This window comes from Pseudomonas triclosanedens (assembly GCF_026686735.1).
GTDB lineage: Bacteria > Pseudomonadota > Gammaproteobacteria > Pseudomonadales > Pseudomonadaceae > Pseudomonas > Pseudomonas triclosanedens.
Genome location: NZ_CP113432.1, coordinates 3985134 through 4042804, shown reverse-complemented (window position 1 = coordinate 4042804; position 57671 = coordinate 3985134). Strand labels below are relative to the sequence as shown.

The 57671-nt window shown below is 59.5% G+C and carries 49 protein-coding genes, 1 other RNA gene and 2 pseudogenes (2 of these 52 cut by a window edge); 25 read left to right on the top strand and 27 right to left on the bottom strand.

The window, feature by feature from the left end; translation table 11 throughout:
- Window positions 1–1552 carry the 5' portion of an MFS transporter gene (locus OU419_RS18680; RefSeq protein WP_254475865.1) on the bottom strand. The gene continues 14 nt to the left of window position 1, outside the view, so only the first 1552 of its 1566 coding nucleotides appear in the window; the start codon lies at window positions 1550–1552; the stop codon falls past the left edge of the window.
- Window positions 1553–1714: 162 nt separating this feature from the next.
- The gene (locus OU419_RS18675) at window positions 1715–2638 is read right to left on the bottom strand and encodes a LysR substrate-binding domain-containing protein (RefSeq protein ID WP_254475864.1); all 924 of its coding nucleotides are present in this window, start codon (window positions 2636–2638) and stop codon (window positions 1715–1717) included.
- Between the two features lie 162 nt (window positions 2639–2800).
- Between OU419_RS18675 and OU419_RS18670 the strand changes: the two genes are divergently transcribed.
- Window positions 2801–3223, top strand: a complete 423-nt coding sequence (locus tag OU419_RS18670) for a universal stress protein (protein ID WP_254475863.1) — start codon at window positions 2801–2803, stop codon at window positions 3221–3223.
- A 278-nt stretch (window positions 3224–3501) separates the two neighbouring features.
- On the opposite strand, the gene guaD is transcribed toward OU419_RS18670, so the two are convergent.
- The 5 genes from guaD to OU419_RS18645 form a co-directional block, all read right to left on the bottom strand.
- Window positions 3502–4806, bottom strand: coding sequence for a guanine deaminase (guaD, locus tag OU419_RS18665; protein WP_254475855.1), 1305 nt, complete (start codon window positions 4804–4806; stop codon window positions 3502–3504).
- Window positions 4807–4900: 94 nt separating this feature from the next.
- Complete coding sequence (gene xdhC, locus OU419_RS18660) at window positions 4901–5752, bottom strand: xanthine dehydrogenase accessory protein XdhC (protein WP_254475853.1); 852 nt, start codon at window positions 5750–5752, stop codon at window positions 4901–4903.
- Between the two features lie 174 nt (window positions 5753–5926).
- A complete protein-coding gene (gene xdhB / locus OU419_RS18655; protein WP_254475851.1) occupies window positions 5927–8317 on the bottom strand; it encodes a xanthine dehydrogenase molybdopterin binding subunit in 2391 nt (796 codons plus the stop codon).
- Window positions 8310–9773, bottom strand: coding sequence for a xanthine dehydrogenase small subunit (xdhA, locus tag OU419_RS18650; protein ID WP_254475849.1), 1464 nt, complete (start codon window positions 9771–9773; stop codon window positions 8310–8312). Before xdhA ends, xdhB begins: the two co-directional genes overlap by 8 nt.
- 327 nt (window positions 9774–10100) lie before the next feature.
- Window positions 10101–11234, bottom strand: coding sequence for an alkane 1-monooxygenase (locus OU419_RS18645; RefSeq protein ID WP_254475847.1), 1134 nt, complete (start codon window positions 11232–11234; stop codon window positions 10101–10103).
- 183 nt (window positions 11235–11417) lie between these two features.
- On the opposite strand from OU419_RS18645, the gene OU419_RS18640 reads away from it, so the two are divergent.
- The 6 genes from OU419_RS18640 (at window position 11418) to OU419_RS18615 (ending at window position 20011) form a co-directional block, all read left to right on the top strand.
- Complete coding sequence (locus OU419_RS18640; protein ID WP_254475845.1) at window positions 11418–12077, top strand: GntR family transcriptional regulator; 660 nt, start codon at window positions 11418–11420, stop codon at window positions 12075–12077.
- A 34-nt stretch (window positions 12078–12111) separates the two neighbouring features.
- The gene (gene smc, locus OU419_RS18635; protein WP_254475843.1) at window positions 12112–15600 is read left to right on the top strand and encodes a chromosome segregation protein SMC; all 3489 of its coding nucleotides are present in this window, start codon (window positions 12112–12114) and stop codon (window positions 15598–15600) included.
- A gap of 297 nt (window positions 15601–15897) precedes the next feature.
- Window positions 15898–16788 (top strand): cell division protein ZipA, encoded by an 891-nt coding sequence (zipA, locus tag OU419_RS18630; protein WP_254475841.1) that lies wholly within the window; start codon window positions 15898–15900, stop codon window positions 16786–16788.
- 87 nt (window positions 16789–16875) lie between these two features.
- Window positions 16876–19263, top strand: a complete 2388-nt coding sequence (gene ligA, locus OU419_RS18625; protein WP_254475840.1) for an NAD-dependent DNA ligase LigA — start codon at window positions 16876–16878, stop codon at window positions 19261–19263.
- Window positions 19264–19299: 36 nt separating this feature from the next.
- Window positions 19300–19578, top strand: a complete 279-nt coding sequence (locus OU419_RS18620; RefSeq protein WP_254475838.1) for an HU family DNA-binding protein — start codon at window positions 19300–19302, stop codon at window positions 19576–19578.
- Between the two features lie 55 nt (window positions 19579–19633).
- The gene (locus tag OU419_RS18615; protein WP_254475836.1) at window positions 19634–20011 is read left to right on the top strand and encodes a hypothetical protein; all 378 of its coding nucleotides are present in this window, start codon (window positions 19634–19636) and stop codon (window positions 20009–20011) included.
- Between the two features lie 6 nt (window positions 20012–20017).
- Here the strand turns inward: OU419_RS18615 and OU419_RS18610 are convergent, their stop codons facing one another.
- A complete protein-coding gene (locus OU419_RS18610) occupies window positions 20018–20344 on the bottom strand; it encodes a fimbrial protein (RefSeq protein WP_254475834.1) in 327 nt (108 codons plus the stop codon).
- Window positions 20345–20571: 227 nt separating this feature from the next.
- Between OU419_RS18610 and ffs the strand changes: the two genes are divergently transcribed.
- From ffs to OU419_RS18600, 3 genes and pseudogenes are all read left to right on the top strand, one after another.
- An RNA gene (ffs, locus tag OU419_RS18605) (signal recognition particle sRNA small type) lies at window positions 20572–20668 on the top strand.
- A gap of 82 nt (window positions 20669–20750) precedes the next feature.
- A pseudogene (locus OU419_RS28930) lies at window positions 20751–20885 on the top strand (DUF6538 domain-containing protein); the annotation flags it as partial.
- A gap of 366 nt (window positions 20886–21251) precedes the next feature.
- Window positions 21252–22235 (top strand): site-specific integrase, encoded by a 984-nt coding sequence (locus tag OU419_RS18600; protein WP_254475832.1) that lies wholly within the window; start codon window positions 21252–21254, stop codon window positions 22233–22235.
- Window positions 22236–22307: 72 nt separating this feature from the next.
- Here the strand turns inward: OU419_RS18600 and rnhA are convergent, their stop codons facing one another.
- From rnhA to OU419_RS18585, 3 genes are all read right to left on the bottom strand, one after another.
- A complete protein-coding gene (gene rnhA, locus OU419_RS18595) occupies window positions 22308–22793 on the bottom strand; it encodes a ribonuclease HI (RefSeq protein WP_043266684.1) in 486 nt (161 codons plus the stop codon).
- A 204-nt stretch (window positions 22794–22997) separates the two neighbouring features.
- Window positions 22998–23942 (bottom strand): hypothetical protein, encoded by a 945-nt coding sequence (locus OU419_RS18590; protein WP_254475830.1) that lies wholly within the window; start codon window positions 23940–23942, stop codon window positions 22998–23000.
- A gap of 3 nt (window positions 23943–23945) precedes the next feature.
- Window positions 23946–24566 (bottom strand): hypothetical protein, encoded by a 621-nt coding sequence (locus OU419_RS18585; protein ID WP_043266682.1) that lies wholly within the window; start codon window positions 24564–24566, stop codon window positions 23946–23948.
- Between the two features lie 1707 nt (window positions 24567–26273).
- Here OU419_RS18585 and OU419_RS18580 point away from each other — a divergent pair.
- From OU419_RS18580 to OU419_RS18570, 3 genes are read left to right on the top strand one after another with little or no spacing between them, the layout of a single operon-like run.
- Complete coding sequence (locus OU419_RS18580) at window positions 26274–27800, top strand: type I restriction-modification system subunit M (RefSeq protein WP_254500561.1); 1527 nt, start codon at window positions 26274–26276, stop codon at window positions 27798–27800.
- Window positions 27797–29074: a restriction endonuclease subunit S gene (locus OU419_RS18575; RefSeq protein ID WP_081884542.1), complete on the top strand. Its 1278-nt coding sequence runs from the start codon at window positions 27797–27799 to the stop codon at window positions 29072–29074. The genes OU419_RS18580 and OU419_RS18575 overlap by 4 nt, the downstream gene beginning before the upstream one ends.
- 15 nt (window positions 29075–29089) lie before the next feature.
- Window positions 29090–32272: a type I restriction endonuclease subunit R gene (locus OU419_RS18570; RefSeq protein ID WP_043266681.1), complete on the top strand. Its 3183-nt coding sequence runs from the start codon at window positions 29090–29092 to the stop codon at window positions 32270–32272.
- Between the two features lie 72 nt (window positions 32273–32344).
- Here the strand turns inward: OU419_RS18570 and OU419_RS18565 are convergent, their stop codons facing one another.
- The gene (locus OU419_RS18565; protein ID WP_043266679.1) at window positions 32345–32905 is read right to left on the bottom strand and encodes a recombinase family protein; all 561 of its coding nucleotides are present in this window, start codon (window positions 32903–32905) and stop codon (window positions 32345–32347) included.
- 380 nt (window positions 32906–33285) lie between these two features.
- Between OU419_RS18565 and OU419_RS18560 the strand changes: the two genes are divergently transcribed.
- The 4 genes from OU419_RS18560 to OU419_RS18545 are packed head-to-tail and all read left to right on the top strand — an operon-like array spanning window position 33286 to window position 36315.
- The gene (locus OU419_RS18560; protein WP_254475828.1) at window positions 33286–34455 is read left to right on the top strand and encodes a reverse transcriptase family protein; all 1170 of its coding nucleotides are present in this window, start codon (window positions 33286–33288) and stop codon (window positions 34453–34455) included.
- Complete coding sequence (locus OU419_RS18555; protein ID WP_254475826.1) at window positions 34436–35125, top strand: retron Ec48 family effector membrane protein; 690 nt, start codon at window positions 34436–34438, stop codon at window positions 35123–35125. Before OU419_RS18560 ends, OU419_RS18555 begins: the two co-directional genes overlap by 20 nt.
- 58 nt (window positions 35126–35183) lie before the next feature.
- Entirely contained in the window at window positions 35184–35771 is a 588-nt protein-coding gene (locus OU419_RS18550) for a hypothetical protein (RefSeq protein WP_254500560.1), read from the top strand.
- Window positions 35764–36315 carry a hypothetical protein gene (locus OU419_RS18545; protein WP_254475822.1) on the top strand — a complete coding sequence of 184 codons (552 nt, stop codon included), beginning with the start codon at window positions 35764–35766 and terminating at the stop codon, window positions 36313–36315. Before OU419_RS18550 ends, OU419_RS18545 begins: the two co-directional genes overlap by 8 nt.
- 214 nt (window positions 36316–36529) lie before the next feature.
- Here OU419_RS18545 and OU419_RS18540 read toward each other — a convergent pair whose 3' ends face one another.
- Window positions 36530–37147, bottom strand: coding sequence for a recombinase family protein (locus OU419_RS18540; RefSeq protein ID WP_254476096.1), 618 nt, complete (start codon window positions 37145–37147; stop codon window positions 36530–36532).
- Between the two features lie 418 nt (window positions 37148–37565).
- Window positions 37566–37787, bottom strand: coding sequence for a helix-turn-helix domain-containing protein (locus OU419_RS18535; protein ID WP_254475820.1), 222 nt, complete (start codon window positions 37785–37787; stop codon window positions 37566–37568).
- A gap of 177 nt (window positions 37788–37964) precedes the next feature.
- Here OU419_RS18535 and OU419_RS18530 point away from each other — a divergent pair, with 177 nt between their 5' ends.
- Both OU419_RS18530 and OU419_RS18525 read left to right on the top strand, forming a co-directional pair.
- On the top strand, window positions 37965–38369 hold the full coding sequence (locus tag OU419_RS18530) for a hypothetical protein (protein WP_254475818.1): 405 nt from the start codon (window positions 37965–37967) through the stop codon (window positions 38367–38369).
- Between the two features lie 34 nt (window positions 38370–38403).
- The gene (locus tag OU419_RS18525; RefSeq protein WP_254475816.1) at window positions 38404–39036 is read left to right on the top strand and encodes a zinc ribbon domain-containing protein; all 633 of its coding nucleotides are present in this window, start codon (window positions 38404–38406) and stop codon (window positions 39034–39036) included.
- Between the two features lie 850 nt (window positions 39037–39886).
- Here the strand turns inward: OU419_RS18525 and OU419_RS18520 are convergent.
- The 4 genes from OU419_RS18520 to OU419_RS18505 form a co-directional block, all read right to left on the bottom strand.
- Window positions 39887–40657 carry a helix-turn-helix domain-containing protein gene (locus OU419_RS18520; protein WP_254475814.1) on the bottom strand — a complete coding sequence of 257 codons (771 nt, stop codon included), beginning with the start codon at window positions 40655–40657 and terminating at the stop codon, window positions 39887–39889.
- A gap of 178 nt (window positions 40658–40835) precedes the next feature.
- Complete coding sequence (locus tag OU419_RS18515; RefSeq protein ID WP_254475813.1) at window positions 40836–41186, bottom strand: hypothetical protein; 351 nt, start codon at window positions 41184–41186, stop codon at window positions 40836–40838.
- A gap of 331 nt (window positions 41187–41517) precedes the next feature.
- Complete coding sequence (locus tag OU419_RS18510) at window positions 41518–42867, bottom strand: site-specific integrase (RefSeq protein ID WP_254475811.1); 1350 nt, start codon at window positions 42865–42867, stop codon at window positions 41518–41520.
- Window positions 42868–43141: 274 nt separating this feature from the next.
- On the bottom strand, window positions 43142–43864 hold the full coding sequence (locus OU419_RS18505) for a substrate-binding periplasmic protein (RefSeq protein WP_254475809.1): 723 nt from the start codon (window positions 43862–43864) through the stop codon (window positions 43142–43144).
- 153 nt (window positions 43865–44017) lie between these two features.
- On the opposite strand from OU419_RS18505, the gene dnaX reads away from it, so the two are divergent.
- From dnaX to OU419_RS18485, 4 genes are all read left to right on the top strand, one after another.
- On the top strand, window positions 44018–46135 hold the full coding sequence (gene dnaX, locus OU419_RS18500) for a DNA polymerase III subunit gamma/tau (RefSeq protein ID WP_254475807.1): 2118 nt from the start codon (window positions 44018–44020) through the stop codon (window positions 46133–46135).
- Between the two features lie 112 nt (window positions 46136–46247).
- Window positions 46248–46574: a YbaB/EbfC family nucleoid-associated protein gene (locus tag OU419_RS18495; RefSeq protein WP_017516839.1), complete on the top strand. Its 327-nt coding sequence runs from the start codon at window positions 46248–46250 to the stop codon at window positions 46572–46574.
- A gap of 234 nt (window positions 46575–46808) precedes the next feature.
- Window positions 46809–47408 (top strand): recombination mediator RecR, encoded by a 600-nt coding sequence (recR, locus tag OU419_RS18490; RefSeq protein WP_254475805.1) that lies wholly within the window; start codon window positions 46809–46811, stop codon window positions 47406–47408.
- A gap of 148 nt (window positions 47409–47556) precedes the next feature.
- Window positions 47557–48705: an acyl-CoA dehydrogenase family protein gene (locus OU419_RS18485; RefSeq protein WP_254475803.1), complete on the top strand. Its 1149-nt coding sequence runs from the start codon at window positions 47557–47559 to the stop codon at window positions 48703–48705.
- Window positions 48706–48884: 179 nt separating this feature from the next.
- On the opposite strand, the gene OU419_RS18480 is transcribed toward OU419_RS18485, so the two are convergent.
- Window positions 48885–49769 carry an SDR family NAD(P)-dependent oxidoreductase gene (locus OU419_RS18480; protein WP_254475801.1) on the bottom strand — a complete coding sequence of 295 codons (885 nt, stop codon included), beginning with the start codon at window positions 49767–49769 and terminating at the stop codon, window positions 48885–48887.
- Window positions 49766–51348 (bottom strand): annotated as a pseudogene (locus OU419_RS18475) (flavin-containing monooxygenase). Before OU419_RS18475 ends, OU419_RS18480 begins: the two are co-directional and overlap by 4 nt.
- A 78-nt stretch (window positions 51349–51426) precedes the next feature.
- Here OU419_RS18475 and OU419_RS18470 point away from each other — a divergent pair.
- Complete coding sequence (locus OU419_RS18470; RefSeq protein ID WP_254475797.1) at window positions 51427–52122, top strand: TetR family transcriptional regulator; 696 nt, start codon at window positions 51427–51429, stop codon at window positions 52120–52122.
- Window positions 52123–52152: 30 nt separating this feature from the next.
- Window positions 52153–52548: a GFA family protein gene (locus tag OU419_RS18465; protein WP_254475795.1), complete on the top strand. Its 396-nt coding sequence runs from the start codon at window positions 52153–52155 to the stop codon at window positions 52546–52548.
- Window positions 52549–52559: 11 nt separating this feature from the next.
- Here OU419_RS18465 and OU419_RS18460 read toward each other — a convergent pair whose 3' ends face one another.
- The 7 genes from OU419_RS18460 to OU419_RS18430 form a co-directional block, all read right to left on the bottom strand.
- The gene (locus OU419_RS18460) at window positions 52560–52859 is read right to left on the bottom strand and encodes a cyd operon YbgE family protein (protein ID WP_328516941.1); all 300 of its coding nucleotides are present in this window, start codon (window positions 52857–52859) and stop codon (window positions 52560–52562) included.
- Window positions 52846–52953 (bottom strand): cytochrome bd-I oxidase subunit CydX, encoded by a 108-nt coding sequence (cydX, locus tag OU419_RS18455; protein ID WP_254475793.1) that lies wholly within the window; start codon window positions 52951–52953, stop codon window positions 52846–52848. The genes OU419_RS18460 and cydX overlap by 14 nt, the downstream gene beginning before the upstream one ends.
- Before the next feature lie 12 nt (window positions 52954–52965).
- Window positions 52966–54102, bottom strand: a complete 1137-nt coding sequence (cydB, locus tag OU419_RS18450; protein ID WP_254475791.1) for a cytochrome d ubiquinol oxidase subunit II — start codon at window positions 54100–54102, stop codon at window positions 52966–52968.
- Between the two features lie 10 nt (window positions 54103–54112).
- Window positions 54113–55693: a cytochrome ubiquinol oxidase subunit I gene (locus OU419_RS18445; RefSeq protein ID WP_254475789.1), complete on the bottom strand. Its 1581-nt coding sequence runs from the start codon at window positions 55691–55693 to the stop codon at window positions 54113–54115.
- Window positions 55690–55896: a cytochrome oxidase putative small subunit CydP gene (cydP, locus tag OU419_RS18440; RefSeq protein ID WP_254475788.1), complete on the bottom strand. Its 207-nt coding sequence runs from the start codon at window positions 55894–55896 to the stop codon at window positions 55690–55692. Before cydP ends, OU419_RS18445 begins: the two co-directional genes overlap by 4 nt.
- A gap of 172 nt (window positions 55897–56068) precedes the next feature.
- Complete coding sequence (locus OU419_RS18435) at window positions 56069–56899, bottom strand: metal-dependent hydrolase (RefSeq protein WP_254475786.1); 831 nt, start codon at window positions 56897–56899, stop codon at window positions 56069–56071.
- A gap of 266 nt (window positions 56900–57165) precedes the next feature.
- A protein-coding gene (locus tag OU419_RS18430; protein WP_254475784.1) for an adenine phosphoribosyltransferase crosses the window boundary here: on the bottom strand, window positions 57166–57671 show its 3' portion. It continues 43 nt past the right edge of the window; 506 of the gene's 549 nt are visible here — the last part of the coding sequence; the start codon falls outside the window, past its right edge; its stop codon occupies window positions 57166–57168.

Here is a 57671-nt window from a genome sequence, read left to right as displayed (position 1 = left end):
TGACAGGGCGCGGCGGATAGACCCGCAGCGGCATCAGTGGAATCAGGATGAGCAGGGCGGCGGCCAGCCAGGACATCGCCAGCAGGGTGTCGGAGGCGGCGAGCACGCTGGCCTGGCCGCGCACCTGGGCGGCGAGCTGGCCGACATTCTCGGCGCCGCCCAGTTGCTCCAGGCGCAGGCCGACGGCTTGTGGAACATGGCCGAGGTGGTCGACCAGGCGATTGGAGTGGTGGTGTTCGCGCCAGGTCATCAGGAACGACAACACCGCGCTGCCGAGCACTGCCGAGAAGGCGCGCACGCTGTTGAACCAGGCCGAGGCGAACGGTCCTTCCACGGGGGCCACCACGCTGGTGGCAGACATCAGCAGCGGCACCACGGCCATTGGCTGGCCGATGATCTGCAATGCCAGCAGGGTGTAGAAGTTCTCCCGCGTCCATTCGCTGGTCAGTTGACTCATGCCGAATGCAGACAGCCCACACAGGCTGATGCCGATGGCCAGCACCCAGCGGCAATCGACCCGCGGGATGTTGCACAGTGCCGCCACCAGCGGCAGCGAGATCAATTGCGGCAGCGCCACCAGCAGCGCCATCGGTGCCGATTGCAGCGGTCGGTAACCGTGGGCTGAGGCGAGGTAGGACGCCGGCACTCCGGCGCAGGCGCCGAGCACCACCAGCACGCCGGCCAGGGTGACCAGCGAGTGGGTGAAGTTGCGCCGCTTGAGGATATCCAGGCGGAAGAACGGCAGCGGGTGCGTCCATTCGTTGATGAAGAACGCCGCCAGCAGGCCGCCGCCACCGATGACCAGCAGGGTGACCAGGTCGGATTCGAACCAGTCCAGGCGCTCGCCCTGTAGCAGGCCGACCACCAGCATCAGGAAACCCGGCACGCCGAGGATAAGGCCGAGGTAGTCGAACTGGCCGAAACGATCCAGCCGCAGCGGGTCCTGCGGGATACCCCAGGCCACGGCGGCCAGCGCTGCCGCGCAGAGCGGGATGACTTGCCAGAATACCCACTGCCAGCCGACGAACTCGGTCCATAGCGCCGCCAGCGGCATGCCGAGGTTGGGTGCGAAGGTCGCGGTGAGCGCATAGGCCCCCAGGCCATAGAGCTTGATGCCGGGCGGCAGGAAACGCAGCGCGACGGTCATCAGCATGGGGGGCATGCAGCCGCCGGCGAAGCCCTGCAGCAGACGCAGCAGGTAGAGCGTCTCGACGTTGGGTGCGAAGGGACAGAGCAGCGCGAGCAGGGCGAAGCAGGCAATGGCGCCGAGGGTGAAGCGGCGTAGCGAGACGGTGACCGAGAACCACGGAGCGAACGCCATCGCCGCCACTTGCGCGGCGGAGTAAAGGGCGAGCAGCCAGGTGCCTTCATCGTGGCCGATGGACAGCGCACCGCGTACGTCGGTCATGGCGAGGTCGGTGACTTTCTCGTTCAGGCCGGCGCTGATAGAGGCGATCAGCACGCCCAGCATGCCGACCACGATGCGCAGGCCGAACGGCTGCACCGCCGGTTTGGCGGGAGCGCTGGCGGAAACCTGGACGAGCGCGGTCATGGCTGGCCTGCCGGGAGGCAGCCGGAACCGCCACGTGTGGGCGGTGGTGTGCAAGGCATAGGAAATGACTCGGGTATTTGCACCGAGTCTAGGGAAGGGCAATAGCTGTGAAAATTGAAATGATTACAACTAATCAGTGCGTCTGGTGCACTGGTTGCTGTTTCAACTCAACAGTCCCGAACTCTCGCGCAGTTCGATGCATACGTGCTTCACCGTCTGCCGCAGCCAGCAGTGCGCCGGGTCGTTGTCGAAGCGCGGGTGCCAGGCTTGCAGGATCACTACTGACTTGAGCGGAAGCGGGATGTCGAACTTGCGCAGGGCGAATCCCAGGCGGTCGAGGCGCCAGAGCGAGTGCTCGGCGATCGGCAGCAGCAGGTCGGATTCCAGCAGGGCGAAGATCGAGGAGTGGAAGGTGGGCGCGATCAGGCGGACATCGCGCTTGAGGCCCAGGTGCGCCAGTTCCTCGTCGATCGGGCCGAGGGAGCGGCCGCGCCGGGACACACTGATCTGCGGATAGGCGGCGAAGCGCTCCGGGGTTATCTCGCCATCGAAGATTGGATGGTCGCGCCGCGCCAGGCCGACGAAGTTGGTGGTGAACAGCGTCTGGGTGCGGATTTCCGGCTCCAGGGTGGAAGTCGCGCCGATGTAGAGGTCGATGCGATTCTGCCGCAGGGCTTCGTCATCGAAGTCCGCTTCGGGGGCGATGCGCAGGCTGCAGCGCGGCGCTTCATCGCGCATCACTGCCAGCATGCGCGAGGCGAAGCCGCCGACCAGCACGTTGTTGGAGCGCAGTACGAAGCAGCGTTCGAGCTGGTCCATCTGCAGGTTTTCCCTGGCGTTGAATAGGCGCATGGCCTGTTCCACCAGTTCGCTGACCTCCTCGCGCAACTGCAGGGCGCGGGGTGTCGGCACCAGGCTGCGCCCGGCGCGCACCATGATCGGGTCGCCCACCGCTTCGCGGATGCGCGCCAGCGTGCGGCTCATCGCCGGCGCGCTCAGGTGCATGCGTCGCGCGGCACCGACCACGCTGCCTTCTTCGAGCAGGATGTTGAGGGCGACCAGCAGGTTGAGATCGGGCAGGGCCATGACGACTCCGTTCAGGCAGGCTGTGGATACATGTTCCGTTGCGATGGGCTCGCCGGGCAAGCGTGCGTTTGGCGCAATGGTCCATTACGTTTCGCGTGCCTTTACGGGGCGGGAGTGGCCCCGAAGAATGACCGCTGGTTTTGCGTTCACGAGGAGTAGGGCATGTTCAAGCGGATTCTGCTGGCGATCGACGGAGCGGCGCAGTCGGCGCGGATCATCGCCACGGCGGGAGAACTGGCGCGGTTCAACGGTGCCGAGTTGCAGGTGGTCTGCGTGGTGGACCGGGCCTTCGCCATGCCCAGCCAGGACGTGCTGGAGTATCCGCCGGCCGAGCAGGAACAGCATGAAGCGCAGGCGCTGGTGGATGACGCGGTGGCGAGGCTGCAGCCCAGCGTCGCGCAAGGCGCGGTGGTCGCCGGCGACCCGGCGCGGGCGATTCTGCGCGAGGCGGAGCGGTTCGAGTGCGACCTTATCGTGATCGGCCATCGGCACCTGGGACGGATCGAGCGGCTGCTCGATCCGTCGGTGGGGCAGCGGGTGATCGAGCGGGCGCCGTGCCCGGTACTGGTGGAGGTGCGGGAGTAGCCAGCGGCGCGGTGCGCGATCATCGCGGACGTGCGCTTGTTGGTGGCTCAGCAGATGTGGGTCGCAGAAGGGTACGGCGCGAGGCGATATCCATCGAGTGGCCGGTGAATCGGTCGATGGAGCTCGCTTCGCTCCACCTGTCCTGCGAGCGTCTTCGGCAGGCGCTGCTTTTGCGGGTGCGGGCTTCGTCCGCGATTGACGTGCAGGGGCGGTGAATGAAAAGCGGCCGCGGCGCCGGATTGGTCCTGAGCGAGGCTCCAGCACCGCGACCGTAAGGGTCAACCGCGGCGATGCACGCTGCGGCCATGCGCGAAGGTTTCCTTCACGGTACGGTCGTCGCCGAGGATGACCAGCGCGAAAAGTTTCTCTTCGAGAGTCCGGGCCTGTTGCAGGCGGTAGTCCAGCAGCGGGGTGGCCTTGTAGTCGAGGACCACGAAGTCCGCCTCGTTGCCCCGGGCGAAGCTGCCGACCTTGTCCTGCAGCTCCAGCGCGCGGGCGCCACCGAGGGTGGCCAGGTACAGCGACTTGAACGGGTCGAGCTTGATGCCTTGCAATTGCATCACTTTGTAGGCTTCGTTCAGCGATTGCAGTTGGGAGAAGCTGGTGCCGGCGCCGACGTCGGTGCCCAGGCCGACCTTGACCTTGTGCCTTTCCAGCTTCGCCAGGTCGAACAGGCCGCTGCCCAGGAACAGGTTCGAGGTCGGGCAGAAGGCCACGGCCGAACCGGTTTCGGACAGGCGCTGGCATTCGCCATCACACAGGTGCACGCCGTGGGCGAACACCGAGCGCGGGCCGAGCAGGCCGTGGTGGTCGTAGACGTCCAGGTAGCCCTTGCGCTCCGGGAACAGTTCCTTGACCCACTCGATTTCCTTGAGGTTTTCCGACAGGTGCGTGTGCAGGTACACGCCCGGGTGTTCCTTGAGCAGGCGTCCGGCGATGTCCAGTTGTTCGGGGGTACTGGTCGGGGCGAAGCGCGGGGTCACCGCATAGAGCAGGCGGCCCTTGCCATGCCAGCGCTCGATCAGCGCCTTGCTGTCGATGTAGCTGCTTTGCGCGGAGTCGGTCAGGTAGTCCGGGGCGTTGCGATCCATCATCACCTTGCCGGCGATCAGGCGCAGGTCGAGTTTTTCGGCGGCGCCGAACAGGGCGTCGACCGATTGCGGGTGCACGGTGCCGAACACCAGTGCGGTGGTGGTGCCGGCGCGCAGCAGTTCCTTGAGGAAGATGCCGGCCACGTCGGCGGCATGGGCCGGATCGGCGAACTGCTTCTCGGTGGGGAAGGTGTAGGTGTTCAGCCAGTCCAGCAGTTGCTCGCCATAGGAGGCGATCATGCCGGTCTGCGGGTAGTGGATATGGGTGTCGATGAAGCCGGGGGTGATCAGTGCGTCGCGGTACTCGACCACTTCCACGCCGCCCAGTTGCGGCAGCAGGTCGGCGGCGTTGCCGAGTCGGGATACCTTGCCGTCTTCCACCAGCAGGATGCCGTCCTCGAAGTACTGGTAGGACTTCTCCACGCCGACTTCGGCGGGGTCGGCGACGCTGTGCAGGATACTGGCGCGGTAGGCTTTGGCTTGAGTGCTCATTGATCTCTCGCAAATCGGAATTGGCGCGTCTTCGGACGCTATTCGATGGGTATCGCTGGCGCTCCACCCATCGCGAAGCCAGGCACGTTGAAAATCAGGCGCCGCTCTCGGCGGTGCGTGCGCGGCGGCTGCCGGGTAACAGTTTGGCCACGGTGTTCTCGCCCTTGCCGGTCTCCTGACCGAAGGTGGCGTTGTAGGTGGCGATCACCTCGCCGGCGATGGATACGGCGATTTCCACCGGCAGTTTGCCTTTGACTTCGCTGATGCCCATCGGGCAACGCATGCGTTGCACGGTGTCGCTGGCGAAGCCACGGTCGCGCAGGCGATGCTCGAACTTGGCACGCTTGGTCTGCGAGCCGATCAGGCCGAAGTAGGTGAAGTCGTTGCGCTTGAGGATTTCGGCGGTCAGCTCAAGATCCAGCGCGTGGTTGTGGGTCATGACGATGAAGTAGCTGCCGGCGGGCATTTCGGCAACCTCGTCGATCACCTCTTCGTTGATCACTTTCTCCACGCCGTCGGGAATCCGCTCGGGGAATTCCGTCTCCCGCGAGTCGATCCAGCGCACCTTGCACGGCAGGCTGGAGAGCAGGGGAACCAGCGCACGACCGACGTGTCCGGCTCCGAATACGGCGATGTGCGCCTGCGGCTGGCCCATCGGCTCGAATAGCAGGACGGTGGCGCCGCCGCAGCACTGGCCGAGGCTGGCACCGAGGCTGAAGCGTTCCAGGCGCGGTTCGCGCTCGCGGCCCAGGAGCATCTCGCGGGCGATCTGCATGGCATTGAATTCGAGGTGTCCGCCGCCGATGGTGTCGTAGGCCTTGTCGGCGCTGACGACCATTTTCGAGCCGGCGTTGCGCGGGGTCGAGCCGCGTTCCTCGATGATGGTCACCAGCACGCTGGCTTCGGCGCGCTGTTGCAGGTCGGCGAGGGCACTGATCCAGTTCATCGTTACGAACCTCGGAGGTTGGATTTTCGCAGGGGCGGGCGTTCGCGGTGGCATCCGGCTCAATGTGAACGGAATCCGCTGCTGCGGTTCTGCAAGGGGAGGGGCGCCGCTGGCCCGGAGGAGGACGGAAGTGGGGACGTCTTTCCGTGCCAGCGGCACCCCATGATCACTGCATCAGGCCGGTTCCACCTGCGCCGGGACCTTGTCCTGCCGGGCGAGCCTGAGCTTGCGCATCTGCTCCACGCCCCAGAGTACGCGCTCCGGGGTCGCCGGGGCGTCGATCTGCGGTTGGGCGCGGTAGTCGGCCAGGCTTGCCACGGCGTCCTTGATGGCGCAGAACACCGAGATGCCGAGCATGAACGGCGGCTCGCCGACGGCCTTGGAGTGGAAGACGGTCTGCTCCGGGTTCTTGCGGTTCTCCACCAGCTTCACCCGCAGGTCGATGGGCATGTCGGCGATGGCCGGGATCTTGTAGCTCGCCGGGCCGCTGGTCATCAGCTTGCCCTTGGCGTTCCACACCAGCTCTTCCATCGTCAGCCAGCCCATGCCCTGGACAAAGCCGCCTTCCACCTGGCCGATGTCGATGGCCGGGTTCAGCGAGGCGCCGACATCGTGGAGGATGTCGCTGCGCAGCATCCGGTACTCGCCGGTGAGTGTGTCGACGATGACTTCCGAGCACGACACGCCATAGGCGAAGTAGTAGAACGGCCGGCCGCGGGCCTGGCTGCGGTCGTAGTAGATCTTCGGCGTGCGGTAGAAGCCGGTGGAGGACAGCGACACCTGGCCGAAGTAGGCCTGCTGCACCAGCTCCTCGAACGGAATGATCAGATCGCGTACGCGTACCTGGTTGTTGCGGAACTCGACGTCTTCCTCGGTCACCTTCCAGTGCCTGGCGGCGAACTCCACCAGTCGCTGCTTGAGGGTTTCGGCTGCGTTCTGCGCGGCCTTGCCGTTCAGGTCGGCGCCGGAGGACGCAGCGGTCGGCGAGGTGTTGGGCACCTTGTCGGTGTTGGTCGCGGTGATCTGAACGCGGTCGATGTCGACCTGGAAGACCTCGGCCACCACCTGGGCGACCTTGGTGTTCAGGCCCTGGCCCATCTCGGTGCCGCCGTGGTTCAGGTGGATGCTGCCGTCGGTGTAGATGTGGATCAGCGCACCGGCCTGGTTGAGGAAGGTGGCGGTGAAGCTGATGCCGAATTTCACCGGGGTCAGCGCCAGGCCTTTCTTCAGCACCGGGCTGGTGGCGTTGAACTCGCGGATTTCGGCGCGGCGCCTGGCGTACTCGGCGCTGGCTTCCAGTTCTTCGGTCATCTCCTGCAGCAGATTGTGTTCCACTTGCTGGTAGTAGTGAGTGACGTTGCGTTCGTCTTTGCCATAGTAGTTGCGCTTGCGCACTTCCAGCGGGTCCTTGCCGAGGTGACGTGCGACCGCGTCCATGATCTCCTCAATGGCGACCATGCCCTGCGGGCCACCGAAACCGCGGTAGGCGGTGTTCGAGGCGGTGTTGGTCTTGCAGCGGTGACCGTTCACCGTGGCGTTGCCGAGGAAGTAGGCATTGTCGGCGTGGAACATCGCACGGTCGACGATGGAGCCGGAGAGGTCCGGCGAGTAGCCGCAGTTGCCGGCCAGGTCGATATTGATGCCGTGCAGCAGGCCGTCGTCGTCGAAGCCGACGTCGTACTCGACGTAGAAGGGGTGGCGCTTGCCGGTCATCTGCATGTCTTCGACTCGCGGCAGGCGCATCTTCGCCGGGCGCCCGGTGAGGCGCGCGATCACCGCGCACAGGCACGCGGGCGCGGCGGCCTGGGTTTCCTTGCCGCCGAAGCCGCCGCCCATGCGGCGCATGTCGATGACCACCTTGTTGAAGGAGATGCCCAGCACTTCGGCGACCAGCTTCTGCACCTCGGTGGGGTTCTGCGTGGAGGTGTAGACGATCACGCCGCCGTCTTCGGTGGGCATCACCGAGGAGATCTGCGTCTCCAGGTAGAAGTGTTCCTGGCCGCCGATGTGCAGGGTGCCCTGGATGCGGTTCGGCGCGGTGGCGAGCTTGGCGTCGGAGTCGCCGATCTTGTGCTGATGGCTGTCGAGCACGAAGTGCTTCTTGCGCAGCGCCTCGACCACGTCGAGCACCGGCTCCAGGTCTTCATATTCGATGATCGCTGCCATTGCCGCCTTGCGTGCGGTTTCCAGGCTGTCGGCGGCCACGGCGATGACCATCTGGCCGACGTACTCGACCTTGCCGTCCGCCAGTAGCGGGTCGCCGGCTACTACCGGGCCGATGTCGAGTTGGCCGGGCACGTCGTCCTTGGTGATGGCGATGGCCACGCCGGGGAACTGGTAGCAGGGGCTCACGTCCAGTTTGGTGATGCGCGCGTGGGCGCGGTCGCTCATGCGGGCGTAGACGTGCAGCTGGTTGGGGAATTCCAGGCGGTCGTCGATGTAGATCGCCTCGCCGCTGACGTGCTTTGGCGCGCTCTCGTGCTTGACGCTGCGGCCGACGCCGGTGGTGAGGTCGGCGCGGAACAGTGCGGCGAGTTCTTCCTGGCTTTTCTGTGGCTTATGCATATGAGGTCACCCGAGTTACGGCCTGGGGAGCTTCCAGTTCCAGGAAGCACTTGCGCAGCAGGTTCTGTGCGGTGAGCAGGCGGTATTCCTTGCTCGCACGGAAGTCGGAGAGCGGGGTGAAGTCCTCGCTCAGTGCCAGCGCGGCGTGTTCGAAGGTGGCGCTGTTGAACGGCTGGCCCAGCAGCGCGGCTTCGCAGGCGCGGGCGCGTTTCGGGATGGCAGCCATGCCGCCGAAACCGGTGCGCACGGCGGTGATTCTGTTGTTTTCGACCGTCAGGCTGAAGGCGGCGCAGACGGCGGAGATATCGTCGTCCAGGCGCTTGGAGACCTTGTAGGCGCGGAACATCTGGCCGGCCTGTGGACGCGGGACGATCACCTGTTCGATGAACTCGCCCTCCTGGCGCGCGGTGACTTTGTAGTCGATGAAGTATTCGTCGAGCGGCAGCTCGCGGCGTTCGGCGCCCTTGCGCAGGACGATCCGTGCGCCCAGCGCGATCAGCAGCGGCGGCGAGTCGCCGATGGGGGAGGCGTTGCCGATGTTGCCGCCCAGGGTGCCCTGGTTGCGGATCTGCAACGAGGCGAAGCGGTGCAGCAATTCGCCGAAGTCCGGGTAGTCGCGCGACAGTGCTTCGTAGCAGTCGGTCAGCGCGGTGGCGGCACCGATCTCGATGCGGTCGTCGAAGACCTGGACGCGCTTCATTTCCTCGACATGGCCGACGTAAATCATCACCGGCAGTTCGCGGTGGAACTGGGTGACTTCCAGCGCCAGGTCGGTGCCGCCGGCCAGCAGGCGCGCCTGCGGGTTGGCGGTGTAGAGGTCGGCAAGGTCGGCGATGGTCAGCGGCAGCAGGCAGCGCTTGTCGCCGCTGTTGAGCTCGGCGGTTTCGCGCGGGGCGATGGCCTTGAGCTGGGCGATGGTCTGGGCTTCGGCGGCGTCGAACTGGTCCGGCTGCTTCTGGCAGCATGACTGTTCGGCGGCATTGAGGATCGGCCGGTAACCGGTGCAGCGGCAGAGGTTGCCGGCCAGCGCCTCATGAGCCTCGGCCTTGCGCGCTTCGGCACTTTCGCCGGTGGTGTTCTTCTGCAGGGCGAACAGCGACATGACGAAGCCTGGGGTGCAGAAGCCGCATTGCGAGCCGTGGCAGTCGACCATCGCTTGCTGCACGCCGTGCAGTTCGCCGCGGTGCTTGAGGTCGTCGACGCTGATCAACTGCTTGCCGTGCAACGAGGAAACGAAGGTGAGACAGGAGTTGAGGGTGCGGTAGCGAATGCGCTCGGCGCCTTCGTCGCCAACCAGTTCTCCGACGACCACCGTACAGGCGCCGCAGTCACCGGAGGCGCAACCCTCCTTGGTTCCGGTCTTGCCCAGATGCTGGCGCAGGTAGTTGAGGACGGTGAGATTGGGGTCGAGGCGGTCTTCGACGCGCAGCTCGCGATTGAGCAGGAACCTGATCAAGGCTTGCCTCCAGGCTGATTCTTGTTTTTGGTAGGGCACTGGATGGCGAATCTATGAAAAGCTGACTTTTGAGTCAATAAAAATTCTGTCTCAGTGGTCAGAAAGTTTTTCTGCGGATGATGAACGGCATTTAGACAGGCTTTGTCGGCATGGCCCCGCGCGCGATTTGCAAGGGGCGCCAGCAGGATGGAGGGAGCCTGGGCGAGTCTGCGTAAGAGGCGTGATGGGTATCGCTGCGCGACGAAGAGCGGTTCGGTTCCGGGCAGCAGAAACAAAAAAGGCGGCAAGCCGGGGTAAGGCTTGTCGCCAAGGCGTGGAACGCTTTTGTCAGGCTTGCTGGGTGGCGCTCAACTGGTACTCCTCGCCGGCGTAGTAGGCGCGTACCCGGCGGTCCATCACTGCGCGCCAGAGCGGCGGGAACAGCGCGAGGACGATCATCCCGGCGTAGCCATTGGGCAGTTGCGGGCTTTCGTCGAAATGGCGCAGTACCTGGTAGCGCCGCTTGGCGTGGGCGTGATGGTCGGAATGGCGCTGAAGGTGGAAGAGGAACAGGTTGGTCAGCAGGAAGTTGCTGTTCCAGGAGTGCTCGTGGGTGGTCCGCTCGTAGCGCCCGCTGTCCAGCCGGCGGCGATGCAGGCCGTAGTGTTCGACGTAATTGACGATCTCCAGCAGGGTGAAGGCCATAACCGACTGGCCGATGAAGTAGAGCGCGCCGATCCAGCCGAAGGCCACGCTGAAGCCGGCCAGGAATAGCGCGCTGATGACGTACCACCAGATCAGCTCGTTGCGCCAGTGCAGCGCCGGCAGCCCCTTGCGCTTGAGGCGCTCGCTCTCCAGCTTCCAGGCGTTGAGGAAGTTATGCTTGTAGGCGTGGGGCAGAAACGCGTAGAGGCTCTGCCCGTAGCGAGACGACGAGGCGTCTTCGGGGGTGGACACGTGCACATGGTGCCCGCGCACGTGCTCGACCTTGAAGCCGCCATAGCACACCGCCGCCAGCAGCAGGCCGCCGGCATTCTGCTCCAGCTCCGGGTCCTTGTGGATCAACTCGTGGGACACGGTGATACCGATGGCGCCCATCACGGTACCCACCGACAGGATCCAGCCCAGTTGGCCGACCCAGTTCCACGCATCGTAGTTGGCCAGCACCCAGCCGCCGTAAACCAGCATGCCGATCAGCAGCGGAACGGTGGCGAGGCTGAGGAAGCGGTAGTAGCCCTCGCGTTCCATCGGCGGTACTTCCTCGACTTCGTCCGGGTTGGCCGGGTCGCGTCCGACCACGAAGTCCAGCAGTGGAATCACGCCGAATACCACGCTGATCACCAGCCAGGCCCAGGCATTGGGATACTCGCTGCCGTATGACCACCAGTAGCTGAGCGGAATGCCGAACACAGGGATCAACCAGATCCAGTAGCCGGCCTTTTTCAGGCGCAACATCCAGGCAGGGGAAAGGAAGGCGAACATGGGATGACTCCCGAACGGTATTTTCGTAGGATTGTCCGACAATCCTGCGCTCGTTCTTGCCGCCAGACGCACAAACCTTTGTTCTGTCGTCGACCCGCCGGAGGGGATGGCGCGGTAACACCCTGTGTTACACTTCGCGACCGCTACACCCCCTCGAAAAGCGCCCGATTCTTAAGGACAACCATGACGTTCAAGGCCCCGGACAGCCTGGCTGAGCAGATCGCGCACCATCTTGCCGAACGCATCATCCGGGGCGAGCTCAAGGAGCGCGAGCGAATCCAGGAGCAGAAGGTCACCCAGACCCTCAACGTCAGCCGCGGGTCAGTGCGCGAAGCGTTGCTGATCCTCGAGCGCCGACATCTCGTCGTAATCCTGCCGCGCCGTGGCGCGCAAGTGTCCGAGCTTTCCTCCAGTCACGTCGAAAGTCTCTACTCGTTGGTCATCGAGCTGTACGTCATGCTCGCCTGCAGCGTCGCCCGAAGCTGGCGCGAGGAGAGTGACCTGCAGCCGTTCCTGGCCATCCAGCAGCGCCTGCTGGAGAACCTCGAACGCGGCGATATCAATGCCTTCGTCGAGTCCAGCTTCGACATCATGCGCGCCGCTTTCCCGTTCGCCGCCAACCCGTACCTGCAGGAAACCGTGGAAAACCTGCTGCCGGCCATGAGCCGCACCTATCATCTGGCCCTGGAGCGCCGCAAAGGCGAGATGAGCCAGTTCATCGGCAGCTTCGAGCAATTGCTCCGCGCGGTGGTCGGGCGTGATGAGACGGCGATCCGCGAGGTGCTGCTCGACTACGGGCGGCACAATAGCCAACTGGTCCTGGCCGCTCTGGCTGAACGATAGGTTCGCCGGCTAAACCATAAGAGAGAGGGGGCGTATGCGGCTCAAGTGCATCAAGCTGGCGGGCTTCAAGTCGTTCGTCGATCCGACGACGGTTAATTTCCCGAGCAACATGGCGGCGGTAGTTGGCCCCAACGGTTGTGGAAAATCCAACATCATCGATGCCGTTCGCTGGGTGATGGGGGAAAGTTCAGCGAAGAACCTTCGTGGCGAGTCGATGACCGACGTCATCTTCAACGGCTCCAACACCCGCAAGCCGGTGACCCAGGCGTCCATCGAACTGGTGTTCGACAACTCCGACCAGACCCTGCTGGGCGAATACGCCAGCTACGCAGAGATTTCCATCCGCCGCCGCGTGACCCGCGACGGTCAGAACACCTACTTCCTCAACGGCACCAAGTGCCGGCGTCGCGACATCACCGACATATTCCTCGGCACAGGTCTTGGCCCGCGCAGCTATTCGATCATCGAGCAGGGCATGATCTCCAAGCTGATCGAGGCCAAGCCGGAGGACCTGCGCAATTTCATCGAGGAAGCCGCCGGCATCTCCAAGTACAAGGAGCGCCGCCGCGAGACCGAGAACCGCATCCGCCGCACCCAGGAGAACCTCGCGCGCCTGACCGACTTGCGCGAAGAACTGGAGCGTCAGTTGGAGCGCCTGCATCGCCAGGCCCAGTCGGCGGAGAAGTACCAGGAGTTCAAGGCCGAGGAACGCACCCTCAAGGCCCAGCTCGGCGCATTGCGCTGGCGCGAGCTGAACGAGCAGGCCGGGCAGAAGGAGCGGGTGATCGGTGACCAGGAAGTGGCCTTCGAGGCGCTGGTGGCCGAACAGCGCAGTGCCGATGCCAGCATCGAGCGCTTCCGCGACGGCCATCACGAGCTGTCGGAAAGCTTCAATCAGGTACAGGGGCGTTTCTATTCCGTGGGCGGCGACATCGCCCGTGTCGAGCAGAGCATCCAGCATGGCCAGCAGCGTCTGCGCCAGTTGCAGGATGACCTGCGCGAGGCGGAGAAGTCCCGCCAGGAAACTGAATCCCACCTTGGTCACGACCGCACTTTGCTGGCCACCCTGGCCGAAGAACTGGAGCGCCTGGCGCCCGAGCAGGAAGTCAGTGCCGCCGCCGCGGAGCAAGCCAGTGCCGGCCTCGAAGACGCCGAGCTGCGCATGAACGACTGGCAGCAGCGCTGGGATGCCTTCAACCAGCAGAGTGCCGAGCCGCGCCGCGAGGCGGAAGTGCAGCAGTCGCGCATCCAGCACCTGGAGCAGAGCCTGGAGCGCCAGGGCGAGCGTCAGCGCCGCCTGAGCGATGAGCGAGCGCAACTGGCGGCCGATCCCGAAGACGCTGCGATTCTCGAACTGGGCGAACAGGTCGCCGCCATCGAACTGCTGCTGGAAGAGTCGCAGATCGAAGAACACGAACTGGCCGAGCGCCTGGAGCAAGTGCGCCAGTCCCTGCAGGAAAGCACCGCTGCGCAGCATCAGACGCAGGGTGAGCTGCAGCGGCTGAACGGCCGCATCGCGTCGCTTGAGGCCCTGCAGCAGGCAGCGCTCGATCCGGGCGATGGCACCGCGCATTGGCTGCGCGAGCAGGGCCTGGAGCAGCGCCCGCGTCTTGCCGAAGGGCTGCGCGTGCAGGCGGGCTGGGAACTGGCGGTGGAAACCGTGCTCGGCGCCGACCTGCATGGCGTGCTGCTGGACGATCTCCGCGGGTTGCCGTTCGATGCGCTGGAGAAGGGCGAACTGCGGCTGCTGGATCTGGCCGCAGGCGCGGTTTCCCGCCCAGGCAGCCTGCTCGACAAGGTCGAGGCCAATGTTGACCTGAGCTACTGGCTGGGCCGCGTGCGCCCGGTCGAAAACCTCGATCAGGCGCTGGCGCAACGCGCCTCGCTGGGGGATGGCGAAAGCCTGGTCAGCCGCGACGGCTACTGGGTCGGTCGAAATTTCCTGCGCGTGCGCCGTGGCGAATCCGCCGATGGTGGGGTGCTGGCGCGGGGACAGGAACTGGAGCGTCTTTACGCCGAACGCGAGACTCTGGAGCGGCGTCTGGCGGAAGTGGACGAGCAGTTGGCTCGTCTGCGCGACGAGCAGCGCCAGGCTGAGGAAGGCCGCGATCAGGTGCGCCGCCGGCTGCAGGATGAGGGCCGGCGCCAGGGCGAACTGAAGGCCCGGTTGTCCGCGCAACAGGCTAAGGTCGAGCAGTTGACCCTGCGCCGCCGCCGCCTCGACGAAGAGTTGGCCGAACTGGCCGAGCAGCACGCGTTGGAGCAGGAGCAGCTCGGCGAGGCCCGCCGGAGCCTGCAGGACGCGCTGGATGCTATGGCCGTGGATACCGAGCGCCGGGAATCGCTGCTCGCCGAGCGCGACGGCATGCGCGAGAAACTCGACCGTATCCGCCAGGAATCGCGCCAGCATAAGGATCACGCCCACCAGTTGGCCGTGCGCGTCGGCTCACTGCGCGCCCAGCACGAATCCACCCGCCAGGCCCTGGAGCGCCTGGATAGCCAGGCGGTGCGGCTGGTCGAGCGCTGCGAGCAGCTCAACCTCAACCTGGAGGAGGGCGCCGCACCGCTGGAGGAGCTGCGCATGCGCCTGGAAGAGTTGCTCGACCGGCGCATGGCCGTGGAAGACGAATTGAAACATGCACGCCTGGCGCTGGAAGACGCTGACCGCCAGTTGCGCGACGCCGAGAAGCGCCGCACCCAGGCCGAACAGCAGTCGCAACTGCTGCGCAGCCAACTGGAGCAGCAGCGCATGGAGTGGCAGGCCCTGAGCGTGCGGCGCAAGTCGTTGCAGGAGCAGCTCCACGAGGACGGCTACGACCTGCATGGCGTGCTCGGTACCTTGCCCCTCGATGCGGCGGAGAAGGTCTGGGAACAACGCCTTGAAGAGTTGGCCGCGCGCATCCAGCGTCTCGGGCCGATCAACCTCGCGGCGATCGAGGAGTACCAGCAGCAGTCTGAGCGCAAACGCTACCTGGACGACCAGAACGATGACCTGGTGGAAGCGCTGGATACCCTGGAGAACGTGATCCGCAAGATCGACAAGGAAACCCGCAACCGCTTCAAGGAAACCTTCGACCAGATCAATGCTGGCCTTCAGGCATTGTTCCCGAAGGTTTTCGGTGGCGGTCACGCTTATCTGGAACTTACCGGCGAGGATTTACTCGATACCGGGGTAGCGATCATGGCGAGGCCGCCGGGAAAGAAGAACAGCACCATCCACCTGCTGTCTGGCGGCGAGAAGGCTCTGACCGCGCTGGCGTTGGTGTTTGCGATCTTCCAGCTCAACCCGGCACCGTTCTGCATGCTCGACGAAGTCGATGCGCCGCTGGACGATGCCAACGTTGGCCGTTACGCGCGGCTGGTCAAGGAGATGTCGGAGAAAGTGCAGTTCATCTATATCACCCACAACAAGATCGCTATGGAAATGGCCGATCAACTCATGGGTGTGACGATGCACGAACCGGGATGTTCGCGGTTGGTGGCCGTTGATGTCGAGGAGGCGGTGGCGCTGGCTGAAGCCTGATTCGAACGTAACTTGCAGGCGTCTTCGAGATACTCGGCTACGCTTGTAAGGCATTGATTATATTGAGATAGGCGTCGCGCCTGGGACGAACTCGCGATAGGCTAAGAAAAGTTGCAAAGACCAGGGCGGAGTATCGCCTCAGACAGTGTAAAGTTATGTGTGAGCGTGTTAGCTTAACGCTTACTTTTGTATCGCGTGGAAAACATCAGTCAGAACATGAAGTTGGCTCCACGTTTCAAGGGATAGGATGTCCTTTTTTTCATCATCATCATTTTTGTTCAGGGGCTACGGGATTAGATGGATATCGGTCTGCGCGAATGGCTGATCGTCATTGGGCTTATCGTGATCGCCGGCATTCTGTTTGACGGCTGGCGTCGCATGAGGGGTGGGAAGGGCAAGTTGCGCTTCAAGCTGGATCGTCACTTCGCCAATCAGCCCGACGATGGGGATGACAGTAATCCCGAACTGCTCGGCCCGTCCCGCGTGGTTGAGCATCACGAACCGTTGCTCGATGAAGATGACCTGCCCAAGGTCAGCGCCAAGGACTCGCGCGGCAAGCGTCGCGGCGAGCCGCGCCAGGGCGACCTGAATCTCGACGACCCGGCGCCGAACCTGCTCGGCCCTATGGATGAGGAAGACTTCCCGAACCCGCTGGATGAAGCGCCGAAGGAAAAGCCAAGGTCCAAGGAGCGCAAGAAGGACAAGGAGCGAGCCGCCGCTTCGGCTCCTGCCGCGTCGTCCGCCCCCCTCGCTCCGGTCGAGGAAGTGCTGATCATCAATGTCATCAGCCGCGACGAAAGTGGTTTCAAGGGGCCGGCTCTGCTGCAGAACATCCTCGAAAGCGGCCTGCGCTACGGCGAGATGGACATCTTCCACCGCCATGAAAGCATGGCCGGCAATGGTGAAGTGCTGTTCTCGATGGCCAACGCGGTCAAGCCGGGCACTTTCGATCTGGACAACATCGATCAGTTCAGCACCCGCGCCGTGAGCTTCTTCCTCGGTCTGCCGGGGCCGCGCCATCCCAAGCAGGCGTTCGACGTGATGATCGCCGCCGCGCGCAAGCTGTCTCAGGAGCTCAATGGCGAGCTGAAGGACGAGCAGCGTAGCGTGATGACTGCCCAGACCATCGAGCACTATCGCCAGCGCATCATCGATTTCGAGCGCCGCAGCCTGACCCAGAAGCGCTAAGCTTCCTGCACGTCACGCTACCAAGCCCCAAGCCACCCTTGGGGCTTTGTGTTTCTAGTCGCCCCTCTCGCCGTCCGAGGCTTCCGCATGACCGACTCCCAGACCGCTGCCGAACGCATCGCCCAGTTGCGCAGCGAGCTAGACGACCATAACTACCGCTACTACGTGCTCGATCAGCCCAGCGTGCCGGACGCCGAATACGATCGCCTGTTCCGCGAACTCAAGGCGTTGGAAGCCGAGCATCCTGAACTGATCACTCCCGAGTCGCCGACCCAGCGCGTCGGCGGCGCGGCCGCTTCTGCATTCGGCGAGGTCCGCCACGAAGTGCCGATGCTCAGCCTGGGCAACGCGTTCGAGGAGCAGGACCTGAGCGATTTCGACCGTCGCGTGCGCGAGGGGCTGGCCGATCAGTTGCCTTCCTCCGATCTGTTTGGCGGCGGTGCCGAGGTGGAGTACAGCTGCGAGCCGAAGCTGGACGGCCTGGCGGTAAGCCTGCTGTACGAGAACGGCGTGCTGACCCGTGGCGCCACCCGTGGCGACGGCACTACCGGCGAAGACATCAGCGCCAACGTGCGCACCATCCGCAATGTGCCGCTGCGCCTGCAGGGCAAGGGCTGGCCGGCGGTGCTGGAAGTGCGTGGCGAGGTGTTCATGTCCAAGGCTGGCTTCGAGGCGCTCAACGAGCGGCGGGTGGAAGCCGGCGGCAAGACCTTCGCCAACCCGCGCAACGCCGCTGCTGGCAGCTTGCGTCAACTGGACTCCAGGATCACCGCCAGTCGTCCGCTGGAGTTCTGTGCCTATGGTTTTGGCCGAGTCGAGGGGGGCGGCTTGCCCGGTACCCAGGTGGGAATCCTCGAAGCGCTGAAGGGGTGGGGCGTTCCTATCAGCCGCGAGTTGAAGCTGGTCCGCGGCGTCGAGGAATGCCGGGCCTACTATCGGGACATCGGCAATCGTCGTGACAGCCTGGCCTACGAGATTGACGGCGTGGTGTTCAAGGTCAATCGCATCGACTTCCAGCGCGAGCTGGGCTTCCGCGCCCGTGAGCCGCGCTGGGCGATCGCCCACAAGTTCCCTGCGCGCGAGGAACTGACCGAGCTGCTAGACGTGGAGTTCCAGGTTGGCCGCACCGGTGCGGTGACGCCGGTGGCGCGTCTGAAGCCGGTGCAGGTGGCGGGCGTGACCGTTTCCAATGCGACCCTGCACAACATGGACGAGGTCGCACGCCTGGGCCTGATGATTGGCGATACCGTGATCATCCGCCGCGCCGGCGATGTGATTCCGCAAGTGATGCAGGTGGTGGCCGAGCGCCGTCCGGCGGATGCGCGCCCGGTGGAAATCCCGACCCAGTGCCCGGTGTGCGGCTCGCAGGTGGAGCGCACCCAACTGGTCAAGCGCAGCAAGGGCAAGGAATCGCTCAGCGAGGGAGCCATCTACCGTTGCGTCGGACGGCTGTTCTGCCAGGCGCAGCTCAAGCAGGCGATCATTCATTTCGTTTCGCGGCGGGCGATGGACATTGACGGCCTCGGCGACAAGATCGTCGAGCAACTGGTGGACAGGGGGCTGGTGAAGTCTCCGGCGGACCTCTACACCCTGACCTACGAGCAGGTGATCGAGCTGGAAGGCTTCGCCGAGGTCTCCACGCGCAACCTGCTGGGTGCAATTGCCGACAGCCGCAAGCCTGCCCTGGCGCGCTTCGTTTTCGCCCTCGGTATTCCCGATGTGGGCGAGGAAACCGCCAAGCTGCTGGCCCGGTCGCTCGGTTCGCTGGCGCGCATCCAGAAGGCTTTGCCGGAGGTGCTGACCTATCTGCCGGACGTGGGCGCCGAGGTGGCTTACGAGATCCACAACTTCTTCGGTGACGAGCACAACTGCAGCGTGATCGCGCAGTTGCTGGAGCGCGGCGTCGAGTTGCAGGAGGAGGGCGAGGTGTCGGCCGAGTTCGCCGCCGTTGCGACGCTGGCGGGCTTCATCGACAAGCTGAACATTCCCTTTATCGCCGCCACCGGCGCCGAGAAGTTGGCTGACCGAGCCGGCAGCCTCGAAGCACTGATCACCCTCAGCCAGGACTGGCTGGACCTCAGCACCCTGAAAGGGGTGAACGAAAAGGCCAGGCAGTCGGTGCGCGAGTATTTCGCGGATGCCGCCCGCGTCGAGCGGGCCCGCGCCGTCGAGGCGCAGCTGGCCGAGTTCGGCATGCACTGGCGCAGTGAGCGCAAGGTGGTCGAAGGCCTGCCGCTGGCCGGCCAGACCTGGGTGCTTACCGGCACGCTGGAGGCCATGAGCCGCGATATCGCCAAGGACAAGCTGGAAAGCCTGGGCGCCAAGGTGGCTGGCTCCGTGTCGGCCAAGACCCATTGCGTGGTCGCAGGGCCTGGTGCTGGTTCGAAACTGGCCAAGGCTCAGGAACTCGGCGTCGCGGTAATGGACGAAGAGCAGTTGCTCAAGCTGCTGGCCGACCACGGACTGGGTGCCTGACATCAATCCACGATCAACCGTTCAAGGAGAAACTTCATGCCCATGACCAAGGACCAACTGGTTCGCGATATCGCCGAATCCCTCGACCTGACCCAGGCTGCCGTTCGCGGCGTTTTCGAGCAATTGGCGCAGATCGCCCAGGACTCCCTGGAGAACGACGGCGAGCTGACCCTGCCGGGTATCGGCAAGCTCAAGGTCAGCGAGCGCGCCGCCCGTACCGGCCGCAATCCGCAGACTGGCAAGGCTATTCAGATCGCCGCGAAGAAGTCGGTGCGCCTGGTGCCCGCCAAGGCTCTGGTCGACAGCCTGAACTGACGGGAATGCCCGCGTCAGCGCTGCTGGCGCGGGCTATCCGCTAGCGGAGAGCGATATGGACAAGGCAAGAAAGCAGCGGCTGCTGGGTGTGTTGGCGCTGGTGCTGCTGTTTGGTGGGTACGTCGCCTGGACCGAGCGTCCGCAGATCGTGCTGCGCTATGAAGCGCAGGGCGGGCCGGCGGTGAGCTACAGCTTCAGGGAAAACGGCGAGGAAACCTTGGCCGGCGAGATCAAGCCTGGCGAAGCGCGGACCTTCCCGCTGCGCCTGTGGCGTTCTGGAGATTACCGTGTGGCATTCCAGTTCCACCGGGGGGCGGAAAAGTACGCCAGCTTCAGTAGCCGCCCGGGCTACAGCAAGATGGAGCTATTCATCGGGCCGAACCTGGAAGTGTCCACCCAGCCTCGGCCCGAGGGGCTGATTCAGGCGCAGTAGGCCTCGCTACAGATATTCCGCCACCAGCATCGCCAGGCGCTCGTCTGCGGCAACACCTTCGTTGGCTATTACGTGGATGGCGCCGTCTTCCCCAGTGGTCAGCCGGTAGTGCGTGCCGGCTTGGGTGCCGAGCGGTCCGGTCAGTCGCAGATTCACTGCACGGTTGCATTCGCTCAAGCGCAGCGGCGAGCCTGCCAGGTGCACGCTGCCCACTTCAGCCTGGCAGCCTGGCTCGACGATGGCGCCGCGAAAGTGAATGGTGCCGCCCTCTGCCATGACCTGGCCGCAGAAGAGCAGGGTGATCAGGCTGGTATAGCTCAGGAGATTCGACATGCTGGCGCTCCTTGCTCGGCAATCGCCGCCGGTAGGCGGCTCCTTTGTTCAGCATAGGTGTCGCCGGACAAGTCTCCAGGCGCGGTGAGGCCTATTCTCGCGGATTCGTGAGACGTTGCAGGTATGGGCTTAAGATTGAGCGTAAGTGCTTGAAGTACTTGTAACTTGCGATCAAGCCGCTACAATGGCGCGGCTCGTCGATTGGCGAGTTATCGCGATGGTGGCCCTGTCGGTCCCCCCGCAACGATTACCCGTTAACCTGGTCAGGTCCGGAAGGAAGCAGCCATAGCGGGAACGTCGTGTGCCGGGGTGTGGCTGGCGGGGCCGCCTCCATTTGTTTTTTGTCCTTGATTTTCAACGATTTTTTGCTCTTTGGCGCGCTAGTGATCCAAAGGGTGATCCAATCGTGCCTTCCAGTAGCAACTCTCTACCGTCCTACCTCTGGCGTTCCCGACACTCGATCTTCTATTTCCGGATCGTTGTGCCCGAAGTCATACGCCCGCTTTTCTGTCGCACCGAGATCCGCAGATCCCTTCAGACGCGCTGTAAGCGTGAAGCCCTGATCCGTGGCCGAGAGTTGCTGCTTCAAGTCCAGCAGCTCTATGTCCGAGCGTTTCAAGGCATTCGGCCTTCCCTTGATCAACTGCGTGGTGCCTGGGAGGCGGGCGGAAAGCGAGTCGCCAGTTGGGCCTCGTGGCTTCGTCAGCAGCAGCTGGTTTGGATCGCTTCTGGCGTCCCCCCGCAGGGGCAGCCCATAGCGAACGCTGAAGTAGTGCAAGGTGAAGTGATCGGCAGCCCTCAGAAGCCCCGCAGAGCCTCTACACGAGCATCTTCCGATCAAGGTGTGGGATTGGTGCCGGATGCTCCCAGCTCGTCTCCTAGCTTCTCCAAGGTGGTCGAGGAGTGCTTGAAGCAGCAGGGTAGGGAAGGAGTCTCTTCCAAGACGCTCGATGACAAGCGAGCAGTTGCCTTGCTCCTGGTGCGGATCATTGGGGATCTGCCAATTGACCTGATCACCCGGAAGGATGCCCGCAGATTCCAGGAGACCGCCCTCAAGCTGCCTCCCAGGATCAACCAGCTTCCCAAGAATCAATCCATAGAGACGATCATCAAGGAAGCAACCGCCACCATCAGCCTCACCACCTTCAACAACTACGTGAAGAACCTGACCACGTTCTTCAGCTATGCCATTCGAGAGGGATACTGCGAGCGGAATCCCTTTGATGGTTTGCGCGTGAAGCAGCGTGGCAAGGTCAGCGAGGATCGAAGCGTATTCACCGAGGAGGATCTCCGGCGGTTGTTCTCGAAGGAGATCTACACCTCGGTTCATACGAAGAAGCCCAACCAGTACTGGCTGCCTCTGCTTGGTCTCTACACGGGTGCTCGCCTCAACGAGCTATGTCAGCTGTACCTCGATGACGTGGTTACCATCAACGGAGTGGACTGCATCCATTTCCGCGCATCGCGCCCTGACCAGAAGCTGAAGACTGCATCCTCTGAACGCCTGGTGCCCATCCACTCGAAGCTGAAGGCGATGGGCTTCCTGGAGTTCATCCAGAAGCAACGTGTTGCGGGACACGCTCGTGTCTTCCCTGAACTGACCTGCCACAAGAAGCATGGCTACAGCGCTGCTCCTTCGAAGTGGTTCACTCGGGTTCGAGAGCAGCTGGGTTTCAAGGACGGGGAGGAGCAGAAGGACTTCCACAGCTTCCGTCACACCGTTGCGGATCATCTGAAGCAGAAGGGCGTCAGCGAGGCACTCGTGGGCGGACTGCTGGGGCACCAGACGGGGGGAATCACCTTCAGCCGCTACGGAAAGGACTTCCGGCCCGAGGTGTTGGCCCCGGTGGTGGAGATGGTCGACTTCGATGCTGAGCAGTGGCTGCGTTGATCGCAAGCTGGCAGGGATGGCGAGGCAGGTGCAGGGCCGACTGCGGCTAGGTGGAGTTTCGGGCGCCTGAGGTCACTCGTTGCTATACCGCTGGACGTGCTCGCCCATGGCTGCTCGTTGGGCCAAGGCATCAGCTCGCTCGTTCTCGGGATGCCCGCTATGGCCTTGTACCCAGGTGAAGTGAACTTTGTGCCTTTCCAGCAACTGGTCGAGAACCTGCCAGAGATCAGAGTTGGCTACGGGCTTGCGATCTGATGTTCGCCAGCCGTTCTGCTTCCATTTTGGGAGCCAGGATGTGCAGCCGTTCTTCACGTATTTGCTGTCAGTCACTACCTCGACCTCCGATGCAGGGACTTTCAGGGATTTCAGTCCCTTGATCACTGCCGTGAGTTCGGCCCGGTTGTTGGTCTGCTGGTTACCTTCGAGCGGCCCTGCGATCTCTTTCGTTTGCCCCTCAGGGTTGCGGAGAATTGCTGCCCAGCCTCCACGGGCCTGAGGTTGGCCGTTATGAAGGCAAGCGCCATCGGTGAAGATCTGGATGATGCGTTGCTGTTGCATGAATGTGGATTTCCTCTTAGTTCTGCCGCCTGTGGTCGCCACCGCCTACGCCCACCAGCGCCCACCACATAGGGCGGCGCAGACGGACACAAGCGGCAGGACTAAACGGGCTGGTGTTGATTGAAATGCAGTGGCGAAACTGCAGGGAGGGAAACCAGAGGCGCGTCTGGCAATGCGTCTATAAAGGCTTGGAAGTCGGTAGGGTTACCTGATGATGTTTTCGAGGATTGAATCAGCCCCGATCACATCACGCCGTCCACACTCAATCAGATAGCGGAAGACAGCCTTGGCCTCTTCTCTGTCTCGCGGGCGGATTTCAGCCAGTAGGCCGAACACGAACCACTCCCGCGAAGACGCCTCCTCAAGCGGCTGGCAATATTCCTTGCACGATGCGCTCCTAAGCCCATGAAGGTGCTCCCAATACTTCAGTTCGTGTAGGCAGTCGGCCAGAGTCTGAGGTATCAGCTCAGGGTGGGCCTTGAAACGCTCAGCCACAGAAGCCTCATCAAACGGAGGGTGAGTTCCAGTGAACTCCAGCCCGGCCAACACTTCTACACAGAACGCTTCAGCGGGCGTATCACTCATGAGCCTGTCCCCGAATCGAGCAATAGCCTCGACTTGCAGTCGTTGACGCTCGATTGCTGCGATTGCAAGTCTCTCCAAATCACAGAACCCATACGCCCCCAAAGCAGCCAACGGCTCGTCAGGGTATGCATCAATCAAGTACTGCTTATAACGCTGCTGCAAGACTGGCAGAGGTGTCTTAATCTTCTTGGCGCCTTCCATAGCCCGCTCAATCAATGCAGCATTGCCAGTGTCGATCACCCGATGCAGCCACAGAACTGCGTCTATCTCTCTATCTCCGGTGACGATCTCTTGGGGCGGCAACTCCGGCACACTTGGCAGGGATTCTTCGCTCTCGCGGATCGGCGGTAAGCTGAACAGCTCTCGGTGCTTGGCGTTATCGCGGAAGTTCCCAGATCGTGAAACCAGGGTTTTCACTGTTCCGAGCGACAGCCCGGTCATTGCAGCAACCTCGCGGAGGGAATGACTCCGGCGCAGATCGAGCACCCGCTGGCGTATGTCGTCGGCGATGCGCTGCTTGGCTTTGCAGGGTGAATCCCCCAGTTTCATCTGCTCATGCTTCATCGATCAGCCCTCCATCACTTCTTGCTCAATCGAGGACAACTGCACAGCGGCTGCCGCATACCAGTTACTGATTGCTGAAGTCTGGAGGTATCGGGCGCCTCGCCATGCGTACCAAGGGTTGACGCGCACCCTTAGCGTTCCCAGGTTGCGGACGGGCTCAGCTCTAACCAGCATCGGCTGAAGCGAAGACCAAGCCCGATAGACGCTCGCTCGACCGCATTCATCGAACTCGGTGAGCAGTTCAGCTACTCGACCGAACCAGTAGTTCCAACCATCGAGTCGCTCGCAGATGAAGCGAAAGACCTTGACCGCCAGGACAGAGTGTCCGGCATCAAGCAGTCCAAGAAGCCGGTCGTACTCAATGTTGAGGTCTGCAAGATACGGGTCATGAACGGATATGGCTTCGAACAGCTCTTCAGGGTTTCTTGCTTCGGTGGGGAAACGCGTATCGATCCCAACCTGTGCCTTGATGTGACGCCGCGAGAGCGCACCAGTCGTTACCTGCTGATCAATGACACACCCTGTTTCAGGGTCGATGGCGTAGAGACCGTCCCGTGTCCGCACGGGAACGCATAGCGGCAGATCAACTTTTTCTGATGACGAATGGATGAACGAGAGAATCATGGCGACATTCTCCTTCGGAGTTCTGTGGTGGTATTTGCTGAATCAGGGGGTTGCAGGAAGGGCGAGAATCTCCTTCCTTATATAGAAGGGCGGTTACTGGCCCCGGAGTTATTGGGCTAGAGGTAGATTCCAGTCTCAAAGATGAGACGGGGCCGATCTCGGGGAAAAACAGGCGGCGTTGTCGTTACAACTCTGGGGGCTAAAAACAGAGGACAGGGATTGCTGGTCGTAGTGCAACCCCTGGTTTCAAAGCCTTGTTCTCCTTAAGTGCGCCCTAATCCGAACTGGCCCGGAACTGGCTACTACCCTGATGCTCATTGCCTCCGCGAGATGTCTTATTCCGCACGGTAAGCTTCACGCCCAGTGTGAGCTGGATGAGAAGCAAGTAGGCCAGCGGCATGACGAGCCAAAGGGTCGCTGCGATGACGAAGAGCATTTCTATAAGCCGCATGTTCAGGCTGCCTCCAGTTGCAAGTGGAGCTGGATCAGCTCAGGTAGAAGCTCGGTCGCAATATGTAACCTCATGGTGTAGGTATTCCTCTTTGTGCAGCCGTCAGAGTCCCTTCCGTCCACGCCACCAGCTCCCACCTACTTGGGAAACATGGACGGCTCGAACGGCTGGACAAAACGGGCTGGGTTTGAACGAGGCAGCAAGGGAAGCTGCGGTTTGTTGCGAAGGGATGTTCCTGGCGGAACGATGGCTCCCCCGTTATCTGAGCAACGCACGGGCCATGGCCTGGGCGAAGTAGGTTCCTAGGTGGCTACTTGGCTGGGGCGGTGGCTGATGTGATGCAGCGATAGCAGGGGAGCTGAAAGGGGTGCCTATAGAGGCAACTTAGGCTGGACCTTTGGGTTGGGGTGAAGGCCGTGGTTGATGAAGATGGCGGTTGCAGACAATTCCCGACACGAGGACCTGACGGTGATTTCTGTCGGATGGCTCGGTGGGGTTGGATTCGTCAATTCCACACTCAACCTCGAAACTGGTCTCGACCTCGTTGAGCGGAGTGCATCAAGTTGAACTTGCGGCGAACCTATCGGATTAGCTTTGGTGGTCCACAAGTACAGCTTGATGATTGAGTCCCAAGGGTTTCATCTCAAGGAAGGTTATGGGATGAAGGTATTGGTGAAGGAAGTGACTGTAGATCAATCTTTAGTTGTTCTTTGCCATCCACTATCACCCTGTCAGATCAACAGGTAGCCATGCCTCGACCGGGGGCCATCACCTCCCCAGCCAGCAACGTCAGGTTCTCTTCCGTCGAACTGCCATCCAGTAGTCGGATGCGTTTATCGGTTCTACATGCCTGAAGCTCAAAGTAGCGGTATGTCATCGGCAGCGAAGGTGTCCGTGGGGGCGCTTTCTGCCTTGATCGTGGAAGAGCCTTCTCCTCCATAAGTGCGCCCTTTTCGAACGTCGTCGATCTTGCTGCGAACTTGCATCGCACGGTGCCGGTGGCTGAGAGAGCTGAGCGTGAGGCCTTCGTACAGGCACGACGGAGTCTTGGTGGGGATGCTGCAATGCGTCGCGGGGCCGTTTAATCCTGCCTGATGGCCAATGGAATGTGTCTCAGGCGGAGCTTGTACCAGCCTCGCTGGGGCTGCGTGCTTCTGACGGAACGATCCCCTGCTGTAGTAAGCTCCGCGCACGTTTTTGGCTGCGATTGGAGATGTGCGTTGGTCAGCGGAGATGTAGAAAAGCGGTTGTGGGCTGTGGCCGACCAACTATGGGCTAACACCGGGCTGAAGCCTTCTGAGTTTTCGGTCCCCGTCCTGGGGCTGATCTTCCTGCGGTATGCCGAGAAGATGTATGCCGCGGCTGAAGAAAAGCTGGGGCCAATTGGTTCTGGAGGCCGCCGTAAGGTCAGCAAGGACGACTATCTCGCTGAGGGCGTCATCTTCCTTCCTGAGAAGGCTCGTTTCTCTTACCTGCAGACCCTCACCGAAGGCGATGTTATCGGTCTTGCCGTCAACGATGCGATGAAGGCCATCGAGGAAGAGAACATCGGTCTCAGAGGCGCGCTGCCCCGGAACTACATCCAGCTTGGTAACAAGGTTCTTCTGGAACTCATAAAGCTGCTCGGTCCGGTTGACCTTAGCGGCGATGCGTTCGGCAAGATCTATGAGTACTTCCTGAGCAACTTCGCGTTGAAGGAAGGCCAGAAAGGCGGCGTCTTCTATACTCCCGAGTCAATCGTGAAGCTGATCGTCGAAATCATCGGGCCCTACCACGGGCGGATCTTCGACCCAGCTTGCGGTTCTGGCGGCATGTTCACCCACTCGGCTGACTTCGTGACGCGACATCACAAGACGGCGATGGAGGAGATCTCGGTCTTTGGCACCGAGAAAGAGCAGGTCACCGTCAACCTGAACAAGATGAACCTGGCAGTGCATGGCCTCTCTGGCGATGTGCGTGTGGCGAACACCTACTACGAAGATCCTCACGAAGCCGTTACACGTGAGGGCGGCCGCTTCGACTTCGTGATGGCCAACCCCCCCTTCAACATGTCGGGTGTCGACAAAGAGCGCCTGGAGGGAGATCTCCGGTTCCCCTTTGGCCCACCAAAGACAGACAACGCCAACTACCTCTGGATCCAGCTCTTCTACGCATCGCTGAACAAGAGCGGGCGTGCTGGTTTCGTCATGGCGAACTCGGCGGGTGATGCCCGAGGCAGCGAGCAAGTGATCCGCCAGAAGCTCATCGAGACCGGCGCTGTTGATGTGATCGTCTCGGTAAGCTCGAACTTCTTCTACACCGTGACCCTGCCCTGCACCCTGTGGTTCTTCGACCGGGCTAAAGAGAATGATGCAGAGCGAGCAGATAAGGTGTTGTTCATTGATGCTCGTCACATCTACCGGCAAGTCGACAGGGCTCACCGTGACTTCAAGCCTGAGCAGATCGAGTTCATTGCCAACATCGTGCGGCTTTATCGAGGCGAAGCGCCGGAACTGGAGCAAGGCAGCGCTGAGTTGCTTGCTGAAAAAGGGCTGCTTGCCGGCTACGTGGATGTGCCAGGGCTTTGCAAACTAGCGACTCGCGAGCAGATTGAGGCGCAGGGTTGGTCGCTGAACCCTGGGCGGTATGTTGGGGCTGCTGCAAGGGAAGCCGAGGATGTGGACTTCACAGAGCGATTAGAAGAACTGGCTGAAGAGTTGGAAATTCTGAATGCCGAAGCCCGAGAGCTTGAATCCAAAGTCGCAGATAACATTGCAGTGATCCTAGATGGAGCATCCGCATGACTGCAGAGACTTCTTGGGAGGAGGTTAATCTAGAAGACTATGTTGACTTGGTAGCGGGGTATCCATTTAAAAGCGCGGGTTATACAGACGATCAGAACGATGTGCGCTTACTGCGTGGCGACAATGTTGCTCAAGGAGAGTTGCGCTGGGATAAGGCCAAAAGATGGCCTGTTGCTGATTACCAAAGATACGATGCGTTTCATCTTAGGGAAGGCGACATAATTCTCGCGATGGATCGACCCTGGATTAGCGCTGGATTGAAGTATGCCAGGATTAAGCGTAGTGACACTCCTGCGCTCTTGGTTCAACGTGTCGCGCGTCTGCGAGGTGCTAAAACCCTTCAGACCGATTATCTGCGTTGCATAATCGGAAGTCCAGGATTTACCGATTATGTACTCTCCATTCTAACTGGCGTCAATGTCCCGCATATAAGCGCTAGGGATATTAAGCGATTTCGATTTTTGTTGCCGCCTGTGGCTGTTCAGAAGAAGATTTCAATAGTTATAACAAGCTACGACGATCTCATCGAAAACAACACGCGCCGCATCGAGATCCTCGAAGAAATGGCGCGGCGATTGTATGAGGAGTGGTTCGTTCAGTTCCGCTTTCCGGGGCACGAGGAGGTGGAGTTCAAGGAGAGTGAGCTTGGGTTGATTCCTGAAGGGTGGGGTGTTGTTAAGTTAGAAGAAGTCTGCGACCTGATTACTGATGGAGCACATAAAAGCCCTCCAACTGCAGAGACTGGGATGCCCATGGCTTCGGTTAAAGACATGCATGACTGGGGTGTTGATGTCTCTAAGTGCAGAAGGATATCTCAATCGGATTATGATGAGCTTGTAAGGAATAATTGCAAGCCGATGGTTGGCGATATTTTAGTTGCGAAGGATGGAAGCTACCTAAAGCACATCTTTTCGGTCGAGAAAGATCAGGATTTGGTCTTGTTGTCATCAATTGCAATTCTTCGCCCGGCCAATAAGTCTGTGTCGGATCTCTTGGTTTGTTTGCTTAGGCACCCTGAAACTATCGCTCGAATGAAAGGCTGTGTTTCTGGTGTTGCAATTCCCAGGATAATTCTGAAGGACTTTAGAAAGTTCCAAATTGTGCTTCCGGATCAAGGTCTTCAAGAAGCATGGTTAGCTATAGCAAGCCCATTGATGCGCTTATGCCGTAAGCTAGTGGAGAAAAACACTAACCTTCGAGCCCAGAGAGACCTGCTCCTTCCCAAGCTAATCTCCGGTGAGATCGACGTATCCGATATCCCCATGCCGACCTAAAAGGAGTTCAGGCGCATGAGTCCAGCAGCACCGCATTCGCACGACTATTCCGAGGACACGTTGGTCGAGCAGCCAGCCATCGCGCTGTTCGAGTCTCTCGGTTGGGAAACCGGAAACCTCTACGCAGAGTGGACCGGTAGTTCCTCCAGCGAAGGTCGCCAGACCCAGCAGGATGTGGTGCTGGAGGGGCGTCTGCGGGCTGCGCTCGGCAACCTGAACCCTGATCTGCCTAGTGAGGCCATCGACCTGGTGGTCGAGGAATTGACCAGAGATCGCTCCAAGCTGCTGCCGGTCAACGCCAATCAGGAGGTCTACCGGCTGCTAAAGGATGGGGTGCCTGTTTCGGTTAACGATGAGTACGGGCATAACACGCTCAAGGTGGCCAAGGTCATCGACTGGGGCAATGTTGAGGAGAACGACTTCTTCCTCGCCTCCCAGTTCTGGGTGAAGGGGGACTACCACACCCGACGCACTGATCTGCTTGGCTTCGTGAACGGTATCCCGTTGTTGTTCGTCGAGTTGAAGGCGACGCATAAGACGCTCAAGGCCGCCTACGATGACAACCTCACCGACTACCGCACCGTCATCCCCCAGCTCTTCACCTACAACGGCGCGCTGATTCTGTCGAACGGCTCTCAGACGGTGGTGGGTAGTACCTTCTCGCCCTGGGAGCATCTGTTCGAGTGGAAGCGGATCAACGATGAGGGGGAGAAAGGCGTTGTATCCCTTGAAACGGCGATCAGGGGAATTGGTGAGCCATCGCGGATCTTGGATATCATCGAGAACTTCACCGTCTTCGAGGACGTGGCTGGTGGTGTGATCAAGAAGATCGCCAAGAATCACCAGTACCTCGGGGTCAATAAAGCCATTGCTGAGGTCTGGCGTACGAAGGATCGCCCCAAGGATCAGGCTGGGCGGCTGGGTGTCTTCTGGCACACCCAAGGGTCAGGCAAGTCTCTGTCGATGGTCTTCTTCGCTCAGAAGATCCTGCGCAAGATCCCAGGCAACTGGACGTTCGTGATCGTCACTGACCGCAACGAGCTGGACGAGCAAATCTACAAGACCTTCGCCGCTACAGGTGCTGTGGGTGAGGTCGAGGCACATGCTACCAGCGGTGCTCATCTCAAGCAGTTGCTCAGCGAAGATCACCGCTACGTCTTCACCTTGATCCAGAAGTTCGGCACCAAGAAGGGCGAGGTCTACCCGAAGCTCTCTGATCGCCAGGACATCATCGTCATCACCGACGAAGCTCACCGCTCCCAGTACGACACCCTGGCCATGAACATGAGGACGGCACTCCCCAATGCCGCCTTCCTGGGCTTCACCGGGACGCCGCTGATGGCTGGCGAAGAGAAGACCAAAGAGGTCTTCGGTGACTACATCTCGGTCTATGACTTCGGCCAGTCCATCGCTGACGGTGCCACGGTTCCGCTGTACTACGAGAACCGCATTCCCGAGATGCAGCTCATCAACGACAACCTCAACGAGGACATGGCGGCGCTACTCGAAGAGGCCGAGCTGGATGAGGAGCAGGAGCGCAAAGTCGAGCAGGTCTTCGCCCGTGAGTACCACCTGATCACCCGAGAGGATCGCCTTGAGGCCATCGCCAAGGATCTGGTGAACCACTTCGTTGGTCGTGGTTACCAGGGCAAGGCCATGCTGGTATGCATCGACAAGGCCACCGCCGTCCGCATGTACAACAAGGTTCAAGATCACTGGAAGACGTATCTAGCTGATCTGAAGGCTCAGCTCGCAAAGGCTCCCAAGGAGCAGCAGGAGGAGTTGCAGCACAAGATTCAGGTGATGACATCGACCGATATGGCTGTGGTTGTCTCCCAGAGCCAGAACGAAGTGAAGGAGCTAGCCGACAAGGGGCTGGACATTCTTCCGCACCGTAAGCGCATGAACGAGGAGAACCTGGGCGAGAAGTTCAAGGACTCGAAGGATCCCCTGCGCTTGGTCTTCGTATGTGCCATGTGGATCACCGGCTTTGACGTGCCATCTTGCTCGACCATTTACCTCGACAAGCCCATGAAGAACCACACCCTGATGCAGACCATCGCTCGGGCCAATCGGAAGTATCCTGGTAAAGAAGCGGGGCTGATCGTCGACTATGTGGGTGTCTTCCGTAAGCTGCAGGAAGCCTTGGCGATCTATGGTGGGGCTTCTTCTGGTGAAGGTGGTGAGGGTGAGCCGATCAAGAACAAAGCCGAGCTGGTCGAGTACTTGAAGCACCTGCTTGCTAGGGGGATCACGTTCCTGTCCGAGCATGGTGTGAATGCACAGGCCATCAAGGATGCTCAAGGCTTCGAGAAGGTGGCCAAGCTAGACGATGCTGTTGAGCAACTCATTGCCAATGAGGAAATCAAGAACAGCTTCATGAGTCAGGCCAGGATTGTGTCTCGGGTCTATCGAGCGATTCTTCCTGATCCAGATGCCAATGAGCTTGCTCCTGACGCTGTGCTGATCTCTGTCATTGCCCAGAAGATCAAGGCATTGGCTCCTCCCGTCGACATCTCCGAGGTAATGCAGCAGGTCGAGGATTTGCTGGATCGTTCCATTGCTCCGGTGCCTTACATCATCAAGGAAGGCGATGATCAGCCATTGCATGACCTCAGCAAGATCGACTTCGAGAAACTCAAGGAGAAGTTCAATCAGGGGCGCAAGCGCACCGAGGCCGAGAAGCTCCGGGCCTTGCTGAGCATGAAGCTGGAAACCATGCTGACCGAGAACCCCACTCGTAAGGACTTCATGGAGAAGTTCCAGAAACTGATCGATGCGTATAACTCAGGCAGCCTGAACATTGAGGTGTTCTTCAAGCAGTTGCTGGAACTCACTGCTGATCTGCAGATCGAGGATCAACGGGCTATCCGCGAGAACCTCTCGGAGGAAGAGCTGGCTCTGTTCGACATCCTGACCAAGCCAGTGCCTGAGCTTGCAGAGAAGGAAAGGGCGCAGGTGAAGAAGGTCTGCAAGGAGCTTCTGGAGACACTGAAGTCCGAGAAGCTGGTTCTCGATTGGCGCAAGAAGGACAGGGCTAGGAGTGATGTGCGGCGTACCCTTGAGATTGTCTTCGACCGTGGATTGCCTGAAAGCTACGACGAGGGCATCTACAACGAGAAGTGCGAGCTAGCCTTCCATCATATCTTCACGAGTTACTACGGGGCTGGTGAGAGTGTGTACTCGGCTGTTCGGTGAGACTGGTGCCTTGAGGGGTATGGTGGAGCGAAAAAACAAATACGCCCCACCAGTCATCGACGCCTCCTGCAATCAGGCAGTGGCTCCCTGCTTTGCCAGCCTGTAGACGGACTGGCGGCTGATGCCCAGACGTTGTGCCACTTCAGTTGCCCCCAGTCCTGAGTCCAGTAGCTCCACCACCTGGGCTGCGTCAATGCTCGCGGGCCTTCCTTTATAGATGCCCTTGGCTTTCGCCTTCGCAATTCCCTCGGCCTGTCTCCCTCGAATCATCGCCCGCTCAAACTCCGCACATGCTCCGATGACGTGAAGCATCATCTTGGCGAACGGGTCTTCCTGATCCGGGCGGAAGGTGAGGTTCTCTTTGTGGAAGCGAACCGATACTCCATCACTGGTCAACCTTTGGACGATGTCGCAGAGGTCTCGAAGGTTTCTCGCCAGCCGGTCGATGCTGTGAACGTGGACGGTATCGCCTGGGCGAACAGCCTTGAACAGATCCGTCAGGCCAGGACGAGAGGCGTCCTTCCCGCTCGCCTTGTCGCTGAAAACCCGGAGGAACTCCAGGCCTGAATCCGCCAGCTGTCGATCAGTGTCTTGGTCTGTGCTGCTTACTCGCAGGTAGGCAATGTCTGCCATGTCGAGGCCTCCTATTGGTGTAACTAATGGGTGTGTCACTAAAATATCAGTGTCACATAACCTGAAGTCAACCCATACGTTACGTGAAGGCGGGGGGAGGCGGAGGGTGGGGTGGTGTAACGCCAGGGTGTACCACCCAACTGTGACACTCAAGACTGAAAAGCCCGAAGTTTGCCGATTGGATTCCAGTCGGCGGTGTTGCTTGCAGCGCCAAGTGGGAGGGCGGCCCAAGATTTTGCCTAGGGCCGACAGTAGACCCCCAGTGATCGGCCTGACTTGCAGAGCGGAGGCAGATTCTTCAGGGTAGTCTTGATGCAAACAGCTCTGCTCTGCGGCCCCGTTCGGGGAAGTCAGGTCGATACCCTACTCATAGGTCGCTTATGGATGAGTTCGACTTTGTAAAACTGACAGAAAACTCCATTTCCTCCTTAGCCAATCTGGCTAGTGCCCTTCGAATCGAAGAGCAGCTTTTATACCAAGCTCTCAACCTGCCCGCAGATCAGCGTTATACGCCTCACCGGCTTCATGGTGGTGATAGGCTTGTATATCGCCCGCATTCTTTAATTAGAAAAATACAAAGAAAGATAAAGAAGAGCATATTGGCGGAGTTGGTTCGTTATCCACAATATCTCTATGGTTCTATAAGTGATCCTGACTTTCCTCGCGACTATATCAGTTGCGTTAAGGTTCATTGCCTTTCGAAAAGTGTTCTTAAGATTGATATAACAAAATTCTTTGACCACATCGAATCATCTGTTGTGGAAGATGTTTTTAGTGATTTCTTTTCTTTCTCTCCTGAAGTTTCTGATGCTCTAACAGATATCTGTACTCTGAACGGTTTTGTCCCGCAAGGTGCGTCGACGTCAAGTCATTTGGCGAATTTGTGCTTCTACAAGGAAGAGCCTAGGCTGGCTCGACAGCTTTCTCGTGAGGGACTTAAGTATACTCGACTTGTTGATGATATTACTGTGTCGTCGATAAGGGCTAATTATGACTTCTCACGAGTTGAGTCGCGTATTAGAGGGATGATTGAGGGGAAAGGACTCTCATTAAACGAGGGGAAAAGTGGCGTACATTACCAAGGGAATACGCATGTAAAAGTTCACGGCTTGCGAGTTAACTTTCCAACACCGCAAATGCCACAGGTTGAAGTTAATAATATCCGTGCAGCAGTAAGGCAGTTAGAGGTGCTTGCTTCTCAGCCAAACTCTAGAACTTCTCCCGATTATCGACGGCTGTTTGAGCGGACGTCGGGGCGTGTTAATAAGCTCAAAAGGGTGGGGCATGCTAAGTACAGTAGGTATCGAAGAGTGCTCAAGGGTATATTGCCTCTACCTTCGAAGAAAGATCTTTATAGATGTGTCGGCCTCTTTGATGGTGTTGTGGCAGACGCTGCGGTGGCGCTCGATACCTATCATTACTATGCGAGATATAATCGGCTGCAGAATAGGCTGAATCTCGTTCAGAGAACGTATTTTGCTCAAGCAAAAGCAATGAGGCGGGCATTGTTAGATATTAGGCCGACATATAATGAGCGCAAAGAGCATTAGGGTTCCATTTTTCCTTGTTTTCGTTTTGTTTCTCCTTGGCTTAACTCTTTCGGTTGCCTCTGCGTATAATTCATCGCAGGGGGAGGGGTTGCGGTTTTGTCTTTCTGAAGAGTGTATAAGATTTGCAAAAGCACACTTTGAAAATTCCTTGTGGCTGCTTAAAAGCACGCTTGAGGTTTGTGTAGCGTTAGCCACGATACTGGGTGTGTATTATGCGCTGAAGACTTATTCGGAAAGCATTTACTCTAGAGTTACTAGGGAAAGGGCTGATCATTTTAAAGTGTTCTGTGGCTTTGTTGAGTCGGCCCCGCAGGAGTTCCGTATATCCATGTCGCTGATGCAAAAGCGAGGGCTCTATTTTTTGATTTATCCGCAAGCGGATGTGGCAGTGTTTGCCGTTTCAGTTGAATACAGAAAGAAACTTAAGGTGTTAGAGCAATTTATGGAAAGGATCAGCAAGTCTTTTGGGGAGGGGGGATTTGACAAAAGGCAGCATGCAGTTCTGATGTATGAGATGTTTTTAGGGCTCTATCTGGAATTTGAAGAGCCGGCATCCCGTAACGTTTTTGAGGACGAGGTGCGAGTGTGTGGGTTCTTGGATTTTATCAATAGTTCGATGCCGGATTTGGAAATAAAACTTTCCGGCGAGAGACACTATAGAATTTCCTAGCAGAGTCTCTGAAAGAACCCCGAATCCACAAGGCGCTTCTCTGCTCTTCACATGAGGGATGAAAGATTTTTTAAATTATATGATTGAATATCTAACATCTATAGATTGGACCGTAGAGAGAGCGGTTTCTATCCTGTCTCTTCTGATAGCTATTCTGGCAGCTCTATATGCTAGACAGAGCGCCATTGTAGCTGGGCGAGCTACAGCAATTGCGGAAGAGGCGCATTTTTTGCAGAAAGATAATCTCTCTCTTTATCTGGTTGAGGGGATTAACTATGTGCCAAAAGATGGTAAGTATATTTTTGCTTTCAATATTGAGATTAGAAATAAGTCAAGAATAAAGAACTCGGTGCACCGTTTGGACTTGGCTATTACCTTCCTTCGGAAAGACGGCAGTGTTGGATGCTTTGTTCTTCAGCATGATCTGGCATTAAGGGATTCAATTGTGGGTCACTCTGTAACTCCAATTGAGCTGCCAATGGATATTGCAGATAAATCTGCTATTGCTGGGTGGGGCCTGTTTTTGTTAGATGTGCCGCTTAAGGAATTTGGTAGGATTGAGAAATATACCGTACGGGTTGTAGATGCTTCGGAAAATCTTGCCCAGGTGGAATCTTATCTTATTAAGGAGTATCGGGTTGTTTAGTCGTACGGTTAAATTTGAATTTCTTGATATAATATCGGATGGAATTGTTATAGACCCCACGATGGCCGATGGTAGACCGTTACCATCAGTGATAATTGATGCAAGAAGAAGGCCGGATATAACGGAGTATTTAATTGCTCACCAGGGGCGGCCGGCGGGAGATGTTTCGACTCAGTGGGGTACTACTAGGTTTGGTTGGGATATTGGTCTTATAATTAAAACTCTAAGACCGATGGAGATTGAATTTGTTCTGGGTCTTCATGCTATAAAAAATGCAGCATTAATTGAAGGTATAATAAGAAATAGTGGGTTGTACATACAATCTGGAGTGCCAGGTGATCGCGTAAGCGAAAAGTATCATGATCCTCGCGTTCTTATTGAGGTCGTGCCCTCTTCTTTTCGCGAGAAGTGGAATGACATATTGCTCAAGGGGACGATTAAATCTCTGAGGGAGAATGGCTTTTCTAAAAAGCAATCAGAAAAAATTAGTGTTGAGAGGATAAGCTTGATGCGAGAGTTCTGGGATAAACGTAGAGAGAAATAGACTGCTCCTTCGCTTAGTTTGATGGGTTTTTACTCTGATTTTCTATATGCTTCTAGCAAGGGTGGGGCGGTATCAAGCTCGCTCGTAGATGCCTCTATTTTGCGTTTTGGCGTGATTTCAAAATATGGCGGAATAGGTGCGGCTCTCTACCTATCGATGCACAGAGCGCCCCCTAGAGGCTGTAGCTTCGACTCTTGGGGGATCAGGCAAGATCCTAACCCTCTGATAGCTCTTTCTTGATGCGATAGACAGTAGCAATGCCGACATCAGCCAGCTTTGCAATCTCTTCCATCGTGTTGCCGTTACGCTTGAGCAGGTCGGCTACCTTGTTCCACTTCTCTTGATTGCGACCTTTCCCGCCTACCTTCTCGCCACGCTGGCGTTTATTCTCAAGGCCCTGCTTGATTCGTTCCACTCGCTTCTCTTGATCCAAACGAGCCATCGTTGCCATTAGGTCGATCAGCATCCCATTGATCACATCCATGATTTGCCCGGTGATGCCCTTGTCGGTGACAAGCTGATGGGTCGTGCCCAAGTCTTGCACTACCAACCGCAGGCCCTTCGACTTGATAACACCCTTCAGAGTCTCCCAGTCGGCCTGAGAGAGACGCGACAACCTATCTACGGATTCCACTAGCAGCACGTCACCAGCCTGAGCAGCATTTAGCAGGCGGAACAGTTCAGGACGTTCCAGCTTGGTGCCGCTGATGTTCTCTGCGTACACATCGACAACGGCCATTTCCTTTTCTTGAGCGAAGGCGATTAACGATTGCTTAGCCCGGTTGGCGTCTTGGTCGTCCGTCGAAGCTCGAAGGTAGAGATGGGCGTTGATCATGAAGTTTATCCTTTGTCATGAATTTGCATAGACAAATGATAATCTATCGTTTGGCTTTATATCAACTGGTGAATGATAGGGTTTCCGCACCAGTTATCGGCATCTTGTATGAGTAGACTCAAACGAGAGGCCTAACTTCTCAGTTCTGAGCAATAGCCACCAGAAATGGTGGTTTGGATAAGAGAGGGATGTGAGGGGTTATCTCGATTGAAGTGCGGCTGTGGGAACGCCCACGAGAAATGAGGATTTGATCAGTGTGAAGGGCTACCGGCTAAGGCCCTCCCTGCGGAAAGCCTGATGGATGGGGCGGGTTTAGGGATATGCACATACAAAACGCCCCAGCGTGTGAGGCCGGGGCGTGGAAAGTCCATTGATACTGAATAGTTATCTGATCAAGTTTTGAGCAGAAGCAGCGTTACAGCCCTTCCAGCAGCTCCGAAAGTGTCATCCCCAACCCATCTGCAAGCACCTTGGCGGCTTCTAGGCTGGGATTGGCAGTGCCTGTCTCTATTCGTGACATGTATGTGCGGACGAAGCCGCATTTGTCAGCAAACGCTTCTTGGCTAAAGCCCTGCTTGCTGCGTAGTTCCCTGATTCGTTGGCCAAAGGCCGTTCGCAATTTCTGATTAGTTTCCATCGAAACATGATGGTTGGCTGTGGCTCAACCGTGAACGCACCAAGTGATGACACACTAATTGGTGGCACACCAATCGTTACATTCTCTTCAAGTGATGGCATCATCTGCTCCTACCTGGGAAGCCCTTGGGGCTAGGACCTACGCGGATAGCTCGAAATGCATACACAGGAGGGAACGATGGAGAAGAGATTGAAGCTGGTTGCGCTGGGGGCTGTCGTGATGCTCGGAGGGTGTGCTGCAACACCTCAGGAGCCAGATATGCCTGCATCTGAAGTGCACCCGACCCCGGTTTGTGTGGGAGAGGAGCAGTGTTCAAAGATGTGGGGGAGAGCGATCGAAGCCATTTCTGTCACCACCGGCATGAAGCTCATGACGGCAACAGATAGCTTCCTTCAAACCTACCCGACTACCAAGATTGGCTACATGAACGGGCAGGTGTACAAAGAGAAGGTTGGCGATCAGAAGTACGCGATTAGGGGGAGATTCGATTGCGGTGGCTATAGCTGGTGCAATCAGTATCGGAACCAGAAGCAGAACCTCTTCAACCTACTGACCCAGGGCTATGACCCGGTGACACATTAGTCAGAGTTTTTGAGAAAACATACAAGGAGCTGTGATGCGCAAGCTTGGGATAATTGCAATCGTGGTGGGGATCATTGTGATCATCTCCGCCCTGAGCATGGATGTTTCCGTTGTGACGGGAATGGGGGGAAGGGTCAATAACCTTGGTCTAATGGCTGATCGTCAGAACTACACCATCTTGGGTGGACTGTTCTTCATAGCTGGCATCCTCATGGCGATCTTTGGTGGGAGGTCACAGGGTAGTGCTGTCAGCGTGGGTGAGCGTCAGTGTCCCTTCTGTGCAGAGATGATCAAGAATCAAGCTATTAAGTGTAAGCATTGTGGTTCTGATGTTGAGCCGATTAAGGCTGAAGAGCCTGTTTCTGTTCGTCAACTAAGTAAGGTGTATAACAAGGACGGGCTTGTTCAGCATTGGGTGGTGGCATTGCCGTTTAGCGATAAAGCTGAGTATGTAAAGGTCAAGGAAGGATTGGTTCTAACGGGGATTCCAGTTCATTCTGAAACTAGCAGTTTTTTGAGGGTTGGGCCTTACTCTGCCAAGGATGAAGCTGGGAGGATAATGCGCAAGCTCATGCAGAACTCTTTGCATGGAAATATCGAAGAGTTTTGGGTGGCTCCAGATGAGAGCGTTGAAGCGACGTCTCTGCAAAGTGGAGTATGTAGATAGTATTTTGTGATTTGAAAGAATGTTGCAGGAATAGCGCCTACGGCATTGTTACCTGCAAATTCTTTTCGATCAATCGAAGTCTTGCCACAGGAAGAAAGGGGCTGATGGATCAACGCCCCCCAAAATAAAAGTCTTACAGGTTTTTTAATGGTTCGTGAGTTTCAGGTGCTGACGCAAAGCATTGCCAATGCTGTCTCAATGCGTTTGCACAATAGCATCAGAATAATTGGCGTAGCCGGTAACTGATGGGTTTGTGCAGTACCTTGAAATAATCTTGAATAGAAGAGCAAACACAGATGGGTTGATCCCTTTCTCTGTGTTTTTGGTCTTTAGGAGTTCTCAAGCTATTCATGAGAATCTCCTGGGGGAAGCTTGGTGAGCGCTTAAGGTTCTCCCAGGAAAACCTCATGAACACTCAAGCTGTCCGCCGTAAGGCTAAGAAGGGGGATCACCCCCTATATGTCTTTTTCGTGCTGAGCTGACTAGCTATTCGTAGAGTATTCCTAGAATGACTCTGATGATCACTATGGATCTTCGAATATTATTCTAGGGTTTTTCTACGATACCTAATCAGCACCTATGAAAAGAAGAAGAGCAGACGGATTTCTGATCTCCGATCCGTCTTGTGCTGGCGCAGATAAACTTTGTGATGCTGGTAATGTCTGGTAGAAGTATTGTAGATAAATTTTAAGATTGCCTATTCCTACGAAATTCCTACGATAAACTTACGATGCGGGGCCCCGTCTTGAGCACGCGTGGCGTCCTCGTCGGGTACACCCCTAGCGGGGTTCCCCTTATTGTATCCGTCGCTATTTTACCTTTTTGTTCCAGCCGCAGTGTTCCGTGGGTTTCAGCCAGTTTCTGCGTTTGTCACTTTTCGCTGTTTGATCCATGCATCAAGTGTTGGCTTGGTCACGCTGACCGTCCTGCATATCTCGGCTTTCTTAGTGCCTTCATCAAACATTCTGAGTGCATCTGCTTTCTTTTGCTCAGCAGTTGGAACTGAGTACGACATCAGGTCAACACTAAGTCCAGCATCAGCAAGGTAACCGGGGTGGCTGCGTAGGTAATGCACAACTCCGCCTAAGGCAAGCCTCGCAGCTTGTATAACGCGCTCAACCTGTCGCGGAGACATTCGTTCGAAGTCGTGGTTGTACAATATCTCACTTGCAACTGTTGTCGAGATTGTGGGCAACCTGAGAACCTTTATCACGTCTCCGACACTGACATTTTCCTTGCCGTTATTCGTTCCGGGGCCAGTGGTGATGGCTCCACGAATGATATCATCCAGCCATCTGGGAACCTCATTATTCTTTAAGGTGACGGGATCAAAATCCGCTAAGGTGACGTGATCGAAGTATCTTGATACCGGGTTGCTGATGATTGCTCTGACATTGGTACGACGCGGTGTCAGCTCAACCACATTGTCAATAGGCGCACCAACGCCATCAGGATAAGCTTCTGCGTCAACGCTGAACGTCCGGCGATAACCGTTCTCTTCATATTCAGTGATTATGGAGCTTACTGTGCCCGGCTTTGGTTTAAATTCTGGAACAACGGCCAGTACGGTATTGGTTTTTGCATCGACAACAATGTCTTCAATTCTTCTTACTATAGTCAATTAATTCTCCTTGTTATATGTTTTCGCTTTCCTCGGACAGCACTGATCCCTCAGTAAGCCCTCTGCAAGCTCGTACAGTGCATAATCTCTTTAAGAAGTGTCCCTAGGGTGGATAGCTATAAGAGTTGCGTATACGAGCCTACAGAGGGCTTCCTGAAGGTGTTAACAGGATTAACTGTTAGCTATGGTTGGCGATGAACTGCTGTAGCTGCGGAATACGATGGCGAGCGTAGTCGTTACTGATGTTCCGCATTGAGAGGAGGGCATCATCAGTGCTCAGCAGATCGAGGATCACCAGGCACGAGTCCTTGTAGGACAGGTAAAGGTCAGTGACTTCGCCGTTGTCATTCTTTACCAAATGATTGAGCAGGGAGTCGTAGCCGCGTTCTGGTAGCAGGGAGAAGGCCGTGCCTAGGATGGTCTCGTTGGACTTGTTCGTCAGTTCGGCAAGGTAGCTGGTGCTAAAGTGAAGTTCGGCTTTAGGGCCGTAAGTACAGGTGCGGGATGGGGCGAGGGTGTTGGTGCTCATTTGGTGTCTCCTGTTCATTGCAAACGAGGAGACGACAAGCCTGCTATGGCTTGGTTAGATTTCCCCCGCTTGCGAGTTATGTTTAGTTTTCATTGCGCTTCACCATTTCGGTTAGTTCTCCCCTCGCCATCGAGGGGAGGGCGACACTACTCAGGTTTTAGCGGACTGTCAATACCCTGGGTGCTTCCAAGGGTAGGGTTAGAGGCGAAAGAGTTCAAAGGTATCTTAGGAGCTGACTGTCTGGTTCGCTCAGGACGGCTTTCCAAGGCATCGAGAATAGCCATCCAACACTATGTCAGGAGGTGGGCTGTCTTGGAGCGCCAATCCTTCGTTAAGCTGCTTTCTTTATCATGCTGCCTCGGATTTTCTTGATTGCACGAGTCATCTCTTTAATCGGAACTCGACTACCGTAAATCCCAAATGTCACTGAATCATCAGCATGGCCAAGCAGTTGCTTGATGATTGAGTCTTGAACTCCTGCCTCGCGTAGATCATCTACAAATGTATGACGGAAGCTATGAAATGTTTTCTTCGGATCGCTGATTCCCAGCTTGTTCCGATACCGACCAAACCACTTTGAGGGCCCGTAACCGTATTTTCCTCTCACAGCTTCAAGCAGAGGGAAGACTCGGGAGGCTCCAGAGACTCGCACTGAGTCTATATACGTTTGGATACCCAGCTCCAAGAGCATCGGATGGATAGGGATAATTCTACGGCTGCTACGGTTCTTGAGTTGCTGTCCTTCGCGGCGATCATCTATACGAATGCAGGATGTGTTTTGCACCAAGCAGAAGTCATCGATATGAAGTTGGCATAACTCCTCCAGCCGTGCTCCTGTGAAACGTGCTAGCAATGGGAGCCAGAACCTACAGGGATGCTTACGAGCCTCATGCCGAAGCGTATCGAGGTTCAGCAGCGTTTCGAGATCGGCGGGGGAGAACGACAGGCGAGCTTCCTTCGCGGCACCGGTCATCACTTTTACACCAGCTAACGGATTCTGGTTGATGTAGCCGTTGGATTTGCACCAGTTGAGGAAGGCTGTGAGCTTTCGTAGGCGGTTGTTGATTGTCACAGCGGTGATGGTTGGGTAATCCATTGCGGAGTCGACAACCTGTCTCAAGGCCATACCTTTGAACTCGGGGCGTTGCGAAAAGTACTGAGGGAGCCTGCTTAGCCTGTGCTTGAGGATTCTTGCCTGCTCTGCATCGAAATCGCTGATGGGCATATCTCCCATCAGTACGAAGAAATCCCGAAGAGCCCGTTGCACGTCCAAGGTGTTTGCCTCTCGCCAAGCTCCGCTACTTTTTCCTTCCTCTATATAGAGCTCCGACAATGTGCTCATTGACCGTGCGGTTGCTGTGGTTCGAGCTAGCCGGCTGGCGGGGTAAGAGCGGCTCTGCGTTGGGAGCATGGTATGAGGGGCTTGGAAGGGCGCAGCTGTGGGCTGCCGAACGTCGTTTCGCCACTGGATGCAGAGCTGACGCAGTTCTTCAACTGGGCTAAGCGGGTATGCAGCAAGATGCAGATGTATCCTTTGGGCTATCCCGCTAGCCAGGAACAGGGCGTTCCTTCGGTCTCTGATATCGAGGCTTATGCGAAGGGTATTGCGTTGGTGATGTAGGTGTTTGGGCAGTCTCAGGTTGAGGTAGTAGACAGCGCCGCGACGAATGATGAAGGCCATGAGTATGACACCTGAGTGGTACAGCAAAGTGTGACAGTGCAGCCACACCCAGGATTTTCAGGACCGATTCTTTATGAAAATTTCGGTTTGGAATTCCTTGAAGACCATGCCCCACAAGGCTTTCAGCGATGCATTTGCCGATCTGGAAGGCTTCGGAAATAGTCAGCCAAAACAACGGGAAATACCTTGCCGAATGCTGGCGGGGCCGCCTCCATTTCAGGGGGCAGAAAATCTTTCGGCGCCTCCTTCTTCCCGTCCTTTCCCCGTTTCGCCATCAGCGGTAGTGGCTGAGAATGCGCTCGATCGTGCCGTCTGCCTTCAGCGTGGCTAGGGCCTTGAGAATTTCGTCGGCGGGTACTTCCGGGCTGTCCAGCACCATGCATGCCAATGGTGTTTCCTCGATGGTGCTGGCGGGCGTCAACCGTTCGCCCTTTGGGAGCGAACGGTTGAACCAGTTCAGTGCAATCTCGCTGCTGATGGCATAGCGGTAGCGACCAATCTGCAGCTTCTTCAGTACCAGTTCCTGGTTGCGTGCTTCGTCGCGGGTCAGCCGCCCATTGTCGAGCAGCGGTTGCAGGCGCGGGTAGTGGTAGCCCAACACAGTGCCGATGGACTCTCCGGTCAGGCTTTGCAACTCGCCCTTGAGGCCGGCGCGGCTCACCAGCAGGTCGCGCTGCACCATCAGTGGCACGCTCCAGCGATAGTCATGGAATTCGTGTTCGGTCCATGACGGCGCGACGTAGCAGCGCACATCCACCACATGGCTGAGCAATGCCTGCTCGACGCGGGCGCGGGGCAGGAGGTGGAAGGCTGGTGCGCGATGCACCTGGCGGGCGGTTTCGCTGAAGAGTTCGAAAAGAATGCCGCCGGTCAGCTTGCCGTCTTCTATATGCGCCAGGGGCATCGCCCAACTGTCGACCACCGAGAATCGCAGCGGGCGATCGTCGGCGAATGCCCAGGCAGAGCCAAGCAGCAGGGTGAAAGCGAGGAGGCGCATCAAGACTCCGATGGCGGCGTTATGGTCACACAATGCCTGCGTGGGCCGGCCCTTGCCAAGATGTGCCAACGGCCACAACTGACATCGAGTGCAATTTACGGTCCGCTTCGCTAGGATTAGCCCACTTCCGCTCACCTGTCGCGATGGATTTCAATGAGTTATCAGGTTCTTGCCCGCAAATGGCGTCCGCGCTCGTTCCGCGAAATGGTCGGCCAGACCCATGTGCTCAAGGCCTTGATCAACGCGCTGGACAACCAGCGCCTGCACCATGCCTACCTGTTCACCGGCACCCGTGGCGTGGGCAAGACCACCATCGCGCGCATCCTCGCCAAGTGCCTGAATTGCGAGACCGGCGTCAGTTCCACGCCGTGTGGGCAGTGCTCCGTCTGCCGCGAGATCGACGAGGGCCGTTTCGTCGATCTGATCGAAGTCGACGCCGCCAGCCGCACCAAGGTCGAGGACACCCGTGAGCTGCTCGACAACGTGCAGTACTCGCCCAGCCGCGGCCGCTACAAGGTCTACCTGATCGACGAAGTGCACATGCTCTCCAGCCACAGCTTCAACGCACTGTTGAAGACTCTGGAGGAGCCGCCGCCCCATGTGAAGTTCCTGCTCGCCACCACCGATCCGCAGAAACTGCCGGTTACCATTCTCTCGCGCTGCCTGCAGTTCTCGCTGAAGAACATGCCGCCCGAGCGCGTGGTCGAGCATCTCTCCCATGTTCTTGGTGCCGAGGCTGTGCCCTTCGAGGAAGATGCTCTGTGGCTGCTGGGCCGTGCTGCCGATGGCTCCATGCGCGATGCCATGAGCCTCACCGACCAGGCCATCGCCTTCGGTGAGGGCAAGGTGCTGGCGGCCGACGTGCGCGCCATGCTCGGTACTCTGGACCACGGTCAGGTTTACGGCGTGCTGCACGCCTTGCTGGAAGGCGATGCCCGCGCGTTGCTCGAAGCGGTGCGTCATCTGGCCGAGCAGGGGCCGGACTGGTCCGGTGTGCTGACCGAGATGCTCAATGTTCTGCATCGCGTGGCCATCGCTCAGGCCTTGCCGGAGGCCGTGGACAACGGCCAGGGCGACCGCGACCGTGTGCTTGCGCTGGCCCAGGCGTTGCCGGCCGAAGACGTGCAGTTCTACTACCAGATGGGCCTGATCGGCCGCCGCGACCTGCCGCTGGCGCCCGATCCCCGGAGCGGCTTCGAGATGGTGCTGCTGCGCATGCTGGCGTTCCGTCCGGCCGATGCCGACGGCGCACCCAGGTCACCACTAAAGGACCTGGGAATCAGCAAGGCCACGGCTGATTCCAACCCGAACCCAGTGGCCGGCGCCGCCGTTGCTGCGCCGGTTGCATCCATTGTTCCGCCACCTGCCACTCCTGATCCGGTAGCTCCCGTTGCGCCGGTCGTTGCCGCGCCTGTGTCTGAGGTTGCTCCAGTCGTGGAGGCCGAGCCTGCTGTCGCTCCCGCGCCGATGGTCGAAGCGGTTCCCGCTCCGGTCGAAGCGCCGCCGCAGATGGTCGCTGCAGAGCCTGTTGCTCCGGCCGTTGAGCCGCAGCCACAGATTGCCGAAGCACCGGTCGACTTGCCGTGGGACGAGCCTGCCGCGCCGGCTCCCACTGCTCCTGTCGCAGCCGAGCCTGCAGCGCCCGCACCGGTAATGGCTGCGCCGGCTCCGATGCACGCCGCTGCACCGGTTACAGCTCCGGTGGCAGTGCCGGCCCCAGTCGTGGCCGAAGCTCCGGACGAGGACGACGACCGCGACGACGAGCCGCCGCCCGCCGAGGACTACTATGAAGTCGACATGGAGTCCTATGGCTATCTGGAGAGCGAGGCGCAGGAAGTTACCGAGCCGGAACCCGAGCCAGCGGCCATGCCTGCTACCGGGCTGGCCGCCGAGTGGCTGGATCTGTTCCCGCGCCTGGGCCTGGGCGGCCTGACCGCCAGCATCGGTGCCAACTGCACTCTGGTCGCCGTCGAAGGGGACAACTGGCACCTGCACCTTGATCCGGTGCAAAGCGCGCTGTTCAACCCCAACCAGCAGCGTCGCCTGAACGATGCGCTGAACCATTTCCACGGCCGTACCCTGAGCCTGCAGGTGAGCCTGCAGAAGCCCGAGCAGGAGACCCCCGCCCAGGCCGCCGCGCGCAAGCGCGCAGAGCGTCAACGCCAGGCGGAGGCGTCCATCGCCGCCGATCCTTATGTGCTACAGATGAAGCAACAGTTCGCCGCGGTCGTCCGCGACGGTACCATTGAACCCCTGGAGGCGAAGGCCTGAGGGCAGGCCGCGATCCGCTGCGCGCCGGCCGGACAGCAATGTCCAGCATTGGCTCGCCAGGTCGCGAACGGGCTCCGACTTCTCCACGACTGAACGAATCGAGGTAATTGAAATGATGAAAGGTGGCATGGCCGGCCTGATGAAGCAGGCTCAGCAAATGCAGGAAAAAATGCAGAAGATGCAGGAAGAGCTGGCCAACGCTGAAGTGACCGGCCAGTCCGGCGCCGGCCTGGTGAGTGTGGTGATGACCGGTCGCCACGACGTCAAGCGCGTCAGCCTCGACGACAGCCTGATGCAGGAAGACAAGGAAATCCTGGAGGACTTGATCGCCGCCGCGGTGAACGACGCCGTGCGCAAGATCGAGCAGAATAACCAGGAGAAGATGTCCGGCATGACTGCCGGCATGCAGCTGCCGCCCGGCTTCAAGATGCCCTTCTGAGTTTGATCCTGCCGCGCATGGCGGCGTTGTCGTCGGGTTTGGAATCCTCGTGTGCTGTAGCACACTCCGGTTCCTCACCCGCCGGCACCTTGATTTGTTCGAGCCTGAGCACCCCGTTGCTGACGCGCTTTCATTCCTGTTTCGACAAGTAGCCTGGCCGCCGTGATTGGGCTGGCCCGCTAAGCAGCCTCGCTCCTGAGGTTGCTCCAACCCTCCGAAATCCCGAGACCGCCCATGAGCTTCAGCCCGCTGATTCGCCAACTGATCGACGCTTTGCGCACCCTGCCCGGGGTGGGGCAGAAGAGTGCCCAACGCATGGCGCTGCAATTGCTGGAGCGTGATCGCAGCGGTGGCCTGCGACTGGCACAGGCACTGAGCCTGGCGATGGAGGGCGTTGGCCACTGCAAGCAATGCCGTACGTTGTCTGAGGACGAGCTCTGTCCGCAGTGCGCCGATCCGCGTCGTGACGACAGCGTGCTATGCGTGGTGGAAGGCCCGCTGGACGTATTTGCGGTCGAGCAGACCGGCTATCGCGGCCGCTTCTTCGTGCTCAAGGGGCACTTGTCGCCGCTCGACGGCCTGGGCCCGGAAGCCATCGGCATTCCGGAGCTGGAGGCGCGGATCAAGGCAGGCAGCTTCAGCGAGATCATCCTCGCCACCAACCCGACGGTGGAGGGCGAGGCCACTGCGCACTATATCGCGCAACTGCTGGCGGGTAGCGGCCTGGTTCTGTCGCGCATCGCCCACGGCGTGCCGCTGGGTGGCGAGCTGGAGCTGGTGGACGGTGGCACCCTGGCCCACGCGCTGGCCGGACGCCGTCCCATCGGCGGCTAAGCCAACGACCCAGGCATCACCGACCCGCATATTTCCTTCATTGGCAGGGCTTTTGCGGCGTATCTACCCTAGCCGATGACGGATGTATCGCCTTGTAAACCAAGCAAGCGCTCGGTAAGTTTTCAGGCATCCTGCCTGGAGACTCGTCATGTCCGCATTCACCGAATACTTCGACGACAGCCACCGCCTGGTACGCGACACGGTGCGCCGTTTCGTCGAGCGCGAAATCCTTCCCCATGTCGCCGACTGGGAGGAGGCCGAGGAGTTTCCCCGCGAGCTGTACCGCAAGGCTGGCGAGGCCGGCATCCTCGGCATCGGCTATCCGGAGACGCTGGGCGGCAGCCATGAGGGTGATCTGTTCGCCAAGGTGGCAGCCAGCGAGGAGCTGATGCGCTGTGGTTCGGGCGGCCTGGTAGCTGGCCTCGGTTCGCTGGATATCGGCCTGCCGCCGCTGATCAAGTGGGGGCGATCGGAGCTGCGCGAGCGCATCGCTCCGCAGGTGCTGGCTGGCGAGAAGATCATGGCGCTGGCGGTAACCGAGCCGTCCGGTGGTTCCGACGTGGCTAGCCTGAAAACCCGCGCCGTGCGTGACGGTGATCATTACCGGGTGAGCGGCAGCAAGACCTTCATCACCAGTGGCGTGCGCGCCGATTACTACACGGTGGCGGTGCGCACCGGCGGCGATGGCTTCGGTGGTGTCAGCCTGCTGCTGGTGGAGAAGGGTACGCCGGGCTTCAGCATCGGCCGCAAGCTGAAGAAGATGGGCTGGTGGGCCTCGGATACCGCCGAGCTGTTCTTCGATGATTGCCGGGTGCCGGCGGAGAACCTGATTGGGGCGGAGAACATGGGGTTCGCCTGCATCATGGCGAACTTCCAGAGCGAACGCCTGGCGCTGGCGATCATGGCCAATATGACCGCCCAGTTGGCGTTGGATGAGGCGTTGGCCTGGTGCCGCGAGCGCGAGGCGTTCGGCCGTCCCATCGGCAAGTTCCAGGTCCTGCGGCACCGGCTGGCGGAGATGGCGACCCAGGTGGAGGTATCACGTGAGTTCACCTACCGTCAGGCGGCGAAGATGGCCGCAGGCAAGAGTGTGATCAAGGAAATCTCGATGGCCAAGAACTTCGCCACCGATGTCGCCGACCGATTGACCTACGATGCGGTGCAAGCTCTTGGCGGCATGGGCTACATGCGCGAGAGCCTGGTGGAGCGGCTGTATCGCGATAACCGCATTCTCTCCATCGGCGGCGGCACGCGGGAAATCATGCACGAGATCATCGCCAAGCAGATGGGGCTCTGAGCCATCGTTACAGGTGGCGGGTGACGCCCACTGCGTCGCATGGCGCAGGTTTGTGCGTCACCGGGAAAGCTGACTGCCGGTATGGGCAGCATTCGGAGCGCTTGCACTTCTGAGACAGGCAAAAAACGGCGCCCGTCCGGGGGAGGGGCAGGCGCCGGCCACATTGGGCAAAGGGACTCTTACTTGGCTTCGTAACCTTCAGTGCGGCGCTTGGGCTTGGGTGAGAAGCGCGCGGCCAGCCGCATGCTGGTGGTCACGACTTTCTGGTACCAGACCGGCAGCAGGCGCAGCATCACGTCGATGGCGTGGGCATCCGGACCGATCAGGATGCGCCGCGCGTCGCGCTCGACACCACGCAGGATTACCTGGGCGGCTTTCTCCGGGGTGGTGCGCAGCAACTGGTCGTTGAACTGGCTACGGGAGGCTTCGGCGCTCTGGCCGGTCACTTTGACCATGCTGTCGTTCATTCGCGCGGTCTTGGCGATGTTGGTCTTGATTCCGCCGGGGTGCACGCAACTGGCCGAGACGCCGCTGCGGTCCATGTCCAGCTCCTGACGCAATGATTCGGTGAAGCCGCGCACCGCGAACTTGGTGGCGTTGTAGGCGCTCATGCCGGGCTGGGAGAACAGCCCGAACACGCTGGAGACGTTCACCACGTGGCCATCGCCGGATGCCTTCAAGTGCGGCAGGAAGGCCTTGGTGCCATAGACCACGCCCCAGAAGTTGATATTGGTGATCCACTCGTACTCTTCGTAGTCGCTGGCCTCGACGGTGCCTGCATGGGCGACGCCGGCGTTGTTGAATACCAGGTTGACCTTGCCATGCTCGCGGACGGCCTTCTCGGCCCAGGCGTGCACCTGTTCGCGGTCGGCTACGTTCACGGTATCGATGGAGATGCGTACGCCGCTGGATGTCAGCAGTTGGCGGGTTTCCTCAAGGCCGGCGGCATTCACGTCGGCCAGTGCCAGATGGCAGCCGCGCGATGCCAACTCGCGGGCGAGGGCGCGGCCGATGCCGGAGCCTGCGCCAGTGATAGCGGCGACTTTGTTCTCAAAGTTCTTCATGCCGGCACCTCCTCGGCGTGGCGTTGCGTTTGGGCGGCAGCGCTGAGCAGCGGCCGTGCATTCAAATGATAGGCGGACGGGTCGAACTGGCGAGTCAGGGCACGGAAGCGCCAGGTGAAGCCCGGCCACAGGGTGCAGTTGCGGCCGCTCACCGGATGCAGGTACCAGCTCTTGCAGCCGCCGGTGTTCCACACGCTGTGGTTGAGACCACGCTGCAGCTTGTCGTTCCAGTGGTCCTGGACTTCGCTGCGGACTTCCACGCTGAGCAGTTCGCGGCGGTCCATGAGCTTGATGGCGCCCAGTACGTAGGTGATCTGCGACTCGATCATGTAGACCATCGAGTTGTGACCAAGGCCGGTGTTGGGGCCCATCAGGAAGAACAGGTTGGGGAAGCCTCGGGTCATGGTGCCTTTGTAGGCTTCCGGGCCATTGGGCCAGGTGTCCAGAAGGTCGACGCCGTCCTTGCCGAACACCACGCCGCGTGGGATCGGGTCGTTGGCGGTAAAGCCGGTGCCGAAGATGATGGCGTCTACCTGGCGTTCGCGGCCGTCGCTGGTGATGATGCTGCCCGCCTTGATCTCACGGATGCCGTCGGTGATCACCGAGGCATTGGCGGCGGCGAGTGCCGGATAGTAGTTGTGCGACATCAGCACGCGCTTGCAGCCGATGGTGTAGTCCGGCGTCACTTTGCGGCGCAGGTCCGGGTCCTTGATCTGCTGGCGGATGAAGCGCTCGGCCAGCTTGCCGACCAGCTTCATCGCCCAGGGGGCGAAGCTGAAGCCGAGCACACGGCTTTCGAGCATGCTGTAAAGGGCGCCACGCCAGAGTTTCTGTACCACAGGGAAGTGACGGAAGCGCGCGCGCTCCTTGTCGCTGATGGCGCGGTCCGGCTTGGGCAGGATCCACGGCGCGGTGCGCTGGTAGAGGTCCAGCTTGGCCACCAGGGGCTGGATTTCCGGCACGAACTGGATGGCCGAGGCGCCAGTGCCGATCACCGCCACGCGCTTGCCCTTGAGATCGTAGTCGTGATCCCACTGCTGGGAGTGGAAGGTCTTGCCCTCGAAGCTCTCCAGGCCCTTGAGCGCAGGTATCGACGGGATGGACAGGGCTCCCATGCCCGATACTACGACCTTGGCGGTGTAGTGGTTGCCATCGGCGTCGAACAGGTGCCAGAGCTGCTGCTCGTCGTTCCATTCGAAACGTGTCATCTCGGTGTTCAGCAGGGTTTTCTCTTCCAGGCGGTATTTCTTCCAGCAATTCTCCAGATAGGCGCGAATTTCCGGCTGACGGGCGAACATGTGCGACCAGTCCGGGTTCGGCTCGAAGGAGAAGGAGTAGACGTGGGATTGCACGTCGCAGGCGCACCCGGGGTAGTTGTTCACCCGCCAGGTGCCGCCGACGCCGGCATCCTTTTCGAACAGCAGGAAGTCATTCTCACCTTCCTGCTTCAGACGGATCGCCATGCCCAGCCCGGAAAACCCGGTACCGATGATGGCGATCTTGCAGTGTCTGCTCGGGGCAGTCTGAGGTTGCGTGCTCATGGCCAAGCTCCTGTTATGATTATTGCTGGCGTATACAACTGTCTACATGGGGCGAATGTAGACATCTGTATACTTTTGGGTCAACCAACCTTAGGTAGGGTCGGGCAGGAGATTTCATGGATATCGAACAGGAAGAGCGGCCAACGGAAGCAGCCGGCAAGCGTGCTCTTATCGATGCGGCACTGCGTCTGGCCTCGAGCCGGCGCAGCCTGAGCAGTCTCGGGCTGCGCGAGTTGGCGCGGGAGGCGGAGTTGAATCCGAATACCTTCTATCGTCACTTCGTCGATGTCGACGATCTGGGTCTGGCGATCATCCGCGATATCTCAGCCCAGTTGCGTCAGCCGCTGCGCGATCTGCGTCGTGAGGCGGCGGAGCGGGCGCAGCCGGGGCAGGGCGCGGCCAGCGTGCCCTTCGGCCTGGACCTGGAGCGTGGGCGGCGCGTCACGCGGGAAACGGTGAGGCTGTTTTTCGGTTTCGTCGAGCGCAACCCGCAGGCGTTCATCATCGGTGTGCGCGAGCTGCATGGGCCGTCGCCAGTATTGCGCGCAGCGCTGGCACGAGTGATGGACGATTTCGGTGAGGACATGGCCGAGGATATCCGTCAGTTCCACCTGCTGCCTGAGGTGGATGAAGAGGAACTCAGCCGGTTGTCGCGGCTGATCAGTCGGCAACTGTTCCAGCAGTCGCTGGACTTCCTGGAGCTGCCGCTGGACCGTCGAGGGGAGATTTGCCGGTTGGCTGAGCGACAAATCCTGTTGCTTTTCACCGGTGTCGCGGTGCTGCACACCTTTGGCATGCTGGCCGGACTCTGAGTTCAGGTGTGTGCCCGCGGGAGGACTGCCATGTTGCCATTGCCGCTGTTCGGTGGCTGCGCTTGCGGCGCAGTACGCTATCGCCTCGACGCCGAGCCGGAAGAGACCGGTTACTGCCACTGCCGTATCTGCCAGCGTTCCAGCGCCGCACCCGCGGTACCCTGGGCGGTGATTCCGCTGGCGGGGCTCCAGTATCTGTCCGGCGAGTTGGGCCTGTGGCGCTCCAGCGCGGACGGCGAGCGGCGTTTCTGCACGAAGTGCGGTACGCCGATGGAGTTTCGCGTTCGCGATGGCGAGACCGTGGGGCTGAACTCCGTGACGCTTGACCAGCCGGAGCTGGTGAAGCCGGAGTGCCATATCTGGTGTTCGTCGCAGTTGCCGTGGTTCGATACCGCCGACGATCTTCCGCGTCGCCAGGAAGGCTGACGTCCACGTATCTACAGCGCTATCTGCGCCCTGAGCAGCAGGCCGTAGCCCAGCGCCATCAATACCCAGGCCAGCACCGGCCCGAACAGCCAGCGCCAGGGCAGGCTGCGCGGGTCGAAGCCCACTCCGTGGATGAAGCCTGCGCTGACGCCGAGCATCACCAGCACCAGCAGGCCGTGGCTGTAGCGGCCATCGGCGTCGAGCATGGCGGCCGGGTGGATCAGCAGAAGCAGTGCCATCGGCACCGCCAGCAGCAGCGACAGCGCGCGGCTGGCGGGGTGTCGCAGACGGCTGGCGTCAGTTGTCGTCACTGTCCAGGTCCTGGGTGGTTTCCAGCCACAGCGCGTTGATGATGCCGAAGCTGCAGGCGAGCAGGACGCCGAGAATCCAGGTGAAGTACCACATAGCATTCAGTCCTCAATACAGGCCGTGGGAGTTGGCTTCGATATGCTTGCGCGTGAGGCGGCCCCACATCTTCACGTAGCCCCATAGCGTGTAGCAGAGGACCAGCGGCACGAAGATGCAGGCTACGAAGAACATGATGCCGAGGGTCTTGTGGCTGGATACCGCGTCCCACAGTGTCAGGCTGGCGGCGAGGTTTTCGCTGGAAGGGAATACGAAGGGGAACAGCGCGAAGCCTGCGGTACACAGTGTGCCGATGATCGCCAGGGTGCTGCCGAGGAAGGTCAGGGCACCGCGCCCGCCGCTGGCGGCCGCCAGCGCGATCAGGCCGCCGAGAATGCCCAGTGCCGGCGCTGTCATGGTGGCCGGGAAGGCGTGGTAGTTGGCCAGCCAGCCGGCGTTGGTCAGGGCGACTTCCTTGTGCAGCGGGTTCAGCGCGGCGTTGCCATCCACGGCGGAGACCAGGGTATAGCCGGTCATGCCGAAGCTGACCCAGGCGCCGGCGCCGATGAAGGCTACCAGGTACGCCAGCGCGCACAGCCGTGCCGCGTGGCTCGAGCGTTCGGCCAGTTCGCCATCCGTGCGCATCATCAGCCAGGCGCCGCCGTGCAGGCAGAGCATGCTCAGGCTGACCACGCCAGCGAGCAGTGCGAAGGGGTTGAGCAGGGCGAAGAAGGAGCCGTGGTAGGACGGTCGCATCAATTCGTCGAGGTTGAACGGCAGGCCCTGGAACAGGTTGCCGAATGCCACGCCGAACACCAGTGCCGGCACGAAGCCACCGACGAACAATGCCCAGTCCCAGACGCTGCGCCAGCGCGGGTCTTCGATCTTGCTGCGGTAGTCGAAGCCCACCGGGCGGCAGAACAGGGCGAAGAGTACTAGCAGCAGCGCCCAGTAGAGCCCGGAGAAGGCCGTGGCGTAGACCATCGGCCAGGCCGCGAACAGCGCGCCGCCAGCGGTGATGAACCACACCTGGTTGCCGTCCCAGTGCGGGGCGATGGTGTTGATCGCTACGCGCCTCTCGTGGTCGTTCCTGGCCACGAATGGCATCAGCGCCATCGCGCCCATGTCGAAGCCGTCGGTCAGGGCGAAGCCGATCAGCAGCACGCCGATCAACACCCACCAGATCAGTTTCAGGGTTTCGTAGTCCATGTTCGTCTCCTTACGCCGTGGCCGTGCCGCTGCCGGCGGCGTGGCTCTGCTCGAAGTGATAACGGCCTGTGTGCAGGCTGGACGGGCCGAGGCGGGCGAACTTGATCATCAGGTACATCTCAACGACCAGCAGCAGACTGTAGAAGGCAATCAGCGCCAGCAGAGAGCCCCAGACGTCATGCGTGGTCAGGCTGGAGGCGGACAGATGCACCGGCAGCACTTCACCGATGGACCACGGCTGGCGGCCGTGCTCGGCCACGTACCAGCCGGTCTGGGCGGCCAGCCAGGGTAACGGCAGGCTCCACAGCGCCCACTTGAGCAGCCAGCGCTTGCGTTCCTCGTTCTTCTTTGCCGAGGCCCAGAAGGCACAGACGAACAGCGCCAGCATGAGGAAGCCGCAGCCGACCATGACGCGGAAGCTGAAGAACAGCGTGAGCACATCGGGGATGGTGTCGAGGGTGGCGAGGCGGATCTGTTCTTCACTGGCGTCCACGACGTCTGGCGTGTACTTCTTCAGCAGCAGGCCGTAGCCGAGGTCGCTCTTCACCTTGTTGAAATCGGCCAGGGTGGCTTCGGACTTGTCGCCGCCGCGCAGTTTCTGCAATAGCGCATAGGCCGTCATGCCGTTGCGGATACGCGCCTCGTGCCGCACCAGCAGGTCCTTGATGCCGGTGACTTCCTTGTCCAGTGAACGGGTGGCAATCAGGCCGAGTACATAGGGGATCCTGATCGCATAATCGGTGCGCTGTTCTTCCTGGTTGGGCAGGCCGATCAGGGTGAAACCGGCTGGGGCCGGGTGGGTTTCCCATTCGGCCTCGATGGCGGCCAGCTTGGTCTTCTGCACATCACCGATCTCGTAGCCGGATTCGTCGCCCAGGATGATCACCGAGAGAATCGAGGCGAGACCGAAGGCCGAGGCGATGGCGAAAGAGCGCCGGGCGAAGCCCTGGTCGCGTTTTTTCAGCAGGTAATAGCTGGAGATGGCGAGGACGAAGATCGCGCCGGTGACGTAGCCCGCCGCCACGGTGTGCACGAATTTCACCTGGGCCACCGGGTTGAACAGCAGAGCGCCGAAGTCGGTGAGCTCCATGCGCATGGTTTCGAAGTTGAACTCCGCGCCCACCGGGTTCTGCATCCAGCCGTTGGCGATCAGGATCCACAGTGCGGAAAGGTTCGAACCCAACGCCACCAGCCAGGTCACGGACAGGTGCTGGAGCTTCGACAGCCGATCCCAGCCGAAGAAGAACAGGCCGATGAAGGTGGATTCGAGGAAGAACGCCATCAGGCCCTCGATGGCCAGCGGCGCGCCGAAGATGTCGCCGACGTAGTGGGAGTAGTAGGCCCAGTTGGTACCGAACTGGAACTCCATCGTCAGTCCGGTGGTGACACCCAGCGCAAAGTTGATGCCGAACAGCTTGCCCCAGAACTGGGTCATGTCCTTGTAGACCTGCTTGCCGGTCATCACGTAGACCGACTCCATGATCGCCAGCAGGAAAGCCAGGCCCAGCGTCAGTGGCACGAACAGGAAGTGGTACATCGCGGTCATCGCGAACTGCAGGCGTGACAGGTCAACGACGGCTTCGGAAATCATCGGGCGCTCTCCTTGTCAGCAGGGCTTGTCTGCGAGTCGCCGAGCAGGTGTCGGCTGGTGATGCTGGAACCGTCCTCGGGAACGGTGGGCTGGTCGAACCAGATGGCCTTGATAGCCAGCAGCAGGGACAGCTTGATCAGCAGGATGATGGCCAGCTCACGGATGAGCGGAATCTTCCAGGGAGAAGGGGCTTGGGCGGGCATCTAACCTCCTTGGCTCGCAATTCGTGATGTGATTCACCTTGAATTGCGGGGTCCATTGGGCATCAGAAACCCTGGTGAGTGTAGTGACTTGATGTCGCGGTGCGAGTCGATCAATGAAAAACGCCAGGCGATGCCTGGCGTTTTCGGGGATTCGACACCTGTTCCGGGGCTGTCAGCCGGCGAAGTCCAGGTGGGATTTCCAGCGGGTTTCCAGCGCCTTGGTATCGTGGTCGAAGGGGTGGAAACCCGGGCGGAAATAGTCCAGCCACGGGCGGATCAGGTTGACGAAGTATCCGCGGCGCGGATGCAGCAGCACGCCCAGGCCGTGTTTCCAGCTACGCCAGTTGAACAGTTGGCCGTCGCGGCGCAGCAGGTGGATCTGGAAACCGCCGATTACACTGAGGAAGATCACGGTAGTCAGCAGCATCACGGCGGTACGGGTGAAGTAGCCGCCGAAGACCTGCTGGTAGACGTCATAGGCGACCGCCTTGTGCTCGTTTTCTTCGATAGCGTGCCACATCCACAGCTTGTACATCTTCGCCGACTTCATCTGGCTGCTGAGGTCTTCGCGCTTGAGCAGTTGCTCGGCCATCGTCGCGGTGAAGTGTTCCAGCGCGCAGGTGATTGCCAACTGGTGCTTCTTGGTGGTGACCTTGCTGATTGCGCCCATCAGGTGCTTGATGCGCAGCTCCAGGCGCTCCAGGTCGATACCGTACTCGTCGGCGTACTCGTTGTAGGCCGCGTGTTCCTTGGAGTGCATGGCCTCCTGCCCGATGAAGGCGCTGACGTCCTTCTGCAATTGCGGGTCCTGGATACGGTCGCGCACGGCGCGGACGCTGTCGACGAAGAATTTTTCGCCATAGGGGAACAGCGAGGAAAGGTTGTTCATGAAGTGGGTCATGAAGGGTTGATCGTCCCACCAGTACTTCGGCGTTTCGCTGAAGCTGAAGTCCATGCGACGGACCGGGAAACTGGCGCGGATAGGCGTGGTGCTGGCGTTCATGACTAACTCCTTGTTGTTGTGCGGGCCCGGTGGCGTGGCAGGTGAGCCATTCGGGGAGCCTGTCGTTAGTTCGCTATGCCACCTCGTAATGTGTCATTAGCTGATGTCATGCTCGCGGGATTGTCTGACAATCGCCAGGTCTTATCCGGCCAGGACGAAGTCGAATCTGGCCAAACAGGATGCTGCCAGTCGTTGGATAGGGGCATTGGGTTGGGGCCGAAATGAAAACGGGCGCCAGAGCGCCCGTGGTCTGGCCGATTCGCCGATCAACGTTCGTCGAGGGAAAAGGCTGTCAGGCTGTAGGTGGGGATCTGTGCTTCGGTCAGTTTGGCAGAACCGCCCAGTTCCGGTAGGTCGATGATGGCGGCGGCTTCGAACACGCTGGCACCCATACGGCGCACAAGCTGGGCCGCAGCCAGCAGGGTGCCGCCAGTGGCGATCAGGTCATCGAAGATCAGCACGCTGTCGCCTTCGCAGAGGCTGTCGGCGTGTACTTCCAGCAGCGCTTCACCGTACTCGGTTTCATAGGCCTGAGCGAGAACGTCGGCGGGTAGCTTGCCACGCTTGCGGAAAAGCACGAGCGGCTTGTTCAGTTCGTAGGCGATGATCGACCCGATCAGGAACCCGCGCGCGTCCATTGCGCCGATGTGGGTGAAGTCGGCCTCGACATAGCGCTGGATGAAGCTGTCGGCGACGAACCGCAGAGCCCGTGGCGACTGGAACAGCGGGGTGATGTCGCGGAAGATCACGCCCGGCTTGGGGAAGTCGGGAA

Bases quoted from the DNA above. Each gene is read 5' to 3' on its own strand.
- OU419_RS18675 (WP_254475864.1), bottom strand. From the start codon at position 2,638: ATGGCCCTGCCCGATCTCAACCTGCTGGTCGCCCTCAACATCCTGCTC.
- OU419_RS18670 (WP_254475863.1), top strand. From the start codon at position 2,801: ATGTTCAAGCGGATTCTGCTGGCGATCGACGGAGCGGCGCAGTCGGCG.
- guaD (WP_254475855.1), bottom strand. From the start codon at position 4,806: ATGAGCACTCAAGCCAAAGCCTACCGCGCCAGTATCCTGCACAGCGTC.
- xdhC (WP_254475853.1), bottom strand. From the start codon at position 5,752: ATGAACTGGATCAGTGCCCTCGCCGACCTGCAACAGCGCGCCGAAGCC.
- xdhB (WP_254475851.1), bottom strand. From the start codon at position 8,317: ATGCATAAGCCACAGAAAAGCCAGGAAGAACTCGCCGCACTGTTCCGC.
- OU419_RS18645 (WP_254475847.1), bottom strand. From the start codon at position 11,234: ATGTTCGCCTTCCTTTCCCCTGCCTGGATGTTGCGCCTGAAAAAGGCC.
- OU419_RS18640 (WP_254475845.1), top strand. From the start codon at position 11,418: ATGACGTTCAAGGCCCCGGACAGCCTGGCTGAGCAGATCGCGCACCAT.
- smc (WP_254475843.1), top strand. From the start codon at position 12,112: ATGCGGCTCAAGTGCATCAAGCTGGCGGGCTTCAAGTCGTTCGTCGAT.
- zipA (WP_254475841.1), top strand. From the start codon at position 15,898: ATGGATATCGGTCTGCGCGAATGGCTGATCGTCATTGGGCTTATCGTG.
- ligA (WP_254475840.1), top strand. From the start codon at position 16,876: ATGACCGACTCCCAGACCGCTGCCGAACGCATCGCCCAGTTGCGCAGC.
- OU419_RS18620 (WP_254475838.1), top strand. From the start codon at position 19,300: ATGCCCATGACCAAGGACCAACTGGTTCGCGATATCGCCGAATCCCTC.
- OU419_RS18615 (WP_254475836.1), top strand. From the start codon at position 19,634: ATGGACAAGGCAAGAAAGCAGCGGCTGCTGGGTGTGTTGGCGCTGGTG.
- OU419_RS18610 (WP_254475834.1), bottom strand. From the start codon at position 20,344: ATGTCGAATCTCCTGAGCTATACCAGCCTGATCACCCTGCTCTTCTGC.
- rnhA (WP_043266684.1), bottom strand. From the start codon at position 22,793: ATGCAACAGCAACGCATCATCCAGATCTTCACCGATGGCGCTTGCCTT.
- OU419_RS18590 (WP_254475830.1), bottom strand. From the start codon at position 23,942: ATGAAGCATGAGCAGATGAAACTGGGGGATTCACCCTGCAAAGCCAAG.
- OU419_RS18585 (WP_043266682.1), bottom strand. From the start codon at position 24,566: ATGATTCTCTCGTTCATCCATTCGTCATCAGAAAAAGTTGATCTGCCG.
- OU419_RS18575 (WP_081884542.1), top strand. From the start codon at position 27,797: ATGACTGCAGAGACTTCTTGGGAGGAGGTTAATCTAGAAGACTATGTT.
- OU419_RS18570 (WP_043266681.1), top strand. From the start codon at position 29,090: ATGAGTCCAGCAGCACCGCATTCGCACGACTATTCCGAGGACACGTTG.
- OU419_RS18565 (WP_043266679.1), bottom strand. From the start codon at position 32,905: ATGGCAGACATTGCCTACCTGCGAGTAAGCAGCACAGACCAAGACACT.
- OU419_RS18560 (WP_254475828.1), top strand. From the start codon at position 33,286: ATGGATGAGTTCGACTTTGTAAAACTGACAGAAAACTCCATTTCCTCC.
- OU419_RS18555 (WP_254475826.1), top strand. From the start codon at position 34,436: ATGAGCGCAAAGAGCATTAGGGTTCCATTTTTCCTTGTTTTCGTTTTG.
- OU419_RS18550 (WP_254500560.1), top strand. From the start codon at position 35,184: ATGAAAGATTTTTTAAATTATATGATTGAATATCTAACATCTATAGAT.
- OU419_RS18535 (WP_254475820.1), bottom strand. From the start codon at position 37,787: ATGGAAACTAATCAGAAATTGCGAACGGCCTTTGGCCAACGAATCAGG.
- OU419_RS18530 (WP_254475818.1), top strand. From the start codon at position 37,965: ATGGAGAAGAGATTGAAGCTGGTTGCGCTGGGGGCTGTCGTGATGCTC.
- OU419_RS18525 (WP_254475816.1), top strand. From the start codon at position 38,404: ATGCGCAAGCTTGGGATAATTGCAATCGTGGTGGGGATCATTGTGATC.
- OU419_RS18515 (WP_254475813.1), bottom strand. From the start codon at position 41,186: ATGAGCACCAACACCCTCGCCCCATCCCGCACCTGTACTTACGGCCCT.
- OU419_RS18510 (WP_254475811.1), bottom strand. From the start codon at position 42,867: ATGGCCTTCATCATTCGTCGCGGCGCTGTCTACTACCTCAACCTGAGA.
- OU419_RS18505 (WP_254475809.1), bottom strand. From the start codon at position 43,864: ATGCGCCTCCTCGCTTTCACCCTGCTGCTTGGCTCTGCCTGGGCATTC.
- dnaX (WP_254475807.1), top strand. From the start codon at position 44,018: ATGAGTTATCAGGTTCTTGCCCGCAAATGGCGTCCGCGCTCGTTCCGC.
- OU419_RS18495 (WP_017516839.1), top strand. From the start codon at position 46,248: ATGATGAAAGGTGGCATGGCCGGCCTGATGAAGCAGGCTCAGCAAATG.
- recR (WP_254475805.1), top strand. From the start codon at position 46,809: ATGAGCTTCAGCCCGCTGATTCGCCAACTGATCGACGCTTTGCGCACC.
- OU419_RS18485 (WP_254475803.1), top strand. From the start codon at position 47,557: ATGTCCGCATTCACCGAATACTTCGACGACAGCCACCGCCTGGTACGC.
- OU419_RS18480 (WP_254475801.1), bottom strand. From the start codon at position 49,769: ATGAAGAACTTTGAGAACAAAGTCGCCGCTATCACTGGCGCAGGCTCC.
- OU419_RS18470 (WP_254475797.1), top strand. From the start codon at position 51,427: ATGGATATCGAACAGGAAGAGCGGCCAACGGAAGCAGCCGGCAAGCGT.
- OU419_RS18465 (WP_254475795.1), top strand. From the start codon at position 52,153: ATGTTGCCATTGCCGCTGTTCGGTGGCTGCGCTTGCGGCGCAGTACGC.
- cydX (WP_254475793.1), bottom strand. From the start codon at position 52,953: ATGTGGTACTTCACCTGGATTCTCGGCGTCCTGCTCGCCTGCAGCTTC.
- cydB (WP_254475791.1), bottom strand. From the start codon at position 54,102: ATGGACTACGAAACCCTGAAACTGATCTGGTGGGTGTTGATCGGCGTG.
- OU419_RS18445 (WP_254475789.1), bottom strand. From the start codon at position 55,693: ATGATTTCCGAAGCCGTCGTTGACCTGTCACGCCTGCAGTTCGCGATG.
- cydP (WP_254475788.1), bottom strand. From the start codon at position 55,896: ATGCCCGCCCAAGCCCCTTCTCCCTGGAAGATTCCGCTCATCCGTGAG.
- OU419_RS18435 (WP_254475786.1), bottom strand. From the start codon at position 56,899: ATGAACGCCAGCACCACGCCTATCCGCGCCAGTTTCCCGGTCCGTCGC.